The sequence below is a fragment of the Acinetobacter sp. YH12076 genome, assembly GCF_013419525.1.
Lineage (GTDB): Bacteria > Pseudomonadota > Gammaproteobacteria > Pseudomonadales > Moraxellaceae > Acinetobacter > Acinetobacter amyesii.
On the sequence record NZ_VOZY01000004.1, the window covers coordinates 1 to 57,671 of the forward strand.

Below are 57,671 nucleotides of genomic sequence, written 5' to 3' on the forward strand. Positions count from 1 at the left end.
TGCAGGACAGGGGCTACTTGTCAGCACACACCCACAACAACAAGCAGCGGCAATGCACCTCGATGCACAAGCGGCGAAAGATCAAATCGAAGCCAACTTAAACAGCAGTAAAGCCTTAAGTGAAGTGTCTAAAAATCAACAAACTGACCCGCTTGAAGTCTTAGATAACCTAAAAAACTTCCTTGCACAAATCGAAAAAGGCAGTAAAGAAAAAGCTGATGCCTTTAAACAAGCCTTAATGATTTTATCTGCACCGAACTCAATTGCTGTGAGTAGTCAGGAAGATATTCATCTTTCAGCAGATGGACAAATCAGCCAAAGTGCAGGCGATAGTATCAACCTCAGCAGTCAAAAATCCTTAATTGCCCATGCACAAAGCAAGATCAGTCTATTTGCAGCACAAGAGGGATTAAGAGCTTATGCAGGCAAAGGCAAAGTTGAAATCCAAGCCCAAGGAGATGGGGCAGATTTGATTGCCCGAAAAGGTATTCAAATTATTTCCACGGAAGATAAAGTTGAAATCAAAGCGAGCAAAAAAATTGTTTTAGTTGCGGGTGGTAGTCAGATTGAGATTAGTAGTGGAGGTGTATTGCCTACTACTAGCGGTAAGTTTGAAGTGAAGGCGGGGCAGCATAAGTTTGTGGGAGGGAACAAGATTCCCACTTTGAATGTAAATTTACCTGCACTGAAAATCAAAGAAAATTCAGTGAGCGAATGTCCTATAAGGTTAAAACAATCAAATTCAAATACCGAATATATATCTAATGCTGAGTCATCCACGGCGTTGAATGATTCAGCATTACATGGAAATAGTTGTTCATCTTTATTAAAACCAATTAGTATAGTTGATTATCTACCAGAAGCTCTTTCTGGGAAAATTGTAGATACGGATGAAAACGGAAATTTAATATCAATAGGTATAGAAAAAAATGAAACTTTAGAAGATGGTTATGTTGACTATTATGAAAATTCAAAGAGGTATAAAGTCAAATTTTATGATTATTCAGAGATAAGCCAACCATTTGATATTAAGTTTGATCCACTTAAAAACCTCTTAACAGTAACAACAAAGATATCTTTTAAAGGAAAAAAGCGTGTCTTAGTTGACAATAATAACCAGATAGTTACTAATAAAAGTGGTATAGAAGTAGAATTACCATATGATTCTAGCTTAGATTTGCAAAATTCCATGTTTTCTTTTGAGGATATAGAAATTCCATATAAAGATTGGTTTGACTTTAATAAAGCTAAATCTGAAATTGAGAAAATTTTAAATAAAAATAATTTTTATTTATATCCGAAAAACTGTGCTCAATCAAAATGTACGTGTAAAGTTCCAGTTTGGTTGGAAGTTGTAGAAGCACAAGATGGTCATGAGGTTAATATATACAAATTAAGTACACGTGCGGATTCAAGTAATTGGTCTATAAATGCTACAGCAGAATACGAAGCATCGAAAAAACAGGTAACTGATTACTATCAAATTTATGAATTTATTGAAAACTCAACTTCATTAACTGATTTTCAACAATATGACTTCGGATGTTGGAAATTTGAGCCAAGTTGGATGTCGAATAATATACATGCGCATGAATCTGGTCATTTATTTAATTGGCCAGATGAGTATTTTGCTTATGGGGGAGCAGTAAATCAAAGATATACTTTAGCTACAAGTAATCCACCATATCAAATAGATCTTAAGATTGCAGAGCCTGCAGATTTTTGGAAAAGAAATTCAAAAAATAATTTAATGGGTGAAGGAACTTTAATTAAAAATCCACAAATGCATGAATATTATCTGCATCAAATTCGAGATTGGTTTGAAAAAGAAACAGGGATTAATTGGGATGTTAAATCTTAAATTTATAATGGTTTTAATTTTATTTATGAGTACTATATCAATGGCGAAAAATAATCAAGAGTTTTACACGAGTACATATCCAAATTATTGGGGTAATCCTCTTATAGAAAAATTTTGGGCTAATAATGGTAAAGAATTTTATTTGAAAAATTCTACAGTAGATAGAATAGGTAGTAAAAATAATAAAATAAACGGAGTCGGTTTGATTGTTAAAAGCTTAACCGAAAAAGAGGCTGAAGATTATGACAAATATGGAAAAAAAATTTTCTTGCTTAATAAAAAATATGATGTCAAAAGTAGTAAAGATAAGAAGCTAAATTTTAGATTTTTTGAAATTTCAGGTGAGAATACTGTTTCTTCAATACTTTTTAATTCAAAAGACAGTAATGGGCAGGAAGTTTTAAAATGGTTTAATGAAAAAAAAATAAATTTTATTAATTCCAGTGAAAGTAAAATGGAAATAGGGTTTAAAATTATTACTAAAATAAAAAAAAGTGAATCTGATTATGTTTTAGAATTGATATTTGAGAATTTATCTGGGCAAGATATATTAATCACTGGGGTTAATGATTGGGAGGTGAGTAATGAAAATAGAAGAAGTAAAATAATATCAAATTTAGTGATTAGGGATGGTTTGAATGCATCTTTTAAATTTAGTTTGAATAAATATAATTTGATAGAGAAAAATGAGGATTTATTAAACAATCTAATATTACCTGGGAAAATGAAAAAAAGTATTCATTTCAAGTTAGATAAAAATGAAATGGATAAGCTAGAAGAATATCAAAAAATTATAGATGATGCAGAGCTAAAATATTATGTTGTTATGGATCTTAGAGTGCTATCGCCAAGTATTATTGCAGGTGATTTTCATTATTTAACTAGTTTGAATGAATTTATTTATTCTAAATGAATTGCATGTCGTATATTTGTTTTTTTCACATTTTTTTGTGCAGGGGAATTGTATTTTTAATGTTTGAAGTAATAATTTTGTAGGCGGAATTTTATTCTGATTTTTTAATTATTTAAACTTTCTTGCAATGGTTTTTGTTGATATTGATTTTTTAATTTTATTTAGTGGGTTTGATTTTAAAAAAATTATGTATTTTATTTTTAATAAATAAATTGAGCTATGATGAATTTTGTTGGTGTTTTTAGATTGTTATTTATAGTGCTCATTAGCTCGCATGTATATGCTGATGACGAAAAAATAGCATATTTATACGAGAAAAATAAACAAGCGCTTTTTTTAGGGGGGGTGTAATAGGGGGATTTTTCCATTTAATAGTACTGATTTTTCTAAGATAAAAGATCTAACCTTAAAATATAAGTTGGAAAAAATTCATCGAAATTATGAAGAGCCTACATCGTTTAATTTTCTGATCGAAAATAAGGAAGTTACAATGTACGGTGGAGGAGATGAAGTTGTAAGTAAGCTTTGTAATATGGAAAAGTCTAGAGATATTAAAATTAATTATTATAAAATAGAAGGGTCTAAAAAATTATATTACTATATAGATGAAATTTAAATTTGTATTTAGGCTTAGTGAGATTATTTCTTTTAATTATTTATAAAATATCTAAATCTAGTGGATATAAAATAATACATTGATAATTATTTTAAATGAAATACTTATGAAATTCATTTTTTATAGGAATTAGTTTTTTTGTAATAATATTTATTTAAAGAGTGTGATTGTATATTAAAAAATAAACCCGCCTAAGCGGGTTTATTTTTATCTCAAGAGAGATTACATGTTAGGGTAATTAGGACCACCGCCACCCTCAGGTGTTACCCAAGTAATGTTTTGAGACGGATCTTTGATGTCACACGTTTTACAGTGTACACAGTTGGCCGCGTTAATTTGGAAACGTTTAGAACCGTCATTCTCTTCCATAATTTCATAAACACCAGCAGGACAGTAGCGCTGAGCAGGCTCATCCCATTTTGGTAAGTTCACATTTACTGGAATAGAAGCATCTGTCAGTTTCAAGTGAGCAGGTTGGTTCTCTTCGTGAACGGTATTCGATACGAATACTGAAGACAAACGGTCAAATGTAATTTTACCATCTGGTTTTGGGTAATTCGGTTTGAAGTTCGCAGCATCGACAGTTTTTAAAGCGCTGAAGTCTGGCTGTAAGTCATGCAGTGTGAATGGCACTTTAAAGATGTTTTGATCAACAAAGTTGAACGCACCACCCATCCATTGACCAAACTTATGCATAGCAGGGCCGAAGTTACGAGAGTTATATAACTCTTCTTTCAACCAACTGTTATTGAACTTGTCTGTGTACGCAGTTAACTCTTTAGCGAAGAAGTCTTCACCTTCAGTTACACGTGCAATGGCAAGGTCACCACCTTTTTCCACACCAGCAGCAATCGCTTCAAATACAGCTTCACCGCACAGCATGCCTGATTTCATTGCTGTATGAGAGCCTTTGATTTTCGCAAAGTTTAGGAAACCTGCGTCATCACCAATTAAGCTACCACCTGGGAAAGTGAATTTAGGTAGTGAGTTGAAGCCACCTTTTACAACCGCACGTGCGCCATAAGAAATACGTTTACCACCCTCAAGATATTGCTTGATCAGTGGATGTGTTTTCCAACGCTGCATTTCCATAAATGGATACATGTGTGGATTGGTGTATGACAAGTCAACGATCATACCCAACGTCACTTGGTTGTTTTCAGCGTGGTATAACCACCAACCGCCTGAAGAACCTGTTTCACTTAAAGGCCAACCTGCACCGTGCATCACCAAACCTGGTTTGTGCTTAGCAGGATCGATTTCCCAAAGTTCTTTAATACCAATACCGTAATGTTGCGGATCAGCATCCTTATCTAAGTTGAACTGAGCAATCAGACGTTTACCTAAGTGACCACGACAGCCTTCAGCAAATAATGTGTATTTGGCATGAAGTTCATAGCCAGGAGTAAAGTTATGCGTTGGTTCGCCATCTTTACCAATGCCCATGTCACCAGTCTGAATACCTTTCACAGTACCATCTTCATGGTAAAGGATTTCAGATGCTGCAAAGCCTGGGAAAATAGACACTTCTAATTCTTCAGCTTTAGCACCTAACCAGCGAACCACGTTACCTAACGAAATAACATAGTTGCCATCGTTATGCATGGTTTTTGGCACCATCCAATGCGGTGCTTCTTGTGATTTTTCATCAGACAATAAGAAGAAGGTTTTATCTTCAGTCACAGGCACATTTAACGGTGCGCCTTGTTCTTTCCAATCTGGGAACAATTCATTCATCGCGCGGGGTTCAAGCACAGCACCCGATAGAATATGCGCACCTACTTCGGAGCCCTTTTCCACGACACAAACGGACAGATCGTTTAGGTTATTTTCAATTGCAAGTTGACGAATTTTAATCGCAGCAGATAGGCCGGCAGGACCTGCACCGACGATAACTACGTCAAACTCCATCGATTCACGTTCGATGTGTTCCATGTAGGACTCCTCATATTTCGGAAGGTGGCATCCATTCAATTCATTTAAATGGTGCTGCCATGAGTGTTCTTAATGCCCAGACACAATTTTTCTATCGTGTCTTTGATATTGTGGGCTAGTATAGTTTTAAACCGAGTTCTAGCCAATTGGCTGAATCATATTATTTTTCCGTCACTAAGGTATTTATTAGGCGGATGAAGCAGCAATTGAACGAAAACCCGACGAAAAAATTCATTAATAGGGATGATAGAAATTTAATGAACATTGCACAATACTTAAAAGATGGACAGTCCGGTCACAAAAGGTCAATCCCTCCATTAGATCAATGGCATCCAAAGCATTGTGGTGCAATGGATTTGAAGGTTTTAGCCAATGGAGAATGGTGGCACGATGGTCAATTGATCAAGCGGCAAGCACTCATTGATCTGTTCTCAACCGTGCTTTGGAAAGAAGATGGGAAATTCTATTTAAAAACCCCTGTGGAACAAATTGAAATACAGGTAGAAGATGAGCCTTTATTTGTTAATCAAGTCGATACGCTTGAGCTAGAAAACAAGCGCTATATCCAGTTTACAACCACAACACAAGACGTGATTGTTGTGGATGATGAACATCCTATTTTTATGCGTGAATATCAAGGTGAATTGCGCCCTTATGTACATGTGCGTTTTGGAATTAATGCACTGATCCAGCGTGCCGCATTCTTTCATTTGGTTGAGATGGGTGAACTGCTTGAAAATGAAAAAGGTGAATCCATTTTAGTGTTACAAAGTGGTGATTTGCGCTTGCAATTAGGCACCTGAGGTTTAAGCTTTCCACCTTGTCATTCTGAACAATATATAAGTGACCCTATGACCGCCATTCACCCCATTTACCCACTGGATGTACCCATGCCGAAAGCTGGCGCAGATGCACCGATCGGTTTATTTGATTCGGGGATTGGTGGCCTATCTGTGGCTTTAGAAATTGCGCGCTACTTGCCGAATGAACGCATTGTGTATTATGCCGATACTGCACATGTACCCTATGGGCCACGTGATGATCAAAATATACGTGAGTTGACTGCACATGCCATAGAGTGGTTATACCGCCAAGGCTGTAAAGTCGCTGTCGTGGCATGTAACACGGCATCTGCTTTTAGTTTGGATTATTTGCGTGAACATTATGGGGAGAACTTCCCCATTATTGGTTTAGTTCCGGCGTTAAAACCTGCCGTTCTGCAAACAAAAAGTAAAACAGTGGCTGTTCTTGCAACCCCTGCGACATTTCGGGGAAAGTTGATTAAAGATGTGATGCATCGTTTTGCTGAGCCGGCAGGGGTCAATGTTCTGACTGTTACCAGTTTGGAATTAGTACCCTTTGTCGAAGCGGGTGCGCAGATGAGTGAGGCTTGTCTTAACACATTAACTGATGTTTTACAGCCAGTTGTAAATCAAGGTGCAGATTTTTTAGTGCTTGGATGTACACATTACCCCTTCCTAAAATCGGCAATTCAGTATATTTTTGGTCAGAAGCTGACATTAATTGACTCAGGTTTTGCAGTTGCACGACAAACAGCCCGAATTTTGATTAAAAATGAGTTATTATTTGATCAGAAAAGAGAAAATTGTTTGCGTATAGAGTGCTATGTCAGTGGCAATAATGCGGAAAATTTAAAACCGGTTGTGGCGCGCCTGATTCAAGATGATATTTCTTGGAACATTGCCAACATCGGACTTATAAGTTCAGAAGACTAAATCAGTCATTTTGGACAACGTTAAATGAAAAAATTAGTTTTTTATTGGGGTAGTCATGTCGCATTTTCCAGCTAAGATCAATTCGATGCTGAGTGCGTTATGCAGCGGGAGAGGATCACTAATGCTCGATAAGCGTTATCAAGTATTCATTTCCACATCTGGTAGCGAAATGCAGCCAGAACGGATCATTTTGGCTCAGACGCTTGTGGGAATGGGGTTTTTCTCATGGGGGCTAGAACAACGCACACCATTGAGCACTGCTTTTGCACGTCGTCAAATTGACGATTGTGACTATGTGATGATTTTATTGGGTAGTCAATACGGTGAGCAGTCTGTGTCTGGTGTGGGCTATATGCACCTTGAATACATCTATGCGGTGACCAAGCAAAAACCTGTCATTGTGTTTATGCATGATGATCCAGATTCACGTGATGATGCCTTACATGATGCTAAACCTGAACTTCGTGAAAAATTTAAAGAATTTAGAAAACTATTACAAAATGAAGTCGATCAAGTTTTTACCTATCGTAGTTTGCGTGATTTAGAAATGGCAGTTCGATTGAACATGCCACAAATGCTAGAACGCTATCCTGTTACAGGTTGGGTGCGTCCACAGAATACTCAAGCTTTACATGATGAAATTGATCGTTTAAAAGCCCAGTTAGTTCAACTCGAAACAGAGTCTGGAAAACGCGAAGTTGATCCATTCCTATCTTTACCAAAAGTGTCGATGCATGAACTATTTTCATTTGAATACCGCATGCACGCTTATCAAGATGGTAATTTCAAAGAATTAAAAGTACAGAAGAAAATGACGTGGGCGCAGCTCTTGTCGATTTTAGGCGCAACCTTTGTTAATCCAACCCCTGAAGAATTCTTCTCTAAACGAATGAATGAGTTTTTGAATGAAACAGGTTTGGATGATGCACGTATTGAGATGCCACGTGCTCATGCGGTTGCACGGGCACAAGTGAATATTCGTGCTTTACACAGCATTAAAAGTCAGATGCGGCAGAATGACTGGATTGTGCCCAATGGCCGAGATGATCGTCAGCGGATGTTGTGGCAAGTGACCAGTAAAGGTCAAAAATTACTAGAAAGTAATTTGCTTGATAATGATCGAGTTTTTCAATTTAAATCTGCATATTAATCTATTTTATTAAATGGATTAAAAGCTGCTACATTAGCGTCATTCAAATTGATGGAAAAAGCGTAATGTTGCCTGTCGAGAAAGCTAAAGTCACCATTATTCTGGCGAATCTAGGTACGCCTGATGCGCCAACTGTGCCCGCAGTGCGTCGTTTTCTGCAACAGTTTTTGTCAGATCAGCGAGTGATTGAAATCCCGAAACCGATATGGCAAATCATTCTACGTTTGTTTATTTTGCCATTTCGCCCTAAACGTGTTGCACATGCTTATGACATGGTTTGGGGTAATGATTCGCCCATGCGTGAAATTTTATTTGAGCAAGTCGCCGCAGTAAAACAGCATCTCACAGCAAAATATCCAGAATTTGAACTGAATGTGATTCCTGCAATGACTTATGGTAATCCAGGGATTTCTGCCGCTTTAGCGCAATTGGCTGAGCAGCCTCAAGACCACATTCTATTATTTCCGTTGTTTCCACAGTATTCAGCAACATCTACGGCACCTTTATACGATGCGATTGCTAAATGGATTCCACAGCAGCGTAATTTACCGGGTCTGAGCATTATTCGTGACTATTACCAGCATCCTGTGTTTATACAGGCCTTGGCGCAAAGTGTGCGTGATTATCAAGCTAAACATGGTGTGCCAGATAAATTATTGATGTCATTCCACGGTATTCCACAGCCTTATGCCGATAAAGGTGATCCCTATGCAGATCGTTGCCGTGTGACTGGGCATTTGGTTGCAAAAGCCTTGGGTTTAACTGCTGAACAGTATGAAATTAGTTTCCAATCGCGTTTTGGTAAGCAAGAGTGGGTGAAGCCTTATACTGATGCCACCTTGGAAGCATGGGGCAAACAAGGCGTGAAATCGGTACAGGTCATGAGCCCAGCATTTTCAGCGGATTGTTTGGAAACGCTAGAAGAGTTGGCGCTGCAAAATGCTGAAATTTTCCAAGCAGCAGGAGGTGGCGAATATGGTTATATTCCCGCATTAAATGCGCGGGATGATCATGTTGGATTGCTCAATTTGTTACTTCAAGCTAATCTTGATGCCTTAAAGCAAACATTAGCCCATTCATCGCCTTGAGGTTTTCGCCCTATGTTGCAAGTTAAAATCGTGCCCGTCACGGCATTTCAACAAAACTGTTCCATTGTTTGGGACTCTGAGTCGAAAGAAGCGGTCTTGATTGATGCAGGGGGAGAGCCGGAAAAATTAAAAGCCGAAGTTGAAGCGCTCGGTTTAACGGTCAAAGCCTTGTGGTTAACGCATGGCCATTTAGACCATGCGGGTGCGGTTGGGGCATTAACCCAAGCTTGGAATGTTCCGGTGATTGGTCCGCATAAAGAAGATGCGTTTTGGTTGGACATGATTCAGGAGGTTTCTGCGAAATACGGTTTCCCGATCCCTGAAAATGTCCATGTGACCCAATGGTTGGAAGGCGGTGAAACCTTGAAGCTGGGTGCAGAAGAGTTTGAAGTTCGTTTTGCACCGGGGCATACCCCAGGCCACGTCATGTTCTATAACGCAAAATATGCTGTGCTTTGGACGGGTGATGTGTTATTTAAAGGCTCGATAGGCCGTACTGACTTTCCGCGTGGTAACCATCAACAATTACTCGACTCCATTCAGCGTGAATGTTTTAGCTTGCCAGATGACACCCAGTTTATTTCAGGGCACGGTCCAATGAGTACCATTGGCTATGAAAAGCAGCACAATCCTTTTGTTGCGGGTAAAGCTGGTTAAGCAATACGCTTTAACTTGATTGGGTAAAATAAAAAAAGGTCTACATGGTTAGACCTTTTTTATTGGAACTTTTTTATATTTAAATTTGAGCTAAACGTATTTAGAACTGATCTTCTTCACGGCCACCATCAGCCTGAGGTGCATCTTGTGTCGGCAGACGATATTCATCATTGGCCCATGCACCGAGATCAATCAATTTACAACGATCTGAGCAAAACGGGCGATATTCATTATTTTCCCAAGTCGTCAATGCGCCGCAGCGTGGACAATTCATGGTGGTGGGCATGCTTAACTCCAGCAAAAACGGATGATTCAATTAGGCAAATACAGTCGCAGTTGTTAGACTTATGCCGTTCTGTTTAGTTTGATCTGTTTATGCCTATTCGTCAATTTCAAGCGCAGCGTATGCATGCTCCCCGTGATTTTCAGTCCATTCAGCCAACTCCAATTTGTGTGGAAATTGGTGCAGGCAAAGGAAAACACGCCTTACTATTCACTGCACAACATCCTGAATTTCAGCTGATCGCAGTAGAGCGTACACGTGAAAAATTTGTGGCAATGCAAAAACAGCATAAAATTGAAGGGCAGCAAAATCTTAGCCCTGTTCATGCAGATGCGATTCCTTGGGTAGTACATGCCTTACATCCTGCGCAAGTACAGCAATTCTTTATTTTGTACCCAAACCCTGAACCACATAATCCTGCACAGCGCTGGTTAAATATGCCGTTTTTTGAATTTCTATTGTCGCGTTTGCAGCCGGGTGGTCAGATTACCTTGGCGAGTAATATTCCTGAATATATTGAGGAAGCGCAGCAGCAGTTAATTGATGTTTGGAAGCTGCCTTTTGTCAAAGAACGCATTGCAGAGACTTCAGCACGCACGCATTTTGAAATTAAGTATTTGGAACGTGGTGAATTGTGTCAGCAGTTAATCATTACCAAACCGGCTGACTATGTAACACGTTTTGATGATTTTAAGCCTTTGCAGGGACAAAATCCTGTCAAAGAACAGGCGGAATAATTGGGCATGACTCAGCGTATTGCAATTATTGGTGCAGGTCCGGCAGGCTTGATGGCGGCTGAAGTCTTAAGTCAGCATGACTATGAGATACATGTTTATGAGCAAAAGCCTTCAGCGGCGCGTAAATTTCTCATGGCAGGTAAAACGGGGTTAAATATTTCCCATGCCGAACCTATAGAACAATTTGTGCAGCGATATGATCAAGTGGAATGGCTGAGTCCATGGGTTAAGCAGTGGGATGCAGCATGGATTCAACAATGGATGAAGGGGTTGGGCATTGAAACCTATATTGGTTCATCGGGTCGGGTCTTTCCTATTGAAATGAAAGCTGCGCCTTTGCTGCGTGCCTGGTTAAAACGTCTTAGTCTAGACGGGGTACAGTTTTATTATCGACATCAAGTTTTGGACTTACAGTCCAATCAGCTGACAATTCAAAACCTTGTTGATGGATCAAATCAAGCGCTTGGCTTTGATGCGATTATTATGGCGTGTGGGGCTGTGTCTTGGTCACGTTTAGGCAGTGATGGCGCATGGCAAAAATGGCTACAGCCTGAGAGCATTGAAGCTTTTCAGGCCAGTAATGCAGGCGTGGAACGCGTTTGGTCGAAGTTCATGCAGCCTGTGTTTGGACAGCCTTTAAAGCGGGTCAGTGCATGGGTCGAGCAAGCCGAGCCGACCCAAGGCGATATCATCATTTCACACTATGGACTGGAAAGTGGATTGATCTACAAACAAGGTCGAGCACTGCGTCAACAGGTGAAATCTGCTCAGCCCATGCAGCTGACTTTGGACTTATTGCCAGATCAAAGTGTTGAACAATTGGCTAAGAAATTACAGCCTTCGAAAAAGCAATCTTTAACCAATGTTTGGCGTAAAGCCGGTTTAGATGTGGCGAAAGCTGCACTGGTCCGTGAACTGGTGGATAAATCTTTGTGGCATGAACCTGCCTTACTTGCTGCGAAAATTAAACACTTAAATATTCAACTTGATGGATTTCGCCCGATAGATGAGGCGATTAGCTGCGCAGGTGGTGTGAAGCGTTCAGTCCTAAATGATGGCTTACAATTGAAGAGCAATCCTTTTGTATTTGTCTGCGGAGAAATGTTGGATTGGGATGCGCCTACAGGAGGCTATTTGCTAACAGCATGCCTTGCAACCGGTCGAGCAGCGGGTGAAGGGGTTCAAAACTATCTGGTTTCTTTGCAGAGCTAAGCGCTTCAAATTGTCACAATCTTGCTGAGGAGTTATGATATTTTGAGATGAAATTCTTCTAAGAAAGACCACTATGCGCGTACAAGAACAATATACCGGAAGCTGCTTGTGTGGAGCGGTCTGCTATGAAATTAATGGTCCGATCGGTGAGATCGTGCAATGTCATTGTTCTCGGTGCAGAAAAGCCAATGGTACGGCATTTGCGACCAATGCTCCAATAGCCAAAGCAGATTTCAAAATTGTGTCGGGTGAACAGGTATTGAAAAAGTTTCAATCTTCACCAACCACACAGCGTTGTTTTTGTGGGGAATGTGGTTCACCAATTATGAGTATTAAAACCGATACCCCGGATTACTATCGCTTACGTATAGGAACACTGGATACACCTATACAGCAAGTACCAGTCTGCCATATATTCGTCAGCTCGAAAGCAGAATGGGAAAGCATTCATGATGATTTACCGCAATATGCAGAGCGTCCTTAATTTTTTGCGTTGTATTTCTAAATAAAAAAGGGTTCACGTGGAACCCTTTTTGTTTAAGTCATTTTTCGACTTTTAATTTATTGAGCTTGAGCAGGATGTTTAAGCTCGGGATATTGTTCCTGCCAATGACCTAATTGTTCTTGTGCATGAATAAACTGACCGAGACCTTTGACACTATCACTAGGATTTTTTAACTCACCATCGGCTGCTTGATTTTTCTCACGATAAATTTGTGATTGATTGTCCCAGTACTGGTACATCAAGCCTTGAATGTAACGGCCTTGTTCAGTTTTCATTTCGAGTTCTTTGAGCATATTTAATGCCGACTGGATGTTGTCACGCTTACGCTGTGTAGCAAATTCATCAGTGAGTTTGCCTTCCTCACGCAGTTTCATCAGCTCATCTTCCATCTCATCGCTAATTTGACTAAAGCTCTCGTCATATTGCGTCAGTAGCGTTAAGTCGTGTAGATCATCTGGGGTCTTGGCAAAGTTTTTAATAGGATCACTATTTAGCTCTTTCATGATTTGATCGTCGGAACTGATTTCACTATTTTGTTCCACCGTTTTAGATGATTTTTCACATGCAGTGAGTCCTAGCACCGTACCCATGAAGAAGACGACACTGAATTTTTTAAAAGAGATTGGCATGAGCATAATCGTGTCCTAATGTGTTTTTCTAAAGATATAGACATGCGTGATATACGGAAAATCAATGAAATCCTGTGCAGTCTTTTGGGTTGATTCAGCCACGATATTTTCAAATTGTTGTTTCAGCTTTTGTTGTTCATCCGTGCTTAACGCTGCAATAAAACTGGTGGACAATAATCGTTTGGAAACCACGTGTTCCACTGTACCATGATGCAATTGTTGAAAGGTCGTTTCGGCAATTAATTTAAATGTTTGCTGCTGTTCAAACACTTTTTGCCATTGCCCACTATGATAACGTGGTGTGTCACCTTCGAGTTCACTCAAGACATCAGCGAGTTGTTTGACCCAATTGACTTGGATATCACGCTGGTTCCAAATCAAAACAAGATCCCCCTTGGGAACTAAGATACGACTGATTTCATTGAGGGTTTCAGGGGTGGCAAACCAATGAAATGATTGGGCACAAAATACCGCTGCTACAGAATGATCATGCAGTGGAATCTGATCACTTTGGGCGGCTATAGTTGCAATATGCGGATGTTTTTTCTGCAATTGTTGCAGCATTTCATGTACAGGTTCGATCGCGGTGATATTCTCACTGAGTGGGCGAATATACTCGAGAAATTTGCCTGTACCTGAGCCTAAGTCCACCAGATGGGCTTGAGGGGCTAAAGCTAAATGTTGTTGTAGCCACGCACTGATTTCAATCGGGTAGTCAGGACGGGCTTGTTGATAGAGTTCAGCTGCAGAGCTAAAGCCTTGTTGTGCGGCAGGATGTATTGAATGTGTCATATTCTGCACTTTTTAATCTGTATGGCCTCTATAAAATAGCATATTCGGAACAAGATAAACTTTGAATGCAACAAGGAAGGAAAAGCGTGACGCAACAAGGACTGGAGCAAAGCACAATAGAAAAGCACATCATTTTTGAAGATGATCAAATTCGTGTCATTTTTCAGCCTGGCAGTTCTCGTGAGCTTATTTTCTCCTTCGGTGATTTGATTACCCGTGCCAAGGGCTTGAGCATCAATGCCGAGAAGTCTTTGCAAAAATATGATTTTAATGTGATCGGTGTGATGCCGAAACAAAAATCTTGGTTTCCAACAACGTCAATGCAACAGATGTATCAAGCCATCAAGCCGATCCTAGAGCAATTTGAGCTGCGAATTGCCTATGGTGGTTCCATGGGCGGCTATGCGGCCATTAAGTATGCCAATTTATTTGGATTTCAGCGTGTGGTCAGCATGGTGCCACAGTACTCCATAGACCCTGAAGACATTGTCGATACACGCTATGGCATGTTCTTTCAACCCAATCTGCATGCCAATATGCGGGTACTTGCTGAAGACGTCTCGACTACACGCGAATATATCGTGGTGTATGATCCTTATTGTCCAGAAGATCGCGCGCATTTTGAAAAACTACAGGCCTTAATTCCGCATGTGCATGTGTTGCATCTGCCGTTCACAGGGCATGATGCCATTGCGGTATTGGCGAGTTCAGAACTGTTAAATGATTTCTTGAGACATCCATTTGATGCACCGTATTTTTATCAAAAAATGCGTCGGGTTAAGAAAAACAGTAAATTCTACTATCGAAAAGTCATCGAAAATTTACTGACACGCCATCGTGATGCCTTGGGTGAAATTTTAAAAAGCAATTCGTTTCAGCTTGACCCTCAATTTTTTGATGCCAAACAAAAACAGACCTTATTACGCGTATTGTTTAATAACAAACAAGTCAGTGAGCAAGATCTGCAAAAGTTGGGGATCACGACCTTTTTGCCACAGGAAAATCGTAGCCTACTACTCGACCAGTTTGAACATGGTTTAGTGTTTAATGTGATTAGCCAAAAAATTGAAAGCTATGCAGCTGGTGTAATTGCGCTGAATCACAAGTTTTTGATTCCTTTGCAGCCGAAGGGCACAGGCCTGGTATACGTACAAGTCCAAGATGAGCGTTACATGGTGGTGATGAATGACCGTCAGGTAATGAAATTGGTCTTAGCTCAAGATGAGCTTGCGACTGGTATGCATCCGATTTTAATGCAGAAATATGTGGGCTATTACACGCTGAACTATAAAGAACTGCGTTTGAGTAGTGATGAATTTGGTCAAGTCTTCTTTGTGGAAAATGCCGATGCGTCTTGCCAGTTCGTGGTGCAGCCAGAACAAATTTAAGCTCGACATTGGGTTGAAAATCCAAAGCTTGCTAATTTGTAGGAAGAGATTATGATGAAAGAAAGGTAGTATAAAAACATTCATACTGCCCAAAACATCATAAGGAATATGAGGGTTATCAGTATGCATTCAACGCAGATGCTTGCTGTATTATTCATCTTAGTGCTGACCATGGATTCAGCCTATGCACAGGGGGTTAGTTCAAGCATACTGATTTTTAGCAGCAGTATGTTGTTACTTACGATACTGACCATTTATGTCATACTCAAAATTCGAAATTCATTGCAACATCATCTCGATAAACCCGCGAAATAGCGGGTTTTTTTATATGCTGTTCGATTGCACTTTGGTGCATCACAGGTTTTAATCATCCACAATCGAATTTTTATAATCGGCCAGAAGGGAAGCAGCCATGAAAGCGGTATTTCTAGATTATCAGTCTCTAGATAAACAGGACTTAGATTTTAGCGGACTAGAAGCACAGTTTGATGACTTGACGCTCTATCCCGCAACAACGGCTGCAGAGGTTGCTCAGCGCATACAAGGGGCTGATGTGATTATCAGCAATAAAGTACACATCAATGCTGAGCACATGCAGCTCAATCCGCAATTAAAACTGATCTTAATTTCTGCCACTGGCACCAATAACGTTGACCTTGTACACGCGCAGCAACAAGGTATCGTGGTGTGTAATTGCCAAGCTTATGGCACCGCTGCAGTCGCACAGCATACCTTGATGTTAATGTTGAACTTGGCGACATCCTTTCGACAGTATGATCGGGCGGTTCAACAGGGAAATTGGCAAAAAGCGGATCAGTTCTGCTTACTGGATTTTCCAATTATTGAGTTGGCTGGTAAGACTTTGGGGATTGTTGGCTATGGCGAATTGGGGCAAGCCGTGGCACATTTGGCTAAAGCGTTTGGCATGAAAATTATGATTGGTGCACTACCGAATCGCCCCATGGCGGCTGAACGAGTGGCCTTTTCTGAGATGTTAGCGCAGGTCGATTTTCTGAGTTTGCATTGTCCTTTAACAAATGATACTCGTGATTTACTCAATCATGAAAGCTTGGCTCAAATGAAAGCATCGGCCTTTGTGATCAATTGCGCACGAGGTGGTGTGGTTAATGAATCGGCATTAGCCGAGGCATTAAAATCAGGAAAGATTGCAGGCGCAGCAACCGATGTCTTGACGGTTGAGCCACCTAAGCAGGGTAATGTGCTGCTCGATCCAAGTATTCCAAATTTAATTATTACCCCACATAGTGCATGGGGAAGCGTCGATGCGCGACAACGCATTGTGCAGCAATTGGTGGAAAATGTAGAAGCCTTTAAAGCGGGAATGGTCATTCGACAGGTCAATTAAAATCGAGTTTAAGGAACATTATTTTTGAACAATGCTCCATATAAATAGGGATGTCTATGCAGGTCGATCTTGCCAATAAAAAAAGTTTAAGAATATTTTGCATGCTGATTCTCTTTACCGCATGCATTACTTGGGCATGGTACAGTTATGTACTAAATATCAGTGAAAATTATTTATTCCAGAATCCTGATTTTGAAGTTCATAAATTCATGCCGACCTTACAAGTTGTGCTGGTTTCGGTATTTTTTATTGCGCATTTCGTCTTAGCACTTATTGATTTTTTAAATCGCTATTGGTATTGGAGACTATGGCTGGTTGTAGTACCTATTATTGTGGGACAGGTCTATTTTTCTGTCTTTGGATTGGTTGCGCATATTGATCATTTATCAGTCTGGGTTGACTATCCATTTTGCCTGTTGATGCTTATTCAAATCTGTACAGCATCGTTTGTACGTAGGCGATATCTCAAACCTGCTCCTTAATGCTTAATTTAATAGCTAAATTTGAGTTGATGAAATTCACCTATTCGCTAGGTAGATCTTAGAGAATATGTAAAGGAAGCTTCTAGCAATTTTTCAAAAATTTAGCATTGAAATGATTTTTGATCCGCTCAAATTCAAGTTCAGTCTTGATACTGTTTGGCATCATGATTCGTAAATAACTTTTTTCGAGTTTAAAAGGCTCTTTGGTATTGGGTACAGGATTAAAGCCACCATTTGGGTAGATCAAATTTGTCTCATAGGCACGTAAAATCTGATCATTGTGAAAATAGAAACTTGTTAGGGATTGATTGGATTCACCAAAAAGATAAAGATTAATTTTGCATTGACCATCGAGTTGATACAGTGTCGCTTCATTGCCTTCAGTCGATTTGTATTCTTCGTCATCTAGCATCTCTAAGGTTTGTAATAATTTACCTTCGGCATCATGGTTATATTGGTATGAATCGTACAATTGGGGAAAAATAGTTTGCAACTGTGGATAACTTTTCAACAATTGTGGAAAACGTTGTAAGCCAATCACAGAGCCAACACAGAGCAGAATGCCAAGCAAGATACCAAATAAAATTCGCATTTTTTTCTCATTAATTCATTGTTTTTATAGGCATAGGTCAAAGACTAAAAGTATTTAATTTTGGTTTTAAAAAAGCCCAAACAAAGTTGAGCTTTTAAATGTAGTGTTAAATTATAAATCAGTCACTGGATACGTCGTAGACGTTGAACTCGATGGATAGCTACTTTGTGGATATTGATTGTTATTTTGCCCCGCATTGTTGCTTGGAGCCGTATTAATCGTATTGCCTGAAGACGGTTCACTCAACGACTGTTGGCTAATGGGCGCAGGTTGGTTGGTTTTACCTGTAATATTTTCACGGGTTTGTTTCAATTTTTCATTGACGTTTTGAGTGGCTTGCTGTGCGCCCTGATCAACCTGTTGCACTGTATTTTGAGTAGCAGTTTTCGTATTGTCCCAAGCTTGGTCAACCGAAGGCTTAATTTTAGAAATTCCACGTTCAGTCATTTCACCAATATTTTTAGCAGCACCGACCACGCCTTCTTGGGCTTTATAGGCCCACACATGCAATAAATTTGGATTATCGCCATAAGGGCTCACAGGTTTTTTCGCTTGTTGCTCAGTACTTTGCGCTGTTGTGTTTTCTTGTGCCCAAAGCATGGGTGTCGTGAATATTAAGCTTAGGCATAACGTTGCTTTTAATGAAATCTTCACAGCTTCACCTCTGAATTTTATAGATTTTCTATCTGATGAATGGTTTTAACGCATTATAGGAAAAATTGCAGCGAAAAAAACTTGCCGTAGCAAAATCAATACAGCAAATGACAGCTTTGTACACGTTTGTATTTTGCTTAAGGTAAAAAAGGCCCACCGAAGGGTGAGCCTACTCTCTGGAGGAGAGGGTATGAAAGCCAGTTTATTTATTTGTGAGCACCTAAGCTGGCTTCATGTGAGCTATGGACTTCAGCTTGTGCGATAGGCGTTTGCAACTGTACATTGCTACTGCCACTCACATTGGCTTCTTGACCTTTTTGGAAATTCGCTTTGGTTTGTTGCCATTTTTCACTGGCAAATTGGCGACCTTCCTGAGCTTTTTCACCTAAATAGCTCTTGGTTTGATCAACTTTATTGTCGACATTGCTTTTACGTTCATCGAGTTTTGCTTTGTCTTTTGCAGCTTTTTCATCGAGCTGTGCTTTACGCTCATCAAGCTTAGCTTTATTTTGCTCAGCTTTGGCATCGATCTTGGCTTTCGCTGCATCTGATTTTTCATCTTTAGACTGTTTTAGGTCAGCCCATTTATTTTTAGCATCTTGCTTTTTGTCTGCACTGAATTCTTTGGTGTCTTGCCATTTTTCTTGGGTGAAGGTTTTGGTCTTATCGACGCCTTTCTCAATTTTGTCACCCGCTGTATGCGCAGACTGATTAATGTCTTGTTTTAGATTTTGCAGTACAGACGGTTGCTGTGTTTCAACTTTCGCATTGGCTTCTACTGCGGTGTTCGCAAATAGTGGAGTGGTTGCGAATAATGCTGCGGTGATCAGTGTTGTTTTAAATAAAGGTTTCATCTTTGCAATTGTCCTCTTTTATTGAACGCTGCTGTTGCACTCAGCATTTGCGCTTTTGGAGCAGAGGATATCTTAAGAGTAAAAAAAAGCAAAAAGTGGTTTTGTGCGATAAGTCACACAATGCAATAACAGCTCAGATACGCGGAAGTTTGAAGTGTGGAAACTTGGTTAAGTTAATGCATTATTGTAATTTTATGAAAATACAGTGGCTTATATGTGTTTTGCGCGTTGCTGTGGTGTGGTGCCAGTTACGATTTTCATGATTAAAAATTATGGGTTTGAACGAATTATTGTGCAAGATTCAAGGAAAAATGAAACCATACCTCCATTTTGGAGATATGGTTTTTATTATTTATTCACATTGTGTAAGCGCATCTTTTGCAAAATGACCGCGTAATGCAAGGAAGTTTTTCTGTACATCCGCTGCATTTAAATCAAAATTGTGCGCTGAACTTGTACCATCTTTAGCAAAGGTTGCTGTACCACCTGAAATTAGGGTTAAGCCTTTAAATGACCATTGTTCAACCGATTTTGCTTCTTTTAAATTGCCTGTAAATTCAATCACGCATTTATCTACAAATTTAGTCAGTTTTGCTTTGTTATCCGTGGTATCTGGGTAGACATCAATGTTTTGAACTTCTTGTAATACACCTGTTTCAAGTTGTGGAATCGTTGGTGCAGATGTACATGCAGAAAGTGTTATACCCGCAAGACCAGTCAAAAGGAATGCTTTCAGTTTCATAAGGTTCATTCTTGTTGAGTGTTGTTGGATTGAGTATAGGGAATTGGTGAATTATTGGCTATAGATTTAAGTTTTAAGCCTCAATTCAACTTCATTCACTTAATATTTAACGTTTATAGGCCGCACTTCCTGGACCAACGGCATTGATGCTGACTTGGCGTGATGGATGGGTGCTTTTTTGATAATAGACTTTCGAATTTGGTCCATAAATATTGATTTTATTGACTGATTCTACATAGACCGTCGTATTTGGACCTGCAACCGTAATCATCGGGCAACTGCCTTTTAGAGTAATACGGCTATCTGGAGCAGGAATATTCACTGAGCGTCCTGCGCAATCATAACTTGCAACGGTATCGGGTGAAGAAATGCTGATTTGGGAATGAGTCATTTCCGTTCCAGCATTTGCAGAAGAAAAAGATAGAATCAATAGTCCAAAGCTAAGTAATTTTTTATTCATCATCGGTATTTCATTTTATTCAGGTTGAGTTATTTTTAGCATGCCGAGATTTATTTGCTCAAGTTTTATTCATCTTTATTTAAAACGAGATATTGAGTGCAATGCCAGATCTTTTTCACATTGATGTATTAAGAAGTGATTTCGCTTGGTGATTTATCTAATGTTTCAAACCGTCTCATTGAATTATCAGTACGTTATCCTAAATATACAATGAAGCCTTAGCTGGTTTATTTAGCGATTAAAGTTTTGGCAAAAAGAACAACAACAAAAGGCTACCCAATACTCCACCGATAATGAGCCAATCTTTCTTACGCATATCAGCAACACGAATTATTGAAAAATACAGACTGCTAAAAAATAGAAAAACAAAGACAAATAGCACAAGGGGGTTATTGAATATAAATTTAGTACTGCCAAATAAAACGAAAATGGTTGTGCTCGACAACCAATACACCAAACTTAAAACAAATTTTGAAAGCGTTAAGTAACGCACAGTGCGGTCTAATCTGGGCAAAGTCACCGCAACGATGATGATTCCAATAAATCCACCCAAAACAGAAATAATCAAAAAGAATAAAGCACCCATATCTGGCTTGTTTGGAATGTATGGATAAACCTTCCAAAGGTAAAAGCTGCATGCCATCAATACTGCATGTAAGATAAAAAGATAGAGATCTGGGCGGTAAGGATAATTGACTGTAATACTTTTCATATATTGTTCTTATCAAAAAATTCCGCTATTTCTAACAGGATTCTACCTAGATTTCAAACGGCATAAAAAAACCCGCTCTAAAGCGGGTTTTTAATTAATGCTTAAACTTAGTGCTGTAACACTGAAATATCAGCCACTTTCGTAAACAAGTCACGAAGCTGTGCAAGCATACGTAAACGGTTTGCTTTTAGGTCAGCATCATCGGCCATCACCATCACACCGTCAAAGAACGCATCGACTGGCGCACGAAGTGCAGCAAGTGCAGAAAGGGCAGCGGTGTAGTCCTTCGCAGCAAATAATGGCTCAACTACAGGTGTGATTTTTGCAAGTTCAGCGAACAATGCTTTTTCAGCATCTTCAACCAAGTTCGCTTCAACCACAGCGCCTTCAGGTGCAGCTTCTTTTGCAAGAATGTTTGCAACACGCTTGTTGGCAGCAGCAAGTGCAGCAGCTTCAGGCAAGTCACGGAAATGATTTACCGCATTTACACGCTTATCAAAATCAAGTGGAGATTTTGGAGACAACGCTTGAACTGCTTGAATTACATCAACTGCTACGCCTTGGTCTTCATATTTCGCACGGTAACGACCTTCAAGGAATGCAACAGCATCCGCTAAAGTTTTATCGTGGTCTTTCAATACATCGCCATAAGCAGCAAGTGCAAGTTTGATTAGATCTTCAATCGAAACATCTAAATCATTTTCAGTCACAAGACGCAAGATACCAATGGCTGAACGGCGTAGTGCAAACGGGTCTTTAGAACCTGTAGGCGCCTGACCAATACCAAAAATACCTGTGAGCGTATCTAAACGGTCAGCAAGCGCAAGCGTAGTACCTGTTTTGGTTTTAGGTAAAAGGTCACCTGCAAATTTAGGTAAGTATTGTTCACCTAAAGATTCAGCGACTTCATCATTTTCGCCTTCAATACGTGCGTAGTAAGTACCGGCAATACCTTGAAGCTCAGGGAATTCACCCACCAACTCAGAGGTTAAGTCGCATTTTGCAAGGAGCGCTGCTTTTTCAGCATCTGCTGGGTTTGCACCTGTGATAGCCGACAAAGCCACAGCCAATTTAGCAATACGTTCAGACTTGTTCCATAGTGTGCCAAGTTCTGCTTGGAAGACCATGTTCGCAAGTTTCTCTTTACGAGAAGCAAGCGGTTGTTTTTGGTCTTGTAAGAAGAAGAATTCAGCATCCGACAAACGTGGACGCACAACTTTTTCGTTACCTTCAATAATTTGTATCGGGTCTTTCGACTCAATGTTTGACACGGTAATGAAGTAAGGTTGAAGTTTATTGTCGCTATTCACTAAGCAGAAGTACTTTTGGTTGTCCTGCATCGTCGTGATGAGTGCTTCTTGAGGAACAGCAAGGAAGCGTTCTTCAAAGCTTGCACGAAGCGCAACTGGCCATTCAACCAATGCTGTTACTTCGTCACGTAAGTCCGCAGGGACAATCGCAATGGCATTGACTTCATCAGCTAAAGCTTTGACTTGTTGGTCGATGATGGCTTGGCGCTCTTCAAAGTTTGCAATCACTTTTGCAGTACGAAGGGCATCAAGATAAGCATCAGCATTTGCAAGTGTGATTGCTTCAGGGGCATGGAAACGGTGACCATAAGTCACGTTACCTGCTTGGTGATCCTGAATGGTTGCTTCAATTACATCACTGTCTTTCAACAACACAACCCATTTTACAGGACGTACAAATTCAGTACGGCTTGCCGCAGAACGCATGCGTTTTGCGATAGGTAGGTTATCTAAAGCGTGTTGTAAAATTTGTGGAAGTAAAACATCAAGGCTTTGACCTTTTACATCTTTTAAGTAGCACACTTTTTCAACTTTACCCGCTTGGAAAGTCGATACTTGATCAACCGTGATGCCTTGACCACGCATAAAGCCTTCTAAAGCTTTAGTTGGTTTACCTTCAGCATCAAACGCTGCTTGTTTAGCAGGGCCATCAAAACGTTTTTGTGTGTCTGCTTGTGCACCGTCTACATTGACAATTTTCAATGCAAGGCGACGTGGTGCTGCATATGCTTCGATTGAATCGAATGCTAGACCTGCGTCTTTTAAACCTTTTACCGTTTCTGCATGAAGCGCATCACGTAATTTTTTTAAGCTTTTTGGTGGAAGTTCTTCGCAGCCTAATTCGAACAATACTGTATGTTTAGACATTATTTGCTCTCCTTAGATTCTACTTTTGCTTCCGCTTCAACTTGTGCTTTAAGTTGAGCAAGGACTTCGTCACGTAAAGCTGGTTCCGCCATCGGGAAGCCAAGCTTCGCACGCGCAGCGACATAACTTTGGGCAATCGCACGAGCCAATGTACGTACACGTAAAATGTAACGTTGACGTTCAGTTACTGAAATTGCGCCACGTGCATCAAGCAAGTTAAAGCTATGCGATGCTTTAATTACTTGTTCATAGGCAGGCAGTGGAAGTTCAGCTTCCATTAAACGAGTCGCTTCAGCTTCATAGAAATCAAATAGCTCAAACATTTTTTCAACGTTGGCATATTCAAAGTTATAGGTCGATTGTTCAACTTCGTTTTGGTGGAATACATCGCCGTAAGTCACTGTACCAAACTGACCTTTAGTCCAAACCAAGTCGTAAACTGAGTCTACACCTTGGAGGTACATCGCTAGACGTTCTAGACCGTAAGTGATTTCGCCAGTTACAGGGTAGCATTCAACACCACCGACTTGTTGGAAGTAAGTGAACTGAGTCACTTCCATACCGTTTAACCAAACTTCCCAACCTAAGCCCCATGCGCCAAGTGTTGGAGATTCCCAGTTGTCTTCCACGAAACGAATGTCGTGAACAAGGGTATCAATACCAATGGCTTTTAATGAATCTAAGTACAACTGTTGGATGTTGTCTGGGTTTGGCTTCAACACGACTTGGAACTGGTAGTAGTGTTGTAGACGATTCGGGTTCTCACCATAACGGCCATCTTTAGGACGACGAGAAGGCTGAACATAAGCCGCGTTCCAAGTTTCAGGGCCTAAAGCACGTAGGAAAGTTGCAGTGTGGAAAGTACCTGCACCCATTTCCATATCGTAAGGTTGTAACACTACACAACCTTGTTCAGCCCAGTAGTTTTGTAAGGCAAGAATTAAGCCTTGGAAGGTATCAATATGCGATATGGCGCGACTCATGGTCATCCACTTAAAATTAGATAAAAATTGTGCTCAATTATAAGGATTTTGGGGGTGTGTGGCAAAGGGTTAATCATTCTTGAATCAAGCTTTGATGTTTTAATGATGCGCAGAATTTTATATTTTCCTATTGTACAGAATAAAAACGAAGTTACTTGTGGCATAAAGTGGATGAATAAATTGAATGATGAGCGATAACAATGTTTAAGAAGTCTTTTATTGTGATAAGTATGGTGCTATCTGCCTGTAGTACGACGCCTGTAGCTTTGTATTCAGATTCATCACTTCACGCTTCAAAAATTGCGACTATTACAAATTCTTGCAACGCGGAATGTAAGAATTTGATTAAACAGCAGTTAGTGGTCAGCTCAAAGTATCAAATGAGCGAAGGTCTTTTGCTTGAGGTCAATGGTCAGCAGGGGACGCGAAAAGTCACACGAGGAATGGCTTTTGACTCACCTATTCACGGACGGTTTACCACCGCTGTAGAACAGGGAAAAACTGAGCTCGTCATTGATCATAATTCACAGCTAGTTATCGCTCGTCCAGCTCGATTCGCTGTTGATTTATTGGGTGGGCATAATTATGTGATTGGACGTATTCGAGTTGAACGAATCCCTTCGGCTTATTATGAATGGTTTCCTATTGTGTATGATAAAACAGCTCAGAAAATTATTTATGGCAGTGAAGATTTAATTGATCAAGATGAATAAGCTGACCGCCTAAATGTTCCTTTGTTTTAGTGAGTACAGATGTGAGCGCTGATAGATTTTTTATTTTAATTATCAGTAACATATAATGAGAATTTTAGGCTCATTTCTTGGGATAAAACTACGCAAGTAAGCGGCGTATACATCATTCAAAAGAATCAAAAGTAAAATTTATAAGATAAAGATGTAAGTTGAATACATCTTATTGCTTGCATGGCTTTATAATTGCCACATCTCGCAAAACAACAAACAAGGTATCTCGTGTTTCACGCAAAATCAGCTTGGCTCAATACGCTTAAACCCAACTTTAAAGTTCTGCCTTTAAAAGACCGCATCCTGTGTGGGGTAGGTGCTTTGCTGGGCCTGAGTATTTCTTCGCTGATCAGTTGGCTGGCGCTAGATGACTTAAATGCGTGGTATATCGCCCCGATGGGCGCATCGTCCGTACTGCTCTTTGCTGTACCTGCCAGCCCATTGGCACAGCCGTGGAATATGGTAGTCGGTAATAGTCTTGCGGCCTTGATTGGCGTGACGTGTGCGATGTTTATTCCTAATTTAACCGAAGCATTTAGTATCGCGGTTGCATTAGCGATTATCTTAATGATGACCACAGACTCATTGCATCCACCAAGTGGAGCCGTGGCGATTACAGCGGTATTGGGCGGAGAGGCAGTCCATGATTTAGGCTATGCCTTTCTTTTTTATCCAGTCCTTTTAAATTCGGTCCTCTTGATGGTGGTTGCTATCATTTATAACCGATTACTAGGCAAGCAGTATCCACAAAAAGCACAAGTCAATACTCGGACGACAGATCCAACACCGACACAAAAAGTGTCGATTCAGCCAGCGGATATTCAGCAAGTCTTAGAACAGCAAAGTCAGTTGCTTGATATTAGTGAATATGACTTACAAAAAATTATTTTAGAAGCACAGCAATTAGCCAGTCGTCGTGGCCTAAGCCAGTTTCATTGTCGTGACATCATGAGTCAGCAAGTGATTACCCTGCGTGCAGAAGATGATATTCAGTCAGCATTGGAAAAGTTTAAACAAGTCAATTTGATGAGTTTGCCTGTGGTGAGTGATTTGGATCGCTTGGTGGGAAATTTGGCTTTATATGATGTAGTTGAATGGTTTAAACGTGCCGCAGACCCCAAAGCCAGTTGGGAAAATCACGTTTATCAAATTATGAATCCCAAAGTGGTGACCGTGCAGCCGGATCAGCCGATTGAAGACTTGGTGCCATATTTTGTGGAAAGATCTTTTAATTATATTCCAGTTGTTGAGCAAAAACGGTTGGTGGGAATGATTAGCCGTGCCGATATGATTGCCGCCTTATATCAACAGTTAAATCAGCAAACAAAATCTTAAGCTTTAAACTTTGATTTAAATTCATCAGACTTAAATATGGCTTTGCCAATATATAGGCAAAAAAAAGCTACGGAATCTTGGGGGAGAAACCGTAGCGACCAAACTGGGTCAAAGGATTTTAACGTCTGTCATCATTCACAGTACGAATAGGGTCTGAATAGCCATTGGTACAGAAAAAGTTATCTTGTGCTTTAGGCATGACTAACCATAAAACCAAGTACACCAAAATACCGGGAAAGGCTGCGCTTAAGCATGATACAAAGATAAAAATAATACGCAGTAAATTTGCATTCCAACCAAAACGTTCAGCAATACCCCCCATCACACCAGCAATCATGTTAGAGCGGTTTGAGCGATATAAACCAACATTGGCCATTCAGGTCTCCTTCAAAAAAGAATAAATTTGAATATTTCCAAATTCATATTATAGAAATGGTGACAAGCTTTGCGATTTAAAGGGTGCAGAAAAAAAATTAAGTAAAGTTATGTAATTTGAAGAATTGGTTTGATTAGTTTGCCTTTAAAATAGCTTGATTATTAATTAAATATCAACGATAACAATGAGATATGATTAACATATATCGCAAATATATGTATACAGCGTTGATTTTTTGATTACAATATTAAGTCAGCAAGAACTGAAAAAACCAATGAATGATTGGTCTTGGCACATTATATGAAAACATCGGCTTCACCTTTTTTGATGAAATTTGCATATCTTTCAGTGTTTGCAGGAGTGTTCAGCCTCTCTTTTATTGGTTGTAGTCCAACGCCTCAACCCGCAGCGGATAAGGGTGAAAGTTCAGCATCAACTGTCGCATCGGAAGTTCAAGCGAAGCAAGATCATGGAAAAAAATTAACCCAAGTGGCAGGGCAGGCGACATTGCCGAATGACGATGACATAAAGTCAGCTCCTGTTCCTGAGCATGCCAAAATTTTTATTGGACGTTTTCATGCCAAAGTAAAATGCGATGACAGTTTTATTCCATGCCCAGAAGGCGATGCGGAGTTCATTCTTAACTTATTGCCAGATGGCACGGTACACCGCAGTATTATTCAAATTGGTAAAGTGTTTGCTGAAAAAACCAATACGCCAGGCATTAATGTGAAATACCGTAAGGATACGTGGAGTGTTAATGAAGCACATACCGAGCTGGTGGTTCATCGAAAAGAAGGCGTGAATTTCTATTATCGCGTGATTAATGAAAATAAAATCACCATGGATTTAGACAAAATTCGTCAAGGTGAAGTTGATCGAAATCAGGAATTATTTTCCAAGGGTTATCCTCAGCCGCAACATGCCTATACCTTGGTAAAAGACCCAAATTAAATGCTGCGAATCAAGTACATAAAATTATAAATTGCGTTTGAGCGTCGGCGTGAAATTCGTAGTTCTTGGCTAATCGAATGCAACTAGCTAAAAAAAATTGAATTATTAATACGACATAGAATTGGTGGGTTGTGTGGGGTTCGAACCCACGACCAATAGATTAAGAGTCTACTGCTCTACCAACTGAGCTAACAACCCTGAGAAAATTTTAAAAGAGCATTTTAAAATTTTAGCAAGATAAACGAAGCGCGTAGCTTTGAATACTAGGGAATATTTGTTATCTAAAATTTTTCAGGTCAAATACTTCATCTAGCAAGACAAGAATGATACTTCGCAACATCGCTATAGCAAAATTTCGAGAATGGCGAATCAAAACCAATAATGGTGATGGTTTGTCTTGGTCGGAACCTGCAGGTTTCTTTTTCTTCAACTGCCGGAAGAAAGAAGCCCTAAGAAAGAATGGTGGGTCGTCCGCGACTCGAACGCGGGACCAATAGATTAAAAGTCTACTGCTCTACCAACTGAGCTAACGACCCTTAGGGGGTATGCACAAGATTGTAATCTAAAACTGGAATTTTAGAAAGATGGTGGGTCGTCCGCGACTCGAACGCGGGACCAATAGATTAAAAGTCTACTGCTCTACCAACTGAGCTAACGACCCATCTTGTGGTATCGAAGGGAATGGTGGGTCGTCCGCGACTCGAACGCGGGACCAATAGATTAAAAGTCTACTGCTCTACCAACTGAGCTAACGACCCATTTCGCTTGATGGTGCGTATTGTAGCAAGATCTGCTTCAAGCGCAAGTAAAAAATCATAAACTTGCTTGTGTTTGATTATAAATACAACAAAGTAGCTCATTTTAGCGGATATCTGTCGCTAAAATGAGCGCTATTTGCTTAAAAACGGTATTTATATGCCTGAATATTGGCATAAATTTCAGGAGTTAAATCACAGTAAGCAGTTGCATTTGGCAGCAATACCAATAAACGTTCATCAGTTTGCTGAGGATCAAAAGCTTGTTCTTTCAGCTTGTTTTTTTGGTATTTAAATGTGCCTGTGGTTTCGACTTTTTTCTGTACACGTAAAAATACCGGTACAGCATACGCTGGTAAGCATTTTTTAAATTGTAGAACCATTTCACTACAATCTTGTTCGTTGAGTTCGGCACCGTCGGTGAGCGTGATGGCAGCCATACCTGCACGGCCATTTGTATCTGGAATTTCTACGCCATAAACCACAGCTTCAGCAATTTTATCGTACTCACTCACCATGTTTTCAACTTCAGTGGTTGAGACGTTTTCACCTTTCCAGCGGAAAGTATCGCCTAGACGGTCGACAAATTGTGCATGACGGAAGCCAATGTCACGAACCAAGTCACCTGTGTTGAAGTATGAGTCACCATGTTTGAATACATCTTTCATAATGACGGATTTGTTTTTTTCCGTGTCGGTATAGCCATCGAAAGGTGAGCGACGGGTAATTTTACCGATGAGTAAGCCGACTTCGCCTTTTTTCACTTTAATGCAGCGACCTTTAGCATCATGTACAGCTTCATTTTTTTCTTTATCAAACTGAATAATCGCATAAGGCGTTGGTGAAAAACCAACGGTATTGTCGAAGTTAAACACATTACTAAAGCCAACGTTGCCTTCACTTGAAGCATAGAGTTCAAGGACTTCCTCAACCCCAAAGCGTTCTTTAAACTTATCCCAAATATTTGGTCGCATGCCGTTACCAATCATTTTTTTCACACGATGGCCTTTTTCAAGGTCTGAATGTGGGGCATCCATCAAATAACGGCAAAGCTCACCCACATAGCCAATGGCTGACGCATCAAATTTTTGTACATCTTTCCAAAACGATGAAGTTGAAAACTTGCGACGCAGGGCAAGCGTGGCGCTACCGGCAATCACCCCACACCAACAAACTACAGTACCTGTAGCATGGTAGAGCGGTAAGGTCACATACATCACATCATCTTTATTCAGATTAAGGACGTGACCATAAGTTCCATAAGCCAAAGTCCAACGGCTGTTGGTGAAAATCACCGCTTTAGGTAAGCCTGTTGTCCCAGAGGTGTAGATATAAAATAGGCCGTCTTTGCCTTTTACACTTGCAGTGGTGGGTGTGTTGAACTTTGGAAATTCATCAATCGCTTCTGCAAGGTTTAAGAAGCCTTTCGGTGCTTGACCGGCATCTACACGAGTGGCTTGATCTGCGAACCAATGTAAACGATCTGTAGCCACACTGAGATCATTACGAATCTCTTCTACGGCTTGACGGCATTCTTCGCCCACAATCACCGCAATTGGGTTTACTAAGTTGATGCTGTGTGTCAGGACTTTGCCAACTTGTGAGGTGTTGACCAAGGCACTGGTGACGCCAATTTTGGCTAGTGCCACGATGGTTGCCACGAGTTCAGATCGGTTCTCGATCATCACCGCAATCACATCACCTTTTTTTGCACCGAGTGCTAGGTAATAGTGACCAATTTGATTGGCCCATTCATTGAGTTCGTTATAGGTATATTTTTGCTCTTCAAAATATAGCGCATAGCCTTTGGGATTACGCTTTACGGCTTTTTCAAATGCAATCCCTAAGCCTGCGGAAGTATTTGGGGTGCGTAAATAGGCTTGCTTTAGACCACTCAACAGGTTGGGTACTTTGCTAATGAACGCGGGAATTTTTGCTGCAACATCAGCAATCCCAATAAGGTCGTGTTGTGTAGTTTGGCTCATGTGAATCCTATTTATTTTTCGTAATCCGATACGGTCTATTTCTTTGCAATGAAATTTGCAGCAAATTCTACAATTGTCTTTTAATCGTTTAGATCTAGTGCAATCAACCTAATTTGACAAAAGTATCAAAAAAAAACCAGTCACCGAAATGACTGGATTTTTTTATTCACCTGCAAAATAGCAAATTACTGCTCAGTTGCGGTGTTTGCTTTTTTCGGTGGACGACCGCGAGGACGACGAGGGCGTGCAGGTTTTTCACCTTCAGCGGCCGAGTTTTCGTCTACAGGAACCTCAACTTTCTTTTCCGTTTCAACGGCTTGAGCTTTTTCTTCTACTGGTTTAGTAGGAGCTTCAGACACTTCTTCCGTCTTTTCAGGCTGCGCACTCACATCCAGTTCAGCTTGAACGGGTTCAGGTGCTTCAGTTTGAACTACAACATCAGATACGTTGGCTTCAACTGTAGCAGCTTTAGCTTCTGCAACTACAGGCGCCTCAATAGCAGTGTCTGCGACAGGCGTAGCTTCCACCTCAGCATGTGCTTTTGCTTGGTCTTGTTTCGCTTGTTCAGCGGCAAGTTTAGCAAGGCGACGACGCTCACGTGGGTCATTAGCAACACGTTTATCTGACACAGGCTTTGGTGGTGTTAAATCCAACATTGGCGCTGGTTCAGCTTCAGGTGCAGCTTTTGTAACTTGAACATCACGAGTGACAGGCTTTTTCTCTACAGCTGCTTCAGCTGCAGGTGCAGACAAAGTCGCGGCATATTCTTCCGTGAATTTTTGCAATGCACGGTTGAATGTTGGAATTAAGCCAAATTGCTCAATCAGTACTGAGCAGTCTTCACCGTATACATGCTTAATCAAGCTGCTTACAGTGTATTGACCCAGTGTCGGCACTTGAGATGGCGAAATTTTCGGAGCCTGTGCTTGTTGAGCGCGAGCTGCACGTTGTTCGCGGCGGCGTTGACGTGGGTCATTGCTTGCACGAGACGGTTTTTGCTGCGCATGCTGTGGTTTATATCCTACTTCTTTTGTTTCAGTCGCAGGTTTTTCCACTTTTTCTGCTTCAACGACAGCGGCTTTTTGGACTACTGGGGTTTCTACAGGTTTTTCAACTGCTGGGGCAGTATTTAGCGCTACGATTTCGCTTTGAGCTTGATCAACATTTACTACAAGTGCTGTTGGCATCACGTCTTGACGTGGTGCATTAACAACTTCAACTTTAGGTTGACGTTGATTGCGGTTTTCAGGTTGTTGCTCAGTTGCAACTTCCTGAGCAATCGCTTGCTCGTTCAATACGCTTTGATCGCGGTGGCGATTTGGGCGATTTGGACGTTGTTGGTTGTTGCGGTCACGACGTGGAACAGACTGCGGTTGCTCATTATTTTGAACATCTTGCTGTACTTGTTCGTTGTTGTGTTGACGGCGTGAGTTACGGCGGTTTTCACGTTGGTCTTGACGGTTGTCTTGGCGCGGTTCTTGACGTTCAGAACGTTGCTCTTGGCGTTCGTTTTGACGTGCTTCGTTATTGCGCTGCTCTTGACGATCTTGACGTGAAGGTTGTAACACTTCTTCATGAACTTGATGCGGTTGAGCTTCTTGTTCACGTGGTTCTTTATGCTTAGTACGCTTTTTGTTGTGACGTTTTTCTTCACGGTCAGCTTTTTCTGAATGGCTGTCACGTTCTTGTTTGTGCACAACAGAAGAAGGCGCAAGGTAAGCATTATTGTCTACGACAACAACAGGCGCTGCCGATGCAGGGGTAATTTGACCAAACTGGCCACGGCTTGCAGCACCGCTATTTACCATTTGTTCAATTGCAGCAGCGGCATTGTTTGCAGTACGCGACTGGTCAACGGTTGCAGCTTGTTTTTGAACAAATAAGTTTTCTAACCATGCACATGGACTAGATGATGCTGCAGGAGCGGCAACTTGTGCAGGTGCTTGTTGAGCAGCAACGGGTTGTTGCTTATTCTTTTTGTGGCCTTTTTCTTGTTGTTGTACAGGTGCTTGTTGCTGAGCAGCAGCGGCCTGTTCTTCACCTAAATGCCACTCAGATGCTTCGTAACCCAATTCTTTTTCGCTAGAACGTGTCGCTTCAGTGCGTTCATAGCTTGTAGGTGCAAAACCTTCAGGGTTATACGAAATTTCGTAATGTGGTGTTTCTAGGTGAGGGTGTGGAAGTACAGTCACACGAACATTTGAAGTTTGTTCAAGATATACAAGGCTGTGACGCTTTTCATTCAATAAGAATGCAGCAATTTCAACAGGCACTTCAACTTGAACTTCACCATGACGTTCGCGTAGCGCAATTTCTTCCACTTTACGCATAATTGAAAGTGATAAAGAACGTAGGTCACGTACCATACCTGTGCCATGACAGCGTGGGCACACATAACCAGTGGCTTCTTCAAGCGATGGACGTAAGCGTTGACGGCTCATTTCCATCAAACCAAAGCGTGACAGTTGACCGAATTGGATACGTGCACGGTCACTTTGTGTTGCTTCACGAAGTTTAGCTTCAACCATACGTTGGTTACGGTCTTTGGTCATGTCGATGAAGTCGATCACAACCAAACCACCGATATCACGTAAACGTAATTGGCGAGCGATTTCTTCAGCAGCTTCAAGGTTGGTATTGAGCGCTGTATCTTCTACGTCGCTACCACGTGTTGATTTTGCAGAGTTAATATCAATTGAAACCAATGCTTCAGTTTGGTCAATCACAATTGAACCACCAGAAGGAAGTTTCACTTCACGTTCATAGGCAGTTTGGATTTGACTTTCAATACCAAAATGAGCGAATAACGGTTCATTTAAAGTATAGGTTTTTAATTTGTCGATTTGACGTGGCATCACCGCTTTAACAAAGTTATAGGCTTCGTTATACGCTTGCTCAGAGTCAATTAAAATTTCAGCAACATCATCACGTAAATAGTCACGGATCGCACGTGTAACCACACCGGCTTCTTGGTGAACCAACATTGGTGATGGACCAGAACTTGATGTGCTTTGGATTTGTGACCAAAGGTCCAGCAAGTGTTGAAGGTCAAGTTGCAGTTCTTCTTGAGAACGACCAATACCTGCAGTACGTACAATCACGCTCATGCCACGAGGGACATTTAAAGACGCCAACATTTCTTTCAATTCTTCACGAACTGAACCTGAAATTTGACGGCTAATACCGCCACCTTTCGGGTTGTTTGGCATTAAGACCAAATAACGACCAGCAAGTGAGATAAATGTAGAAAGGGCAGCACCTTTATTACCACGTTCTTCTTTTTCCACTTGAACTAAAAGCTCAGTGCCTTCAGTGATCAATTCGCGGATGTTTGAAGTTTGGCGAGGATCTGCTTTGTAATAAGAGTTAGCAATTTCGCGCATCGACAAGAAGCCTTGACGACCTGCACCGTATTCAACAAATACAGCTTCTAAAGACGGCTCTACGCGAGTCACATGACCTTTATAGATATTCGATTTTTTTTGTTCACGGGTACGATTCTCTAAGTCAAAATCGTAAAGACGCTGACCAGTGACAAGTGCAACGCGAATTTCTTCGGCATGTGTTGCATTAATCAACATACGTTTCATGGGTGTAACACCTAATAGTGATACACAGAAGAACATCGCCTGACTCGTAGCGAGCATCAGATAGCATGGATCAAGTTGCACAGATCGAAAAACATCATCTGTGCATGTGTACCGACCTTCTTTGGGTGGGCAACGGTTTTTGATTCACGTATTGATGATGGCAATACGGCTTCAATCTTTTAAACGATTAAAGTCACCTGAACGCGTTTCACTGGCGGACAAACGGTGCATTGGATGTGAGTAACTTTCACTGTCACATTGCTCGAAGAGCATCCATTCATATCTGATAGAGCGTCTTGATACGGAATTATCATCGTACCTTTACAAACTGTGCAGATCCAATGCATCAAACGTTGTGGCCTGAACACGATTTCCAGGGAGCGACTGGTCTGATGTGTATCAGTTTACGTTTAAAAACCAACCTTGGTTGGCACATATTTTTTTGGGGCAAACTGTTTTATGTACCTACGGCACAATTAAACGCAACAGTTTGCAGTTTTGCCGATATAATAAGCCTTCGGCGTCGGCATAATTCTTTTGGGACCTTTCCGAGCTAAATGAGTAATTGCTTGAAAGTTCAATGACAGTAAATACTGAAATGAATCAACTTTTACTCAGTTACGGTGGTTTCCGTGCGCTGACTATATCAAACCTTGCATCATCTGCCTATGGGCTAAGCTTATGTTTCTTGCGAAAAGTATAGCTTAAATGATCAATTTTTAATCAATTTTAGTATTTTTTTAGGTCACAGTAACTGTATGAATTCTACGCAAGAATGGCAAAGCGTCACCTGGTTTGAAGTGGACGAGCATCAGGCGGGTCAACGTATTGATAATTTCCTGTTTAGTCGTCTGAAAGGTGTGCCTAAAAGTCGCATTTATCGTCTGATTCGTGAAAGCCAAGTCCGCGTCAATAAAAAACGCGTCAAAGCGGAAACCAAACTCAATATTGGTGACCAAGTTCGAGTTGCTCCAATTCGTTATGAGCAAAAAGATGAGTCTGCGGTTCCCGTATCGGACAAAGTGGCACAAAGTTTACTGAGCCGTGTGGTGTACGAAGATGAAGGCTTAATGGTGGTAAACAAACCTTCTGGTATTGCTGTTCACGGCGGTAGTGGTGTGGCGTATGGCTTGATCGAAGGCTTACGTGCCGCAACAGGGAAGAAATACCTTGAGCTGATTCACCGAATTGACCGCGACACTTCTGGGTTGGTAATGATTTCGAAAAAACGTAGTGTGTTAAAAAGCCTGCAAGACATGTTACGTGAGCACAAAATCCAAAAAACTTATGCTGCTGTGGTGAAAGGTGTGGTGAGTTTGGATAAGCAGCTCATTGATCAGCCTTTGCATCGTTACGAACTGGCAAATGGCGAGCGTCGTGTTCGTGTATCACCTAAAGAAGGTAAAGAGTCGAAGACGCTGTGGAACGTGAAAGAACGTTTTATGCATGCCACATTGGTGTATGCGTCTCCACTTTCGGGCCGTACCCATCAGATCCGTGTACATGGTTTAAGTATTGGTCATCCATTGGTGGGCGATGAAAAATATGGTCATGAAACTGAATACCGTGGTCCAAAGCCACGTCGTTTATGTCTGCATGCCATGCGTTTAGAAATTCCGGGTTACCAAACCATTGAAGCGCCATTGCCAGAAGATATGCAAAGCCTTGTGGCGCAGCTACGCGCGCAAAAAGCCGACAAAGTGGTGAAGTCTTCGGAAGATGACGAGTAAGTTTTAAATATTAGACTTCTCCCCCCTGAGCAGGACTGCTTCGTAAGTTTTCTTTCTCCCTCTCCTTTAAGGAGAGGGCCGGGGTGAGGTAAATAAATTGATGCACTCCAGAATCTGAATTACCAAACACTGAATCAAATCTAGGAAAACGTATGAACTCAGCTATAAAACTAGTCATTTTCGATTGGGATGGCACTTTATTTGATTCTGTGGGTCAAATTGTGGAGAGTTTAAAATTTGCAGCAGATCAATTTTCACAGCCGCTGACCGATGCTGATGCGAAAAGTATTATTGGTTTAGGTCTACCAGAAGTCGCACAGCGGTTATTTCCGACGGTTCCCGAATTACACAGCGACATTTTGCAAAGTTATGCCGATTACTATGTGGCACATTCCAAAGGTGATATATGGTTTGAAGGTGTGGCTGATATGTTGCAGGAATTACGTGATGCCGGTCTACAATTGGCTGTTGCAACGGGGAAAAGCCGTAAAGGTCTAGACCGTGTTTTGGCTCAAACGCAAAGTCATGAGCTATTTTGTGCGACCCGAGCAGCCAGTGAAACCAAATCTAAGCCAGATCCGTTGATGTTGGCAGAAATTTTGGCGGAAACAGGACTACGTGCCGATCAAGCCATTATGGTTGGTGATACGTCGTATGATTTAGAAATGGCCCTCAATATTCAGATGCCACGTGTAGGCGTGAGCTATGGAGTGCATACTGTAGAAACACTCCAGTGTTTTCAACCCTTACATATTGCACATAGCGTAGGTGATTTGACTGAATTTCTACTAGAACACGTGAAATTACGTCTAGCTGTATAGTTTTAGATACAAACGAGTAAAAAGGGTGAAATTTGTTTTCACCTTTTTTGTTACCAAATGAATAGTAACGCAAGCTCTACTTGATGAAATGAGTAAATTCAATTATTTAAAAAAGTAATAACACTAGATTTTTCTACAATAACAAGCAGTCTTCTAGCAAATTTACCTTAAAAAGTTGAGCGCAACTATTTGGCCTTTTACCACAAGCTGGAATAGATTTTTTGTTTGAATTTTTGGTTTTATCTTATTGTTGTTTATTGATTTATTTTTAAATTTTCAATTTATTAAACTAAATCAGATGAAATTGAACACCTATGCTTAAAAGTTGGCCTGACGCTAAAATAATCTTTTAATCTTATCTTTTAGTCGTATAAGCCAAGTTTTTTAGTAGAGATTCAGATTTAAGGGCGAAAAAAATAGTGAATTTTATTTAATTATTTTGACTTAAGTTTTTGAATATTAATAATAAATAATGATTAATTTATAGCTAATAGCTATAGTCATAAATAAAATAAGTATTGGTATTCACTTTATAAAATCTCGATGCTAAATGCATCTAAACATAACGTGTAGTATGTCAAGTGAAATGCTTTAGGCGAATCCTGACATGACTTTCATCACTTTGATTTTGATGGTGATCGGGATGAAACACGTTGTGCATCCAATTTTTGCAGTTTAAGGAAACATTGATGTCGAATTCTGCTGTTGTTGAATCAGTTGCGCAAGCATTACGCGATGCGGAAGTAAATCAGGCTGCGATTGCACCGATCCGTCCACAACTTGGTGGTGAAAGTGCTGATGTAGATATTGCTTATGCCGTTCAAGAAGTGAATACCAAACGTGCGGTGGCAGAAGGTCGTCGCCTTGTAGGTCGTAAAATTGGCTTAACTTCAAAAGTTGTACAAGCGCAGTTAGGCGTTGATCAACCTGACTTCGGTATGTTGTTTGCTGACATGGCGTATGGCGATGGTGAAGAAATCCCTGCTGGTTTATTGATTCAGCCAAAAGTTGAAGCAGAAATTGCTTTGGTGATTAACCAAGATTTGACCAAAGAAAAACACACCTATGCAGACATTATTAGTGCAACAGAATATGCACTGCCTGCAATTGAAGTGGTCGATAGCCGTATTGAAAACTGGAAAATCTCGTTGATTGATACTGTGGCAGATAACGCATCTTCAGCAGGTTTTGTGCTGGGTTCTAAGCCTGTAAAACTTGCAGATCTTGACCTTGTAAATTGCAAAATGGTCATGACTCGTGGTGAAGAAGTGGTTTCACAAGGTGTGGGTAAAGCGTGTCTTTCTAACCCATTAAATGCAGCAGTGTGGTTGGCTGACGAAATGGTTCGTCGTGGTCGTCCATTGCTTGCAGGTGACATCGTATTGACCGGTGCCTTAGGCCCAATGGTTGTGGCAAATCCTGGTGATGAATTCAAAGTTGAAATTGAAGGCTTTGGTTCTGTGACTGCAGCATTTGCAGCGAAATAAGCTTGGGTTTTACGGAATTTTTAAGAGTACACATTCATGAAAAAGATTAAATGTGCATTGATCGGTCCAGGGAACATTGGTACTGACTTGCTTTACAAACTTCAACGCAGCGAATTTTTAGAACCAGTATGGATGGTTGGTATTGACCCGACGTCTGAAGGTTTGGCTCGCGCTGCTAAAATGGGTTTAAAAACCACTGCTGAAGGCGTAGATGGTTTACTTGCACACGTAATTGAAGACGACATTAAAATCGCATTTGATGCAACTTCTGCCTATGTTCATGCTGAAAACAGCCGTAAATTGAATGAACTTGGCGTGTTAATGATTGACTTAACACCTGCTGCAATCGGTCCATTCTGCGTACCACCAGTAAACTTAGAAGCGTTATTGGATGCCGGTGAAGTTCCGAACGTCAATATGGTGACATGTGGTGGTCAGGCAACGATTCCTATGGTTGCTGCGATTTCACGAGTTCAGCCTGTTGAATATGGCGAAATCATTGCAACAGTATCAACAAAATCTGTGGGTCCAGGTACACGTAAAAACATTGATGAATTTACTCGTACGACTGCTGGCGCTATTGAAAAAGTGGGCGGTGCGAAACAAGGTAAAGCGATCATCATCATTAACCCTGCTGAGCCACCACTGATGATGCGTGATACTGTTCACTGTCTTGTTGAAGGTGAACCAGATCAAGCAGCAATCACTGAATCTGTACATGCGATGATTCTTGAAGTTCAAAAATATGTACCAGGTTACAAACTTGTAAATGGTCCTGTATTTGACGGTAACCGTGTTTCAATCTTCTTAGAAGTTGAAGGTTTAGGTGATTATCTTCCTAAATATGCAGGTAACCTCGACATTATGACTGCGGCAGCTGCACGTACTGCAGAAATGTTTGCAGAACGCGTATTAAACACTGCTGAAGCTTAAGGAATACCAAAATGTCTAAGATTATTATTAATGATATGACTTTACGTGATGGTATGCATCCTATGCGCCATCAAACTACACCTGAACAAATGGTTGCCATTGCAACTGCTTTGGATGATGCAGGTGTACCTTTAATCGAAGTTACGCATGGTGACGGCTTAGGCGGTAACTCTGTGAACTATGGTTTTGCAGCAGCAACCGATGAAGAATACTTAAAAGCCGTTATTCCAAACCTAAAACAGGCGAAAGTATCTGCACTTTTACTTCCTGGTATTGGTACGGTTGACCATTTGAAAATGGCACATGATGTTGGTGTAGCAACCATTCGTGTTGCAACGCACTCAACTGAAGCTGATGTTTCTGAACAGCACATTACTGCTGCACGTAAACTTGGCATGGACACTGTGGGCTTCTTGATGATGGCGCACATGGCAACTCCTGAAAAACTTTTGGAAGAAGCCAGCAAAATGGTGTCATACGGTGCAAACTGTATTTATGTGACTGACTCTGCTGGTTATATGTTGCCTCAAGACGTGACTGACCGCGTGGGTATTTTACGTGCCAACCTGGCTTCAGAGATCGAAATCGGTTTCCACGGTCACCATAACTTAGGTATGGGTGTTGCGAACTCTGTTTCAGCGGTTCAAGCTGGTGCAACGCGTGTCGATTTAGCTTCTGCAGGTTTAGGTGCAGGTGCAGGTAATACTCCACTTGAATTGTTTGTTGCGGTTGCCAACCGTATGCAAATGGAGACAGGTGTGGACTTGTTTAAAGTTCAAGATGTGGCGGAAGATTTAATCATTCCAATGATGACACATCAGATCCGTGCTGACCGTGATGCAGCAACTTTAGGTTATGCCGGTGTTTACTCATCATTCTTGTTATTCGCGAAACGTGCTGAAGCGAAATATGGCGTTTCTGCGCGTGAAATTCTTCTTGAGCTTGGTCGTCGTGGTACTGTTGGTGGTCAAGAAGATATGATCGAAGATTTGGCATTGACCATGTCTAAAGCAAAAGAAGCCAATGCTTAATTTGCTTTAAATCAAAAAGCGCCCGAAATGGGCGCTTTTTTTATGTCTCAACTGACTATATGGGCTTGGTTTTTAGTTGAGATTGAATTGATGCATAGAAAGCGGATTGAAATAAGAAAAGTTCTGCGAACCAATGGCTGATTTCGAGCAGCCATAGTATTAAAATTTAACTTTAAGTTGTTGATGATTATATAAATTAAATATCATGTTATAGCTAAATTTTATAACTCAAATAAGGATAAATCTCAGTAAAAAACTTTCATTAAACTTAAAAGCAATTAATACAGCGTATGTAATTGCGAAAAATAAAAAACTTTCTATTTTACGTTAATAAAACATGGGGTTAATTTAATCAGTCGTTCTAAATGATAAAAAAGAGTTATTGTTTTAATCTCTAAGGAAAATAAGCAGAAATAGCTTCCAAAGTTCAAGTTGTACAAAAGCCTGATAAACCTTAATACTGTAGTCGGATTTTTTTCCAAGGTATTGTTGAGCATGATGGTGCCATAGCTTAATTTGATTACTGGGAAATAAGCCATGCGTCGTCAAAATTTATGGATAGCAATTCTTGCTGCGACAGCAACATTAGGAACATCTGCAACTTATGCGGACTTTGTTGACGACAGCCAAGTACAATTGAAATTTAAAAACTTCTACTTAGACCGTCAAATTAAAGAAAATCCGGCGGGTAACTGGGGTTCATGGTCACAGGGTGTGACTTTGGATGCCAAGTCAGGGTATCAAGATATTGGTGCAGGTATTCAAGTGGGTGCTGACCTTTTGGTTCAACATGCATTTAAACTTAATGCACGTGATAAAAACCCAGACTGGATCTTGCCGCACGATGGTAAAGAATCAAAAGATAACTTTGGTAAAGTGGGCGTGACCCTTAAAGCCAAAGTATCTGAAACTGAGTTGAAAGTGGGTGAGTTATTACCAGTGTCTCCAGTGTTGGTTTTCGATCCATCTCGTCAGCTAATGACGACTTATAGCGGTGCATGGTTAGAATCGAAAGAGATTAAAGATACCAAGTTAACTTTGGCATACATTGACGGGATCAATAACCGTTATGACAACCAATTCCGTGATTTATCAATGTTCGCTCCAGGTAAAAGATTACCAGATGGCACCATAGGTCATTATGATCTTGGGCCAACTTCTGATGGTATGTATATTGCGGGTATTGACCATCAATTTACACCTGAAATTGGTGGTAGCTATTGGTATGCCGATGTTCAAGACATTTACACACAGCAATATGTCGGCGCGAACTATAAAACTAAGTTAGGTGACAAAGCCAAACTGGATAGCCATATCCGTTATTTTGACAACTCAGATTCGGGTGACAAACTGTATGGCGAAATTGATAACCAAGCGTTATCGGTTGGTGCGAAAGTGAATTACGGTTCGCATACCTTTGGTTTGGGTTATCAACAAATGTTTGGTGATAATGCATTCCCAACACTGGGTGGATGGGTGCCGCAGCCGTACTTAGTCAACTGGGGTATAGCAACATTTACTGCAAAAAATGAAAAATCATGGGGCTTTACTTATGGCTATGATTTCTCAGAAATGGGTGTGAAAGGCTTAAATACAACTGCTGTGTATTTCACAGGTTCAGATGCAGAAATTGCTGGTCTTAAAGATCAGAAGTCAGATGAATTGAACTTAATTGTGAACTACACCGTGCCTGAAGGTAAGTTGAAGGGCTTAGGCTTCCAGGCAATGTATATCGATGCCGATTTCGATTACAAATCTGACTTGCAAGAGTACCGTGTCGCGACAACTTATACCTATAAGTTCTAATTTCTCAGGATAAAAAAGAGGGAAGTCGATTCATCGCTTCCCTTTTTATTTGCTGGGTTATTCAAAAAAGAAATACCTCAAATATTTTATGGATATATTTTTGAGTTATGTATTTAAAAACAATAACTTAAATTATAGTCTATTTATTGTTTATGATCGTAAATATGTATCAGTTAGCAGTGGCTGAACAGGTAATATGAGACTGTAAAAACCACAAAATCCAAAAGAGTCCCCCTTGTGTTTAAATCCGTTATGGATTGAAACATAAGCTCTACGCAATACGAGGAGCATGTATGAGCACTGTTCAGATTCCTGACTATACAACTGATTCATTCTTTGGTTTAGAAGATAAATGGATTGAAACTGCTGAAGGCGAATTAACGCATTACCACGAAGTGGGTGAAGGCACACCAATTCTATTTTTACACGGTTCAGGTACAGGTGTATCTGCTGCTGCAAACTGGTGGTTAAACCTTCCACAAATTGGTGAACAAGCACGTTGTATCGCTATCGATACGATTGGCTATGGTCAAACTGTTGTTGCACCGAATACTGCTTATGGTATCCGTGCTTGGGTTGATCACGCTGTACGTACGTTAGATGCCCTAGGTATTGAAAAAACTTGGTTAGTGGGTAACTCACTCGGTGGCTGGTTAGCATTCCAAATGGCTTTGGACTATCCAGAACGTGTATTGGGTATCGTTTCTATGGGTACAGGCGGTGCTAAACAAACTGCAGCACTTAAAGCACATGCAAACCCTGTATTAACCGAAGAAGGCATCAAGAAAACCTTGTCTATGTTTGTTGTAAACAAAGACTTGATTACTGATGAATTAGTAAAAGTACGTTTCGCTTCTGCTGCAAATGACTATGCATCAAATCGTTTGATGGATGTTGTTGGCGCACGCGACCGTGACCGTTTCGAATTCCCATTAGATTTTGAAAAAATGAAAGACATTACTGTGCCAGTATTGCTTATTCATGGTGTACAAGACGTGGTGATTCCTGTATCTCGTACGTGGGATATTTTGAATACCGTTCCTCATGCTGATGCGCATATTTTCAGCCAATGTGGCCACTGGTCTCAAGTTGAAAAAGCAGAAGAATTCAACACCGTGATTAAAGATTATTTAAAAGCGCGTGGTGTGTAATTTCTTGTCACTGACATGAAATTCAAAAAAAGGATGGTTTTGCCATCCTTTTTTTTATATAAATCTTTTGAAAGAAATACTTTAAATGAGTATTATTCTCATTAAAAGGTCGACAGTGTACGGTCTAAATCAGTAAAAAGGCATAAAATAAGCTCATCTAAATGGTTGGGGAAGGGGAATTATTTATTAGACTTAAGTTGTAAATCGGCTATTTTTAGCAATTTTTATCAATGTCTAAACTAAAATTTATAAGTTATTTTCCATCAAGTCGATATGCATGATAGATAAAATGCGTCGATTAAAACATTTAAACGATTAAAAAAGCGACTTTTTAGCCATAAAAAAAGCACCATTATTTATTTCAAAAATAATGGTGCTATATCTATAAATTATGACTTGGCGAAAATTAACGCTGTTCGCGATTGATATCGAGATAAAAAACTTTGGTTAGCAGTTCAAGGAATTTATCTACAGCCACAGAACTCGCCGTTTTTCGGTAACTTACGTACAGGTCTAGATACGGTAATTCGACATCTAAAGGACGAATCACAGTATTGTTCATGGTCAATGGCGCGATGTATCCCGGTAGGATCGTGCAGCCTAAACCCATGCCGATGGAGTTAATGTTAAACAGGATATTGTCGGCTTTTTGCACGATATTAAATTGAACGCCATGGTTTGAAGCAAAGTCTAAAATGGCTTCATGCAATGTGCCTGATTGTTCGCGTGCAGGAATGATAAAATCAATACCGTTCAATGCTTTAACTGGAATACGTTCGTACTTCGCTAAAGGGTGATCTTTGGGTAAAATAAAGATCAATGGTTCACGTAGTACAAACTGACTTTCAATTTCGTCGCTATGAAAGTTATTGCGAGTAAAAGTGATATCTAGTTCACCTTTTTGTAGCAATTTCATCTGATCGCGATTATTTAAACTAAGTAATTCAATTTTGAGTTCTGGGTTTTGAACACGCAGATTTGGCAAGACGTATGGGAAGATTTTCATCTCTGCGACAGGCACAAAACCAATGCGCAGCATCTGTTGTTTGGCTTGTGAAACCTGACGTGCCATCGCTACGGCCTTGTCTGCTTGAGCTAGTGTCAAACGTGCTTGTTCTAGAAATACGGCACCTTCTTCTGTGAGCTCAACTTTGCGTTTAGTCCGGTGCAACAATTTTACGCCGACATCTTCTTCAAGATCTTTAATTTGTTGGCTTAAAGAAGGTTGAGCAGTATAAAGTTTTAACGCAGCTTTACTGAAATTGAGTTCTTCAGCAACAGTAATGAAGTAGCGTAAGTGTCGTAATTCCATATAATCAACCCGTGGAGTAATCCAAAAAATGTCTTACTTAGAAGTTCGTTCAGTATAATCTATAAACAACTATTGCGTGAGGATTATTTTGCCATTCACGAAATAAATGGTGTTCTCGGTAATTTAAAAAAAATACTATAAAAAAAATCTACCGTAATAATCCATAAAATCTCTTAATTAAAACAAAATAAATATTTCCCGAATATCGCTCTAAAATCCATCATCGTTGAAAAGTTGAGTCTATTACTTTGTGCCTTATGGTCACAGGAGAGCTTTTCATGAGTGGAAAAATTGATGTGCGCGAAATCGATGCTTTAGTCGATGCACAAAATGGACGTATCACGCCATCTATCTATACCGATCCAGACATTTACGAACTTGAATTAGAACGTGTGTTCGGTCGTACATGGTTATTCCTATGCCATGAGAGCCAAATTCCTAAAGCCGGCGATTTCTTCAATACCTATATGGGTGAAGATCCAATCATCGTGGCACGTCAAAAAGATGGCTCAATCAAAGCATTCTTAAACCAATGTCGTCATCGCTCTATGCGTGTGAGCTTCGCGGACTGTGGTAATACACGTGCGTTCACTTGCCCATACCACGGCTGGTCATACGGTATTGACGGTTCTCTAAAAGATATCCCGCTTGAAGATCGTGCTTACCCACATGGTGCATGTAAAGAGCAATGGGGTCTGGTAGAAGTTAACCGCGTTAAATCATACAAAGGCTTAGTATTCGGCTGCTGGGATGAAACAACTCCAGATCTAGAAGAATACATGGGCGATATCGCTTGGTACCTGGACGGCGTTGTAGACCGTCGTGAAGGTGGTACTGTGATCGTTGGTGGTGTACACAAATGGGAAATCGACTGTAACTGGAAATTTGCAGCTGAACAGTTCGCTTCTGACCAATACCACGCGTTGTTCTCTCATGCATCTGCGATTCAGGTGCTTGGTGCTAAACCAGATGATGAATCTTCTAAGAAATTAGGTGCTGCACAAACTGCCCGTCCAGTTTGGGAAACTGCCAAAGACGCGATCCAATACGGTTCACGTGGTCACGGTTCAGGCTTCTTCTTCACTGAGAAACCAGACGCAAACGTATGGGTGGATGGTGAAGTAGCAAACTACTTCCGTGAAACGTATGAAGAAGTGAAAGAACGCCTAGGTGAAACTCGTGCACTGCGTCTTGCTGGTCACAACACCATGTTCCCAACACTATCTTGGTTGAACGGTACTGCAACGCTTCGTGTATGGCACCCACGTGGTCCAAACAAGACTGAAGTATGGGCATTCTGTATCTGTGATGCGGACGCGCCAGAAGATGTACAAGCAGCATTTGAACGTTCTGCAACACGTGCCTTCGGTCCTGCTGGTTTCCTAGAGCAAGATGACTCTGAAAACTGGATTGAAATTCAAAAAGTTTTACGTGGTTATAAAGCCCGTCAAAACAAATTAATTATGGAAATGGGTAAAGGTAACGAGAAAGTACGTGAAGATGGTATCCCTGGTATCACCAACTACATTTTTTCAGAAACAGCTGCACGAGGTATGTACCGTCGTTGGGCTGACCTATTGATTCATGAAAAATGGGAAGACGTTGAAGCTGCGGCTGACGAATATGAGAAGGAGCTTATGAAATGAGTCAAATTAGTTTAGAACTCCATCACCAAATTAGTCAGTTTCTTTATCGTGAAGCAAAATTGCTGGACGATTGGAAGTTCCGTGATTGGTTAGCTGTATTAGCGGAAGATATTTCTTATACGCTACGCACAACACCAAACGCGCAAACACGTGACCGTCGTCGTTCGATCGAGCCACCTACAACTTGGGTATTTAACGATACCAAAGATTTGTTGGAACGCCGTGTTGCCCGTCTTGAGACAGGTATGGCATGGGCTGAAGAACCTCCTTCACGTACAACACACATGGTTTCAAATGTGATTGTTGAAGCGACTGAAGTTGAAGGCGAATACGACGTTTACGTAACGTACTTGTTGTACCGTACCCAGAAAGAGAAAGATGTAACAATCTACTGTGGTAAGCGTCACGACAAGATCCGCAAAGTCGACACTGAGCAAGGTTTCGAAATCTTCAACCGTAAGATTACCCTTGATCAGGTGACTTACAACTCACATAACCTGAGCGTGTTCTTCTAATGAATAAGATTTTTGTTTGCCAAGTTGACGAATTAGACGAAGGCGAAGCATTGAAAGTAGATTGCGGCGTTAACGGTATCGATGCGCTTGCAGTATTCAACAACAATGGCGAATTTTTCGCGATGAACGACCGTTGTTCACATGGTAATGCTTCAATGTCTGAAGGTTACCTTGAAGATGATGGCACTGTTGAATGTCCACTTCATTCGGCTCGATTCTGTTTGAAAACTGGTCAAGCATTATGCTTACCAGCAACAGATCCTATCAAGACATTCCCTGTGATTGTTGAAGATGGTGCTTTATACGTAGAGATGGCAGGAGAGTAATCATGGGTTGGCTACAAGGCGAAGTTGCACTTATTACCGGTGGTGGTTCAGGCTTAGGCTGGGCATTGGTTGAACGTTTCTTAGAAGAAGGTGCACAAGTTGCTGTTCTTCAACGTTCTCAATCGAAAGTTGATGCATTGAAAGAACATTTTGGTGACCGCGTGCTTGCGATCGCAGGAGATGTAGCCAGCTATGAGGATAATGTTCGTGCAGTTCAAGCAACTGTAGAACATTATGGCAAACTTGACTGTTTCGTCGGAAACGCAGGTATCTGGGATCATTACGCAGATATCGTCAATACATCGGGTGAACAGCTGGAGAAAGCTTTTGATGAGATTATGGGTATTAACACCAAATCTCTCATCTTAGGTGCCAAAGCTGCACTTGATGCATTGATAGCTTCGGAAGGTTCTATCATATTTACTTTGTCTAACTCAGCACTGTATTCGGCAGGCGGAGGCCCTGTATACACAGCGTCTAAGCATGCTGGCGTTGGGATTATGAAAGAATTAGCCTATGAGCTTGCGCCTAAAGTACGAGTGAACGCTGTTGCTCCGTCGGGTATGAATGTCAACATCAAAGGTGCTGCTTCTTTAGGCCAAGAAAACCTTGGTCTACTCGATGCACGTGATCCTGAGAAGATTGCACGCGGCATGCCGCTCAATTTCTTACCCGAACCTGAAGATATGACTGGTTCATACGTGTTATTGGCTTCTCGTCAAAACAACCGCCCATTAACTGGTGTTTTAATTAATGCTGAATGTGGTCTGGGTATCCGTGGTTTACGTCAACCACGTGCTGGCTTCTTTGACGAGATTTAATTCGCCAAATACGTAAAGGACTTACTCGGCAGCCGTCTTGGCTGCCTTCCGTTTAGGAGTCACCCATGGCCGTTAAACTTATTTGTGCATCGCACAGTCCCCTAATGGAATTCGCTTCTCCGCAAGAGAAATACAAAGAGGAAAAAGTTCGCGAAACTTTTGCCAAACTCGCTAAAGAAGTTGAAGACTATAATCCAACATTGATCATTACTTTTGGTCCAGACCATTTCAATGGTTTCTTCTATGACCTCATGCCATCTTTCTGCGTCGGTATTCGTGCCAAAGCAGCAGGTGATTGGGATTATGGTAAAGACAATGACCACATCAATGTGCCTGAAGAAACAGCAATTAGTCTGGTTCGTCGCGTATTGGATGAAGGTGTCGATGTTGCATACTCTTATCGTATGCAGGCAGACCACGGTGTGACTCAACCATTACATTTCCTTTGTGGTGGCAAGCTTGATCGTTATCCAACGATTCCAATTTTTATCAATGGTGCAGCTGCACCGATGCCAACAACCAAGCGTACAGTCGCTTTGGGTCGTGCAGTCGGTCAGTTCATTAAATCATTGAACTTAGAGAATGAACGTGTACTTGTTTTGGGTACAGGTGGTTTGTCTCATGATCCACCAACACCGCAAATGGGTTCAGTTCCACCAGAAGTGGAAGAGTTCCTGATTGCAGGTCGTAACCCAACTGAAGAGGCACGTAATACACGTCAAGGCAAAATCATTGCTGTCGGTCAAAAGCTCGCAGCGGGTGATACTTCTGTCGCAGTGCCTTTAAACCCAGAATGGGATCGTGCATTGCTTGATACTTTTGCCAAAGCTGACTTTGCGGCTATTGAAGCAATGACTGAAGCTGAAATTCGTGTTGAAGGTGGTCGTGGCGGTCAAGAAGTTCGTTCTTGGATGGCTGCCTTTGCTGCATTACATGAAGTGGGCGAATATGACATGACTACACATTGCTACGAAGATATTAGTGAGTGGATTGCGGGCTTCGGCATCGTATCTGCAGAATTGAAATAAGGAATATACCCATGAGCCAAAATGGTATCGAAACCATCGTTATTGTTGGAGCTGGTCAAGCTGGTGCTAGCGCCATTTTAGAACTCCGTGCGAACAAGTATGAAGGCAAAATCATTTTGGTGGGTGATGAAACACATCTTCCTTATGAACGTCCGCCTTTGTCTAAAGACGTAATTCTAAAACCTGAAGAGACCAAAATCGAAATTCTGTCAGAAGAAAAATTGGCAGAACTCGGTGTTGAACATATTCGTGGCAATGGCGCTGTGAAAATCCATAGCGATGCAAAAACAGTTGAACTGAAAAATGGCGAAATTGTTGCATTTGACAAGTTGCTTCTAGCAACCGGTGGTGCAGCACGCCGTTTACCGAATTTCGATGCTTTGGGTAAACACGTTTATACCTTACGTAACCTTGAAGATTCACAAGCATTGGTGCCTGTATTACAAGCGGGTCGCCGTATTGTATTGATCGGCGGTGGTGTGATTGGTCTTGAGCTTGCTTCTTCAGCACGTTCTAAAGACTGTATCGTGACCGTGATTGAAATGGGTCCAATGGTGATGGGGCGTTCATCTCCACGCGTATTGAGCGAATTCTTATTGGCTCAACAACGTCTTGCAGGTGTAGATGTTCGTCTTTCGACTTCTATTGCTGACTGTAAGCTTGATGGCGAAGAAGTGGTGATCACGCTTGAAGGCGGTGAAGAACTTCGTGCCGATGCAGTGATCTATGGTATTGGCATTGTACCAAATGCTCAACTTGCGGTTGATGCAGGTTTAGACGTTGATTTTGCCATTAAAGTGAATGATAACTGCCAAACTTCGCATCCAGATATTTATGCAGCGGGTGACGTTGCGACTCAGCTTCGTGACTGTGGTAACCACCGTCGTGTCGAAACTTGGGAAAATGCGAACTTGCAAGCAGGTATCTTTGCTCGTCATGTAATGGGTGTTGAACATCCAACCCCAAATCCAGCGTGGTTCTGGACAGATCAGTTAAATATCAACTATCAATTTGTAGGTGATATGGCTGCAAGCGAATGGATTGCACGTGGCGAAGTTAATCCTGAATTAGCTGCAGAATCATCATTTGTTTTATTTGGTGTTACTGACGGTGTAATCGTGGGTGGTATTACTGTAAATGCTGCAAAAGAGATGCGTCATTTGAAAAAATTGATTAGCAAGAATGCGGCGTTTGAAGCGGATAAATATTTAGATTTAAGCCAAGATTTACGTAAACTTGTAAAGTAAGCTGAATGTCTAAGAGGAGCAGACTTACGGTAACGTAGGTCTGTTTTTTTATGTCTTTAGTTTTAGCGTCGCACTTATAAAGCTATTTTGTAGTCCATGTATATAGTTTTAGCTTATGTAGATCTATTCAACGGTTTTAATCCTCCCCAGTCCTCCTTTTTCAAAGGAGGGAGTAGTCTTTGTGAAGAATGGATTTCGTTTGGATGATTCCCCCTCTTTTTTAAAGAGGGGCTAGGGGAGATTATTGATCGTTTGAGGAGAAGTCCATATACCCCAAACGATCGGTGGCATTCATACCGCCTCCAATTTAGTTGATAAAGTGGAGAGTAATAATTGGTCTTAAACTTTATTAGTTACTGGTCTTACGAGTAGTTCCAGATCTGAATAGTGGGTTTCAGGTTAAGTCGTTAGAACAATCAAATTTGAGAATGAAATGAAATCTTCACTGCCGCTGACGGCAAGTATATATGCTCTTTTGGTACTGATTTGGGCGACGACGCCGCTCGCGATTGTGTGGAGTGTACAGGAAATACATCCGATGTGGGTGTTGATTATCCGTTACTTCGGTGCATCTATTATTGCGCTGTTTCTGTTGAAATTGATGCGTGATCCTTTGCCGTTTGATGAAACCTCATTAAAAAGTTATGTGGCAGGGAGTTTGAATTTGATTGGCGCACAGTTGTTTATTTATCTCGCAGCCAATTATCTCACCTCTGGTTTAATGGCACTGATTTTTGGTTTTTCACCCTTAATTGCCGGTTTGATTGGGCATGTAATTTTAAAAACACATAAATTGGTCGCTTTGCAGTGGTTGGGCATGGCGGTTGCAGTGGGTGGTCTAACTTTTGTCTTTGCAGATTCTGCTGATAGCAAAGTCAATCCAATTGGCGTTGTACTGATGCTAATCAGCATGGTGTCGTATATTAGTTCGATTTTTTGGGTGAAGCAGATTAACGCACCGTTAAAGCCGATGTCACAGGCAACCGGTTCCCTGATTGTTTCTGCTTTAGGATCGATGCTCATTATTCCTTTTATCTGGCAGCATTTTCCAACCGAATTGCCAAGTGGCCGTGCCATGATAGGTTTTGTCTTTACCATGATCATGTCATCCATTGTGGCAATGCTGTGTTACTTCTGGCTTATAAGACGTTTAGCCGCATCAACGGTGTCACTCAGTAATGTGATGACACCTGTCATAGCATTGGTTTTGGGAGCTACGTTGAACAGTGAACATATTAGCTCCAATGCCTTTGTTGGAATCGTGGTCGTGATGTTTGGTATTGTGATGTACTTTTGGAAAGAGTGGCGCGAGCAATATTTTAATAAAGTACGTTGAACCGTGTACATCTACAGAATTATAAGGAAGCTGCGGCTTCCTTTTTTTTCTATCCCTTTGCGCTAAAGAGCGTGTTTCACATGGAACATGATGGCATTGTCGAAACAATCGACAGTTGGTGTAAAAACAACAAAATAACAAACAACAGCTACAGTCAGTTTGAGTACTATGGAATGAGCTATAAAATCAAATAGATCTGTTTGATAAAAATAAATTTAGGACAATTTTAAATGTCTGAATCTAACAAAATCGTGGTATATGCAGCGCTCTTCGGCAATTTAGCGATTGCACTAGTGAAGTTTGTCGCTGCCTATATCACGAATAGTTCGGCCATGTTGAGTGAAGCTATTCACTCTGTGGTTGATACTTTAAATGAAATCTTACTGCTCTACGGTATGAAAAAATCGCAGCAGCCAGCAAATGCACGCCATCCGTTTGGCTATGGGAGAGAGCTGTATTTTTGGGCTTTTATTGTGGCGTTGATGGTCTTTGCTTTGGGTGCGATCGTGTCGATTTATCAAGGGATTAGTCATATTTATCACCCCGAAGAAATGCAAAATCCGATGATTAACTATATCGTATTAGGTATTGCGATTTTGTGTGAAGGGACGTCTTGGTTTGTGGCATTGAAAGCATTTCGTAAAATCAAAGGGAAACAGGGCTATTTTGAAGCATTTCGACGGAGTAAAGATCCGACGACCTTTACCGTGTTATTTGAAGATTCAGCAGCGCTGATTGGTCTGTTTATTGCCCTGATCGGTATCTATTTATCACACGCGCTGAATATGCCAATGCTTGATGGTCTGGCATCAATTCTAATTGGGGTTGTACTCGCTATTTCAGCAATTTTACTTGCACGTGAGACTAAAGGATTGCTCATGGGAGAAACTGCTGACCCACAATTGAGGCATAATGTCTTGATGGTTGCAGAGCAAGATCCAGCAGTGCATTCTGCCAATGGGGTGTTAACAGAGCAGATGGGTGCACATCAAGTTTTGGCATCTTTGAGTCTTGAATTTAAAGATAATTTAACGTCAGATGATATAGAAGCTTGTGTCAACAGAATTGAAGCACAAATTAAACAGCTTCATCCTGAAATTGTGGCACTCTTTGTCAAGCCTCAATCTCGGAAGGTTTGGCTTGAGCGCATGAAAGGTCGTCTTGATCAATAGGTCTGCGAGGTTAAATACTTTGCAAGGTTTGTCAGCATAGTGAATGAATTTTAAATACACATGAATCAAAAAACTCAATCAGCACAGTTTCAAATCAGTACTAAAAGCTGTATGAAACATACGTGGACGAAGCCTGTATTTGATTATCTGGCAACTGACCATTTTAATGGGGAAAAATTCTTTAATACCCTTCGAAATCCAGATGCGTTTACGCGTAAAGATATGCTGAAATGGATCATGACGCGTAAAAGCGATACATGGAAAGTAGATCGTGAGCAAGAATACCAACAGTTTTTTGCTTCTTCGCGTAGCATTCCGCACAATCGGCCATTGGCTAAAATGGATGATTGGTTGGTTTGGTTTGTCGGACATGCGACGGTTTTGATTCAAATTGGGCCATATAATTTTTTGACCGATCCTGTATGGGCGGAGTATGCAGGCCCACGTCAAGGGACTGGACCACGACGTGCTTGTCCTGCAGGAATTGCCTTAGAAGAATTACCTACAATTCATGGGGTTTTACTGAGCCATAATCATTATGATCATATGGATTTAGCAACCTTGAATTGGTTACATGAACAATTTGCTATGCCGATTTATACTGGTTTAGGCAATGCTTATTATTTACCCACACATTTCAATGTCATTGAACTTGATTGGTGGCAATCGGAAATGTTTGAAGATTTGCGTATCGTTTATACGCCTGCACAGCATGGTTCAGGTCGTGGTTGGCGAGATCAAAATCATGCCTTATGGGGAGGTTTTTCCATCGTGCATAGTACAGGACATTTCTTCTTTGCTGGAGATACGGGCTATGCCGCACATTTCAAACAAATCCATACACGCTTAGGTGCACCCCGAGTAGCGTTATTACCGATTGGAGCTTATGAGCCACGTCGTTTAATGAAATATTTGCACATGAATCCCGAAGAAGCTTTTCAGGCGCATAAAGATTTACAGTCAAAATGTTCATTGGCAATGCATTATCGGACTTTTCAGTTGACTGATGAAGCTAGAGACCAACCTGAACATGACTTACATCATGCAATGCGAAAAACATCAAAGTTAATGAATCCATTTTTAACCATGCATGAAGGCAAAAAATTGATTGTTTAAGGATTAATAGAAGGTAATTGGAATATTTAATGCCAAGAAAAAACCACCTTAAAAGGTGGTTTTTTTATTCAAAGATAAAACTTAAAGCAAGCCTGGATTACCTTGAGCTGGATCAGTTGCACGAGCAGCTTGCGCATCCGCTACAGTTAAGCCTAATGCTTTTGCAACACCTTCACCATAAGCTGGATCACATGCGTAACAGTTACGGATATGACGATATTTGATGAAGTCGAGTGCATCGCCCATTGCGCCAGCAGTGTTATTAAACAATGCTTGTTTTTGTTCATCATTCATTAAGTTGAATAATGCACGTGGTTGACTGAAATAGTCGCTGTCATCTTCGCGGTAATCCCACAAGTCAGCATCACCAGTAATTTTCAATGGTGGTTCTTTGTATTGTGGTTGCTCTTGCCATTGGCTGAAGCTGTTTGGTTCATAATGCGGTGTTGCACCATAGTTACCATCCATACGGCCTTGACCATCACGACGGTTGGAATGAACAGGGCAACGTGGTGCATTTACAGGAATTTGGTAATGGTTTACACCCACGCGATAACGTGCAGCATCAGCATAGTTGAATAAACGCGCTTGCAGCATACGGTCAGGTGAGAAGCTAATGCCCGGCACCAAGTTACTTGGTGCAAAAGCGGCTTGTTCAACATCTTGGAAATAGTTTTCAGGGTTACGGTTGAGTTCGAATTCACCCACTTCAATCAACGGATAGTCGCCTTTAGGCCATACTTTGGTTAAATCAAATGGGTGATAAGGTACTTTTTCTGCATCAAGTTCAGGCATGATTTGAACGTACATTTTCCATTTTGGAAAATCGCCGCGTTCAATTGCATTGAACAGATCGGTTTGTGAGCTTTCACGGTCTTTGGCAATAATCGCTTCAGCTTCAGCATCGGTTAAGTTTTTAATGCCTTGTTGAGTGCGCATGTGGAATTTAACCCAGAAGCGTTCATTATTGGCATTAATAAAACTGAAAGTATGGCTACCAAAACCATGCATATGACGGTAACCATCTGGAATACCGCGGTCAGACATCACAATAGTAACTTGGTGTAGAGCTTCAGGAAGTAAAGTCCAGAAATCCCAGTTATTAGTTGCACTACGCTTATTGGTTTTAGGATCGCGTTTTACTGCTTTATTTAAGTCAGGGAATTTACGAGCATCACGTAGGAAGAAGACAGGGGTGTTATTACCAACTAAATCCCAGTTACCTTCTTCAGTATAGAATTTAAGGGCAAAACCACGAATATCGCGTTCTGCATCTGCAGCACCACGCTCACCCGCTACGGTAGAGAAACGAGCAAAAAGTTCAGTTTTTTTACCAACTTCTGAGAAAATTTTAGCGCGGGTATATTGGGTAATATCGTTAGTCACGGTAAACGTACCGAAAGCACCAGAACCTTTGGCATGCATACGACGCTCTGGAATTACTTCACGAACGAAATTACCGAGTTTTTCATTAAGCCATAGGTCTTGGGCAAGCAAAGGACCACGTGCACCTGCCGTCATACTGTTCTGATTATCTACAACAGGAGCACCAGCATCAGTTGTTAGGTGGGTGACAGGACATTTTTTAACGTCGTCGCTCATTGAGTATCTCCATTATTATAATCATGTATTAAAGTTGGGAGTTATAACCTTTCAATTGATAACACGCTCAACAGCACATGACATTAACCGTTTTGTTAATTCATTTTAAAGTGACAATGTGACAACAGTTTTTCTCTCATTCTAAAATTTTTCAAGCAGCAATCAATCGAAGAGAAGTCATAAAACTGTAGCCGTTAAAAGCTTAAAAATCTTTATATACTTATTGACTCTAAAGCTTTCTGTGGCTTTTGACAAATGGAAAAATAGTTTTGAATAAATGGTTAATTCGATTGATTAAGTTATTGAATTTATATTATTTATTTATATATTTTGTTTTAATATTTTATCCATGAATTAAACTCAAATATAAAGCTATGATAGGTAAAACAGGACGAAATATCTAAATCCATATTTTTATTATGGATTTTGGCCTTAATATAGGTTTTTTTGCTGATTCTAGTTAATGAAAGACATTTTTATGTTGTTAATATTGCAGAGCTTTTCAACATTAAAGACATTATTTAATACTTAAAATAAGCTAAAAATACAGCTGAAGAAATATTGGCAAGTGGTCTAAGTTGTTTTAGAAAATTGTAAATAAATTCTTTATGGGGTGATGGTTGGCACACCTATCTTTATTGTTGTCAGGTCAGGTGTTGTCACTCCAGCTTGAATCGATTCCTACATCATATCAACATACTAGGCAACCTTACGTGATCGCATATCGTAGTTGAGGGGGTTAATGACGAACCCATTTTGACCTCGGGATATATTTTACGCCCAAAAGGATAAGCACTTAAACAAGACTGGACCGTATTGGCATGAGCACATGGCACGACTGTGTGGCTGATACAAGTGCTCCTTCAAGTGATTATACAATGGGCCTGTATATAGTTTGCAACTAGTCATAGATGGTGCAATCGACAGTTGTTTGAGGCATGGCTATGTAGTGGTTGCAACAGATTATAAGGACTGGGTAAGCCAAAACTGCACCCTCATATGAATGTAGTCAGTTAAGTTTATAATTTGGTGCATTCTGTGCGTGCATTGCATTCTTGGAAGCCGAGGCAATTTAGTAAAGACTGGATGCTGATGGGGCGTAGTCAAGGTGGTGCAGCTGTGATTGCGGTTGCAGATCAGGGACAAAAAGATGCGCTTGAATTGAATCTTAAAGCTGCAATACCCTTGGCACCGGGTGGTTATCAATATGAATGTATTGCTGAATACGTAGAAACCAATCCAAATCCAGATACCAACGTAGCGGCATTTTTCCCCAGCGTGTTGTAGGGAGCAGCCGCAGCAGATCGATCAATGTAGATCAACAGGTAAGTCCAGATATGCAGTCTTTACTAAATCAGGCCCGTAAACGTTGTTTATCAGAACTAAAAAATTAGTTAAAACAAGCACCTCAGCCAATCTTTTAAAAAATTCAGACTTAAGGCCATCCCTAAGCTATTTAAAACGGTAGTCGATTGAATATATGACCCTAACCGTAACACTGATGTTTGTTTAAGGCGCCGCAGACCATTTGTAGATCACCTTGGTACTCAAAGTTATTACCAGAAAGTGTGCAAATAAAAAATTGCCAGTAGTTATCAGGCGATCCCAAATGGCTATCCTCGGGGTGCATTAGGCCATAGTCCAAAATATACGGCTGAATTTTTAAAGAGCTTACAACTGGCCAGCATTGCAAAGGCGTATAAATGAGATAAGTAAGCTGGCAATAAAAGCTTAACTTCTAAAGCACTTTTATTGAAGGATGAACCAAGTGATGAATGATTTTCTTCTACCGTAAAAATGAATTTCCTAAATATCTAAAATAACTGGTTTAAGAGCCGGTTTTTTTGTAAATAACATGACTTTATTTTATTCACCGATGCATTTGAAACGTCATTAGACTTGTCCGCGAAGTCTAATCGCGCAACATATGAATTATATCTCGCTTTAATTCATCCCATTCAGTAAAGTTGGGTACGATCAACAAGCTTTGCGACACAAAGCCATAACACACTCTTTGTATATTTAAAGCCATTGGCTTGAGCTTTTCCTCGTTATTTATAAAAGGCTTAAGCATGTGTTGCCACATTTGCACCATCATGACATAACTTTTACGGTAACTTTCAATATCTGAAATCCGCCGTTCCAATAAAAACACCTGGGACCATAAAAACTGCTGCGCTTGAATTTGCTCAATTTGAAAGTGGATGATTTGCTGTAAATACTCTTGAAAATCCAAATCTGTGGATAACTTGATCAGCGATTGTGCATAAGTTTTCATCTGTTCGGCATTGTGTTTCACATGCAAATGAATGGTTAGCGCAATCAAATC

General features: G+C 40.8%; 52 protein-coding genes, 4 tRNA genes and 1 pseudogene (1 of these 57 running past the window's edge). 35 read left to right on the forward strand and 22 right to left on the reverse strand.

The annotated features are described in order from the left end of the window. The coding region (locus FTU22_RS16465; RefSeq protein ID WP_180093218.1) for a DUF2345 domain-containing protein at nt 1–1,861 on the forward strand (1,861 nt) is incomplete at its 5' end. After that, nucleotides 1,848–2,774 (forward strand): hypothetical protein, encoded by a 927-nt coding sequence (locus tag FTU22_RS04475; RefSeq protein ID WP_218956296.1) that lies wholly within the window; start codon nt 1,848–1,850, stop codon nt 2,772–2,774. The genes FTU22_RS16465 and FTU22_RS04475, both read left to right, overlap by 14 nt. A gap of 838 nt (nt 2,775–3,612) precedes the next feature. On the opposite strand, the gene FTU22_RS04480 is transcribed toward FTU22_RS04475, so the two are convergent. Continuing rightward, the gene (locus FTU22_RS04480) at nt 3,613–5,325 is read right to left on the reverse strand and encodes an electron transfer flavoprotein-ubiquinone oxidoreductase (RefSeq protein WP_067764047.1); all 1,713 of its coding nucleotides are present in this window, start codon (nt 5,323–5,325) and stop codon (nt 3,613–3,615) included. A gap of 194 nt (nt 5,326–5,519) precedes the next feature. Between FTU22_RS04480 and FTU22_RS04485 the strand changes: the two genes are divergently transcribed. From FTU22_RS04485 to FTU22_RS04505, 5 genes are all read left to right on the forward strand, one after another. Beyond that, the gene (locus tag FTU22_RS04485; protein WP_078192804.1) at nt 5,520–6,128 is read left to right on the forward strand and encodes a DUF1285 domain-containing protein; all 609 of its coding nucleotides are present in this window, start codon (nt 5,520–5,522) and stop codon (nt 6,126–6,128) included. A 48-nt stretch (nt 6,129–6,176) separates the two neighbouring features. Beyond that, the gene (gene murI / locus FTU22_RS04490) at nt 6,177–7,061 is read left to right on the forward strand and encodes a glutamate racemase (RefSeq protein ID WP_180024507.1); all 885 of its coding nucleotides are present in this window, start codon (nt 6,177–6,179) and stop codon (nt 7,059–7,061) included. Nucleotides 7,062–7,182: 121 nt separating this feature from the next. Then, on the forward strand, nt 7,183–8,211 hold the full coding sequence (locus FTU22_RS04495; RefSeq protein ID WP_067764038.1) for a DUF4062 domain-containing protein: 1,029 nt from the start codon (nt 7,183–7,185) through the stop codon (nt 8,209–8,211). Nucleotides 8,212–8,276: 65 nt separating this feature from the next. Next, a complete protein-coding gene (gene hemH, locus FTU22_RS04500) occupies nt 8,277–9,299 on the forward strand; it encodes a ferrochelatase (RefSeq protein ID WP_180093220.1) in 1,023 nt (340 codons plus the stop codon). Nucleotides 9,300–9,311: 12 nt separating this feature from the next. Beyond that, nucleotides 9,312–9,956, forward strand: a complete 645-nt coding sequence (locus FTU22_RS04505; protein ID WP_078189772.1) for an MBL fold metallo-hydrolase — start codon at nt 9,312–9,314, stop codon at nt 9,954–9,956. A 100-nt stretch (nt 9,957–10,056) separates the two neighbouring features. Here FTU22_RS04505 and FTU22_RS04510 read toward each other — a convergent pair whose 3' ends face one another. Beyond that, on the reverse strand, nt 10,057–10,242 hold the full coding sequence (locus FTU22_RS04510) for a DNA gyrase inhibitor YacG (RefSeq protein ID WP_078189771.1): 186 nt from the start codon (nt 10,240–10,242) through the stop codon (nt 10,057–10,059). Between the two features lie 83 nt (nt 10,243–10,325). On the opposite strand from FTU22_RS04510, the gene FTU22_RS04515 reads away from it, so the two are divergent. The 3 genes from FTU22_RS04515 (at nt 10,326) to FTU22_RS04525 (ending at nt 12,672) form a co-directional block, all read left to right on the forward strand. Beyond that, nucleotides 10,326–10,976, forward strand: a complete 651-nt coding sequence (locus FTU22_RS04515) for an SAM-dependent methyltransferase (protein ID WP_180093424.1) — start codon at nt 10,326–10,328, stop codon at nt 10,974–10,976. A gap of 6 nt (nt 10,977–10,982) precedes the next feature. Continuing rightward, the gene (locus FTU22_RS04520; protein WP_180093222.1) at nt 10,983–12,188 is read left to right on the forward strand and encodes a TIGR03862 family flavoprotein; all 1,206 of its coding nucleotides are present in this window, start codon (nt 10,983–10,985) and stop codon (nt 12,186–12,188) included. 73 nt (nt 12,189–12,261) lie between these two features. Next, the gene (locus FTU22_RS04525; RefSeq protein ID WP_180093224.1) at nt 12,262–12,672 is read left to right on the forward strand and encodes a GFA family protein; all 411 of its coding nucleotides are present in this window, start codon (nt 12,262–12,264) and stop codon (nt 12,670–12,672) included. A gap of 77 nt (nt 12,673–12,749) precedes the next feature. Here FTU22_RS04525 and FTU22_RS04530 read toward each other — a convergent pair whose 3' ends face one another. Both FTU22_RS04530 and FTU22_RS04535 read right to left on the reverse strand, forming a co-directional pair. After that, the gene (locus FTU22_RS04530; RefSeq protein WP_373886241.1) at nt 12,750–13,322 is read right to left on the reverse strand and encodes a hypothetical protein; all 573 of its coding nucleotides are present in this window, start codon (nt 13,320–13,322) and stop codon (nt 12,750–12,752) included. Nucleotides 13,323–13,337: 15 nt separating this feature from the next. Beyond that, entirely contained in the window at nt 13,338–14,114 is a 777-nt protein-coding gene (locus FTU22_RS04535; RefSeq protein WP_180093226.1) for a class I SAM-dependent methyltransferase, read from the reverse strand. 116 nt (nt 14,115–14,230) lie between these two features. Between FTU22_RS04535 and FTU22_RS04540 the strand changes: the two genes are divergently transcribed. From FTU22_RS04540 to FTU22_RS04555, 4 genes are all read left to right on the forward strand, one after another. Further along, nucleotides 14,231–15,502: a hypothetical protein gene (locus FTU22_RS04540; protein ID WP_180093428.1), complete on the forward strand. Its 1,272-nt coding sequence runs from the start codon at nt 14,231–14,233 to the stop codon at nt 15,500–15,502. Between the two features lie 123 nt (nt 15,503–15,625). Next, nucleotides 15,626–15,817 carry a hypothetical protein gene (locus FTU22_RS04545; RefSeq protein WP_111885919.1) on the forward strand — a complete coding sequence of 64 codons (192 nt, stop codon included), beginning with the start codon at nt 15,626–15,628 and terminating at the stop codon, nt 15,815–15,817. Nucleotides 15,818–15,914: 97 nt separating this feature from the next. Further along, nucleotides 15,915–16,868 carry a 2-hydroxyacid dehydrogenase gene (locus FTU22_RS04550; RefSeq protein WP_180093228.1) on the forward strand — a complete coding sequence of 318 codons (954 nt, stop codon included), beginning with the start codon at nt 15,915–15,917 and terminating at the stop codon, nt 16,866–16,868. 101 nt (nt 16,869–16,969) lie between these two features. Next, nucleotides 16,970–17,350, forward strand: coding sequence for a hypothetical protein (locus FTU22_RS04555; protein ID WP_180093230.1), 381 nt, complete (start codon nt 16,970–16,972; stop codon nt 17,348–17,350). 82 nt (nt 17,351–17,432) lie between these two features. On the opposite strand, the gene FTU22_RS04560 is transcribed toward FTU22_RS04555, so the two are convergent. The 8 genes from FTU22_RS04560 to glyQ all read right to left on the reverse strand — a co-directional run bounded on the left by FTU22_RS04560 (nt 17,433) and on the right by glyQ (nt 24,524). After that, nucleotides 17,433–17,942, reverse strand: a complete 510-nt coding sequence (locus FTU22_RS04560) for a hypothetical protein (protein WP_180093233.1) — start codon at nt 17,940–17,942, stop codon at nt 17,433–17,435. A 111-nt stretch (nt 17,943–18,053) separates the two neighbouring features. Next, entirely contained in the window at nt 18,054–18,542 is a 489-nt protein-coding gene (locus FTU22_RS04565; RefSeq protein WP_180089042.1) for a hypothetical protein, read from the reverse strand. A gap of 260 nt (nt 18,543–18,802) precedes the next feature. Then, nucleotides 18,803–19,450: a hypothetical protein gene (locus tag FTU22_RS04570; protein WP_180093235.1), complete on the reverse strand. Its 648-nt coding sequence runs from the start codon at nt 19,448–19,450 to the stop codon at nt 18,803–18,805. A gap of 352 nt (nt 19,451–19,802) precedes the next feature. Beyond that, complete coding sequence (locus FTU22_RS04575; protein ID WP_180093237.1) at nt 19,803–20,192, reverse strand: hypothetical protein; 390 nt, start codon at nt 20,190–20,192, stop codon at nt 19,803–19,805. 106 nt (nt 20,193–20,298) lie between these two features. Beyond that, nucleotides 20,299–20,583 (reverse strand): DUF3060 domain-containing protein, encoded by a 285-nt coding sequence (locus FTU22_RS04580; RefSeq protein ID WP_180084738.1) that lies wholly within the window; start codon nt 20,581–20,583, stop codon nt 20,299–20,301. A gap of 307 nt (nt 20,584–20,890) precedes the next feature. Then, entirely contained in the window at nt 20,891–21,364 is a 474-nt protein-coding gene (locus tag FTU22_RS04585) for a hypothetical protein (protein WP_180093239.1), read from the reverse strand. A 107-nt stretch (nt 21,365–21,471) separates the two neighbouring features. Continuing rightward, complete coding sequence (gene glyS / locus FTU22_RS04590) at nt 21,472–23,541, reverse strand: glycine--tRNA ligase subunit beta (RefSeq protein ID WP_180093241.1); 2,070 nt, start codon at nt 23,539–23,541, stop codon at nt 21,472–21,474. Then, on the reverse strand, nt 23,541–24,524 hold the full coding sequence (gene glyQ / locus FTU22_RS04595) for a glycine--tRNA ligase subunit alpha (RefSeq protein ID WP_078192785.1): 984 nt from the start codon (nt 24,522–24,524) through the stop codon (nt 23,541–23,543). The genes glyS and glyQ overlap by 1 nt, the downstream gene beginning before the upstream one ends. Before the next feature lie 200 nt (nt 24,525–24,724). Between glyQ and FTU22_RS04600 the strand changes: the two genes are divergently transcribed. Both FTU22_RS04600 and FTU22_RS04605 read left to right on the forward strand, forming a co-directional pair. Next, nucleotides 24,725–25,237, forward strand: coding sequence for a hypothetical protein (locus FTU22_RS04600; protein WP_180093243.1), 513 nt, complete (start codon nt 24,725–24,727; stop codon nt 25,235–25,237). 258 nt (nt 25,238–25,495) lie between these two features. Further along, a complete protein-coding gene (locus FTU22_RS04605; protein ID WP_078192783.1) occupies nt 25,496–26,602 on the forward strand; it encodes an HPP family protein in 1,107 nt (368 codons plus the stop codon). A 118-nt stretch (nt 26,603–26,720) separates the two neighbouring features. On the opposite strand, the gene FTU22_RS04610 is transcribed toward FTU22_RS04605, so the two are convergent. After that, complete coding sequence (locus tag FTU22_RS04610) at nt 26,721–26,978, reverse strand: PspC domain-containing protein (protein WP_180093245.1); 258 nt, start codon at nt 26,976–26,978, stop codon at nt 26,721–26,723. Between the two features lie 300 nt (nt 26,979–27,278). Here FTU22_RS04610 and FTU22_RS04615 point away from each other — a divergent pair, with 300 nt between their 5' ends. Continuing rightward, nucleotides 27,279–27,932: a hypothetical protein gene (locus FTU22_RS04615; protein WP_257225883.1), complete on the forward strand. Its 654-nt coding sequence runs from the start codon at nt 27,279–27,281 to the stop codon at nt 27,930–27,932. Nucleotides 27,933–28,054: 122 nt separating this feature from the next. On the opposite strand, the gene FTU22_RS04620 is transcribed toward FTU22_RS04615, so the two are convergent. The 6 genes from FTU22_RS04620 to FTU22_RS04645 form a co-directional block, all read right to left on the reverse strand. Beyond that, a tRNA-Lys gene (locus FTU22_RS04620) sits at nt 28,055–28,130 on the reverse strand. 262 nt (nt 28,131–28,392) lie between these two features. Next, nucleotides 28,393–28,468 (reverse strand) — tRNA-Lys (locus FTU22_RS04625). Nucleotides 28,469–28,517: 49 nt separating this feature from the next. Continuing rightward, nucleotides 28,518–28,593, reverse strand: a tRNA-Lys gene (locus tag FTU22_RS04630). Nucleotides 28,594–28,614: 21 nt separating this feature from the next. Beyond that, nucleotides 28,615–28,690 (reverse strand) — tRNA-Lys (locus FTU22_RS04635). 140 nt (nt 28,691–28,830) lie between these two features. After that, entirely contained in the window at nt 28,831–30,672 is a 1,842-nt protein-coding gene (locus tag FTU22_RS04640; RefSeq protein ID WP_180093247.1) for a long-chain-acyl-CoA synthetase, read from the reverse strand. A 185-nt stretch (nt 30,673–30,857) separates the two neighbouring features. Beyond that, on the reverse strand, nt 30,858–34,262 hold the full coding sequence (locus FTU22_RS04645; RefSeq protein WP_180093249.1) for an Rne/Rng family ribonuclease: 3,405 nt from the start codon (nt 34,260–34,262) through the stop codon (nt 30,858–30,860). Nucleotides 34,263–34,656: 394 nt separating this feature from the next. Between FTU22_RS04645 and FTU22_RS16470 the strand changes: the two are divergent. The 8 genes and pseudogenes from FTU22_RS16470 to FTU22_RS04680 all read left to right on the forward strand — a co-directional run bounded on the left by FTU22_RS16470 (nt 34,657) and on the right by FTU22_RS04680 (nt 43,221). Further along, nucleotides 34,657–34,965 (forward strand): annotated as a pseudogene (locus tag FTU22_RS16470) (hypothetical protein). A 55-nt stretch (nt 34,966–35,020) separates the two neighbouring features. After that, nucleotides 35,021–35,992, forward strand: a complete 972-nt coding sequence (locus FTU22_RS04650) for an RluA family pseudouridine synthase (protein WP_078189751.1) — start codon at nt 35,021–35,023, stop codon at nt 35,990–35,992. Between the two features lie 152 nt (nt 35,993–36,144). Further along, nucleotides 36,145–36,813, forward strand: a complete 669-nt coding sequence (locus FTU22_RS04655; protein ID WP_180093251.1) for an HAD-IA family hydrolase — start codon at nt 36,145–36,147, stop codon at nt 36,811–36,813. Between the two features lie 689 nt (nt 36,814–37,502). Next, a complete protein-coding gene (mhpD, locus tag FTU22_RS04660) occupies nt 37,503–38,300 on the forward strand; it encodes a 2-keto-4-pentenoate hydratase (protein WP_078189749.1) in 798 nt (265 codons plus the stop codon). A gap of 36 nt (nt 38,301–38,336) precedes the next feature. Next, on the forward strand, nt 38,337–39,233 hold the full coding sequence (locus FTU22_RS04665) for an acetaldehyde dehydrogenase (acetylating) (RefSeq protein ID WP_078192779.1): 897 nt from the start codon (nt 38,337–38,339) through the stop codon (nt 39,231–39,233). Nucleotides 39,234–39,244: 11 nt separating this feature from the next. Next, on the forward strand, nt 39,245–40,264 hold the full coding sequence (gene dmpG / locus FTU22_RS04670; RefSeq protein ID WP_111884105.1) for a 4-hydroxy-2-oxovalerate aldolase: 1,020 nt from the start codon (nt 39,245–39,247) through the stop codon (nt 40,262–40,264). 537 nt (nt 40,265–40,801) lie between these two features. After that, nucleotides 40,802–42,070 carry an OprD family outer membrane porin gene (locus tag FTU22_RS04675; protein ID WP_078192777.1) on the forward strand — a complete coding sequence of 423 codons (1,269 nt, stop codon included), beginning with the start codon at nt 40,802–40,804 and terminating at the stop codon, nt 42,068–42,070. 293 nt (nt 42,071–42,363) lie between these two features. Then, nucleotides 42,364–43,221: an alpha/beta fold hydrolase gene (locus tag FTU22_RS04680; RefSeq protein WP_078192776.1), complete on the forward strand. Its 858-nt coding sequence runs from the start codon at nt 42,364–42,366 to the stop codon at nt 43,219–43,221. Nucleotides 43,222–43,627: 406 nt separating this feature from the next. Here the strand turns inward: FTU22_RS04680 and hcaR are convergent, their stop codons facing one another. Next, the gene (gene hcaR / locus FTU22_RS04685; RefSeq protein ID WP_078192775.1) at nt 43,628–44,533 is read right to left on the reverse strand and encodes a DNA-binding transcriptional regulator HcaR; all 906 of its coding nucleotides are present in this window, start codon (nt 44,531–44,533) and stop codon (nt 43,628–43,630) included. A 278-nt stretch (nt 44,534–44,811) separates the two neighbouring features. On the opposite strand from hcaR, the gene hcaE reads away from it, so the two are divergent. From hcaE to FTU22_RS04730, 9 genes are all read left to right on the forward strand, one after another. Continuing rightward, the gene (gene hcaE / locus FTU22_RS04690) at nt 44,812–46,179 is read left to right on the forward strand and encodes a 3-phenylpropionate/cinnamic acid dioxygenase subunit alpha (RefSeq protein ID WP_078192774.1); all 1,368 of its coding nucleotides are present in this window, start codon (nt 44,812–44,814) and stop codon (nt 46,177–46,179) included. Beyond that, nucleotides 46,176–46,694 (forward strand): 3-phenylpropionate/cinnamic acid dioxygenase subunit beta, encoded by a 519-nt coding sequence (gene hcaF / locus FTU22_RS04695; RefSeq protein WP_067763936.1) that lies wholly within the window; start codon nt 46,176–46,178, stop codon nt 46,692–46,694. The genes hcaE and hcaF overlap by 4 nt, the downstream gene beginning before the upstream one ends. After that, the gene (hcaC, locus tag FTU22_RS04700; protein ID WP_067763933.1) at nt 46,694–47,020 is read left to right on the forward strand and encodes a 3-phenylpropionate/cinnamic acid dioxygenase ferredoxin subunit; all 327 of its coding nucleotides are present in this window, start codon (nt 46,694–46,696) and stop codon (nt 47,018–47,020) included. Before hcaF ends, hcaC begins: the two co-directional genes overlap by 1 nt. A gap of 2 nt (nt 47,021–47,022) precedes the next feature. Next, nucleotides 47,023–47,841, forward strand: coding sequence for a 3-phenylpropionate-dihydrodiol/cinnamic acid-dihydrodiol dehydrogenase (gene hcaB / locus FTU22_RS04705; RefSeq protein ID WP_078192772.1), 819 nt, complete (start codon nt 47,023–47,025; stop codon nt 47,839–47,841). A 65-nt stretch (nt 47,842–47,906) separates the two neighbouring features. Then, entirely contained in the window at nt 47,907–48,869 is a 963-nt protein-coding gene (locus FTU22_RS04710) for a 3-carboxyethylcatechol 2,3-dioxygenase (protein ID WP_180007135.1), read from the forward strand. Nucleotides 48,870–48,880: 11 nt separating this feature from the next. Continuing rightward, nucleotides 48,881–50,116: a 3-phenylpropionate/cinnamic acid dioxygenase ferredoxin--NAD(+) reductase subunit gene (gene hcaD, locus FTU22_RS04715; RefSeq protein ID WP_180093253.1), complete on the forward strand. Its 1,236-nt coding sequence runs from the start codon at nt 48,881–48,883 to the stop codon at nt 50,114–50,116. A gap of 433 nt (nt 50,117–50,549) precedes the next feature. Beyond that, nucleotides 50,550–51,452: a DMT family transporter gene (locus tag FTU22_RS04720; protein ID WP_168377924.1), complete on the forward strand. Its 903-nt coding sequence runs from the start codon at nt 50,550–50,552 to the stop codon at nt 51,450–51,452. Nucleotides 51,453–51,682: 230 nt separating this feature from the next. Then, nucleotides 51,683–52,624: a cation diffusion facilitator family transporter gene (locus FTU22_RS04725; RefSeq protein ID WP_078192768.1), complete on the forward strand. Its 942-nt coding sequence runs from the start codon at nt 51,683–51,685 to the stop codon at nt 52,622–52,624. A gap of 60 nt (nt 52,625–52,684) precedes the next feature. Then, a complete protein-coding gene (locus FTU22_RS04730; protein ID WP_078192767.1) occupies nt 52,685–53,740 on the forward strand; it encodes an MBL fold metallo-hydrolase in 1,056 nt (351 codons plus the stop codon). Nucleotides 53,741–53,821: 81 nt separating this feature from the next. Here the strand turns inward: FTU22_RS04730 and FTU22_RS04735 are convergent, their stop codons facing one another. After that, nucleotides 53,822–55,342, reverse strand: a complete 1,521-nt coding sequence (locus FTU22_RS04735) for a catalase (RefSeq protein WP_111884100.1) — start codon at nt 55,340–55,342, stop codon at nt 53,822–53,824. A gap of 1,038 nt (nt 55,343–56,380) precedes the next feature. On the opposite strand from FTU22_RS04735, the gene FTU22_RS04740 reads away from it, so the two are divergent. Beyond that, nucleotides 56,381–56,629: a hypothetical protein gene (locus FTU22_RS04740; protein WP_180093255.1), complete on the forward strand. Its 249-nt coding sequence runs from the start codon at nt 56,381–56,383 to the stop codon at nt 56,627–56,629. Nucleotides 56,630–57,254: 625 nt separating this feature from the next. On the opposite strand, the gene FTU22_RS04745 is transcribed toward FTU22_RS04740, so the two are convergent. Next, on the reverse strand, nt 57,255–57,671 hold the 3' portion of the coding sequence (locus FTU22_RS04745; RefSeq protein ID WP_180024483.1) for a TetR/AcrR family transcriptional regulator. The gene runs 192 nt beyond the window's last position; the window shows 417 of its 609 coding nt (coding positions 193–609); the start codon falls outside the window, past its right edge — the gene reads right to left on this strand; the stop codon is at nt 57,255–57,257.

Coding starts and splice junctions, on each gene's coding strand:
- FTU22_RS04615 (WP_257225883.1), top strand. CDS start 27,279: ATGAAAACATCGGCTTCACCTTTTTTGATGAAATTTGCATATCTTTCA.
- FTU22_RS04565 (WP_180089042.1), bottom strand. CDS start 18,542: ATGCTTTGGGCACAAGAAAACACAACAGCGCAAAGTACTGAGCAACAA.
- FTU22_RS04555 (WP_180093230.1), top strand. CDS start 16,970: ATGCTGATTCTCTTTACCGCATGCATTACTTGGGCATGGTACAGTTAT.
- FTU22_RS04725 (WP_078192768.1), top strand. CDS start 51,683: ATGTCTGAATCTAACAAAATCGTGGTATATGCAGCGCTCTTCGGCAAT.
- FTU22_RS04675 (WP_078192777.1), top strand. CDS start 40,802: ATGCGTCGTCAAAATTTATGGATAGCAATTCTTGCTGCGACAGCAACA.
- FTU22_RS04655 (WP_180093251.1), top strand. CDS start 36,145: ATGAACTCAGCTATAAAACTAGTCATTTTCGATTGGGATGGCACTTTA.
- FTU22_RS04720 (WP_168377924.1), top strand. CDS start 50,550: ATGAAATCTTCACTGCCGCTGACGGCAAGTATATATGCTCTTTTGGTA.
- FTU22_RS04545 (WP_111885919.1), top strand. CDS start 15,626: ATGCATTCAACGCAGATGCTTGCTGTATTATTCATCTTAGTGCTGACC.
- glyS (WP_180093241.1), bottom strand. CDS start 23,541: ATGTCTAAACATACAGTATTGTTCGAATTAGGCTGCGAAGAACTTCCA.
- FTU22_RS04680 (WP_078192776.1), top strand. CDS start 42,364: ATGAGCACTGTTCAGATTCCTGACTATACAACTGATTCATTCTTTGGT.
- FTU22_RS04525 (WP_180093224.1), top strand. CDS start 12,262: ATGCGCGTACAAGAACAATATACCGGAAGCTGCTTGTGTGGAGCGGTC.
- FTU22_RS04575 (WP_180093237.1), bottom strand. CDS start 20,192: ATGAAACTGAAAGCATTCCTTTTGACTGGTCTTGCGGGTATAACACTT.
- FTU22_RS04710 (WP_180007135.1), top strand. CDS start 47,907: ATGGCCGTTAAACTTATTTGTGCATCGCACAGTCCCCTAATGGAATTC.
- glyQ (WP_078192785.1), bottom strand. CDS start 24,524: ATGAGTCGCGCCATATCGCATATTGATACCTTCCAAGGCTTAATTCTT.
- FTU22_RS04480 (WP_067764047.1), bottom strand. CDS start 5,325: ATGGAACACATCGAACGTGAATCGATGGAGTTTGACGTAGTTATCGTC.
- FTU22_RS04475 (WP_218956296.1), top strand. CDS start 1,848: ATGTTAAATCTTAAATTTATAATGGTTTTAATTTTATTTATGAGTACT.
- FTU22_RS04535 (WP_180093226.1), bottom strand. CDS start 14,114: ATGACACATTCAATACATCCTGCCGCACAACAAGGCTTTAGCTCTGCA.
- hcaF (WP_067763936.1), top strand. CDS start 46,176: ATGAGTCAAATTAGTTTAGAACTCCATCACCAAATTAGTCAGTTTCTT.
- FTU22_RS04610 (WP_180093245.1), bottom strand. CDS start 26,978: ATGGCCAATGTTGGTTTATATCGCTCAAACCGCTCTAACATGATTGCT.
- murI (WP_180024507.1), top strand. CDS start 6,177: ATGACCGCCATTCACCCCATTTACCCACTGGATGTACCCATGCCGAAA.
- FTU22_RS04560 (WP_180093233.1), bottom strand. CDS start 17,942: ATGCGAATTTTATTTGGTATCTTGCTTGGCATTCTGCTCTGTGTTGGC.
- hcaB (WP_078192772.1), top strand. CDS start 47,023: ATGGGTTGGCTACAAGGCGAAGTTGCACTTATTACCGGTGGTGGTTCA.
- FTU22_RS04665 (WP_078192779.1), top strand. CDS start 38,337: ATGAAAAAGATTAAATGTGCATTGATCGGTCCAGGGAACATTGGTACT.
- FTU22_RS04650 (WP_078189751.1), top strand. CDS start 35,021: ATGAATTCTACGCAAGAATGGCAAAGCGTCACCTGGTTTGAAGTGGAC.
- FTU22_RS04550 (WP_180093228.1), top strand. CDS start 15,915: ATGAAAGCGGTATTTCTAGATTATCAGTCTCTAGATAAACAGGACTTA.
- FTU22_RS04580 (WP_180084738.1), bottom strand. CDS start 20,583: ATGACTCATTCCCAAATCAGCATTTCTTCACCCGATACCGTTGCAAGT.
- FTU22_RS04585 (WP_180093239.1), bottom strand. CDS start 21,364: ATGAAAAGTATTACAGTCAATTATCCTTACCGCCCAGATCTCTATCTT.
- hcaD (WP_180093253.1), top strand. CDS start 48,881: ATGAGCCAAAATGGTATCGAAACCATCGTTATTGTTGGAGCTGGTCAA.
- FTU22_RS04600 (WP_180093243.1), top strand. CDS start 24,725: ATGTTTAAGAAGTCTTTTATTGTGATAAGTATGGTGCTATCTGCCTGT.
- FTU22_RS04505 (WP_078189772.1), top strand. CDS start 9,312: ATGTTGCAAGTTAAAATCGTGCCCGTCACGGCATTTCAACAAAACTGT.
- mhpD (WP_078189749.1), top strand. CDS start 37,503: ATGTCGAATTCTGCTGTTGTTGAATCAGTTGCGCAAGCATTACGCGAT.
- hemH (WP_180093220.1), top strand. CDS start 8,277: ATGTTGCCTGTCGAGAAAGCTAAAGTCACCATTATTCTGGCGAATCTA.
- FTU22_RS04570 (WP_180093235.1), bottom strand. CDS start 19,450: ATGAAACCTTTATTTAAAACAACACTGATCACCGCAGCATTATTCGCA.
- FTU22_RS04735 (WP_111884100.1), bottom strand. CDS start 55,342: ATGAGCGACGACGTTAAAAAATGTCCTGTCACCCACCTAACAACTGAT.
- FTU22_RS04495 (WP_067764038.1), top strand. CDS start 7,183: ATGCTCGATAAGCGTTATCAAGTATTCATTTCCACATCTGGTAGCGAA.
- dmpG (WP_111884105.1), top strand. CDS start 39,245: ATGTCTAAGATTATTATTAATGATATGACTTTACGTGATGGTATGCAT.
- FTU22_RS04520 (WP_180093222.1), top strand. CDS start 10,983: ATGACTCAGCGTATTGCAATTATTGGTGCAGGTCCGGCAGGCTTGATG.
- FTU22_RS04530 (WP_373886241.1), bottom strand. CDS start 13,322: ATGCCAATCTCTTTTAAAAAATTCAGTGTCGTCTTCTTCATGGGTACG.
- hcaE (WP_078192774.1), top strand. CDS start 44,812: ATGAGTGGAAAAATTGATGTGCGCGAAATCGATGCTTTAGTCGATGCA.
- FTU22_RS04645 (WP_180093249.1), bottom strand. CDS start 34,262: ATGAAACGTATGTTGATTAATGCAACACATGCCGAAGAAATTCGCGTT.
- hcaR (WP_078192775.1), bottom strand. CDS start 44,533: ATGGAATTACGACACTTACGCTACTTCATTACTGTTGCTGAAGAACTC.
- hcaC (WP_067763933.1), top strand. CDS start 46,694: ATGAATAAGATTTTTGTTTGCCAAGTTGACGAATTAGACGAAGGCGAA.
- FTU22_RS04730 (WP_078192767.1), top strand. CDS start 52,685: ATGAATCAAAAAACTCAATCAGCACAGTTTCAAATCAGTACTAAAAGC.
- FTU22_RS04485 (WP_078192804.1), top strand. CDS start 5,520: ATGAAGCAGCAATTGAACGAAAACCCGACGAAAAAATTCATTAATAGG.
- FTU22_RS04510 (WP_078189771.1), bottom strand. CDS start 10,242: ATGCCCACCACCATGAATTGTCCACGCTGCGGCGCATTGACGACTTGG.
- FTU22_RS04640 (WP_180093247.1), bottom strand. CDS start 30,672: ATGAGCCAAACTACACAACACGACCTTATTGGGATTGCTGATGTTGCA.